We start from the raw sequence: 57,671 nt of genomic DNA, 5'->3' as shown, positions 1-57,671 counted from the left end.
CAGTACGACGACCCGCGCGCCCTCGCTCACCACGTCCGCCACGGCGTCGAAGACCTGCCGGTAGCAGGTGACGCTCACGGAGATGTCGTACGACGGATCCCGCAGCGTCAGGAACACCACCCCGGCGCCCGGCCGGCGGGAGAGCTGGGTGATCTGCCCCTCGACCCACACCGCCCCGAGCCGGTCGATCCAGCCCCCGATGAGCCGCGACACCTCGCCGACGGGCAGCGGGGAGTCCGCGGACGTGTTTGCAGCCATGTCCGTGAGCGTAGCCGCAGGCACCGACATCGAATCGTCCTCGCGCGTACGGCGGCTCGTCCTCGCGAGTGCGGCGGCGAAGTGCGGTGCGGCGTGGCGCCCTTGAGCGGAGGCGCCGGTTCCTTAGCGTCACTTTCATGTCAAAAGCCGTAAAGATGAACAAAGTCGGCAGACGGTCCGCCCCGGGCACGGCGGTCGCTCTGCTGGTCGCGGCCGCCGCCCCGCTCGCCCTCGGCGGTGCGGCGCTCGCCCGGGACACCGTCGACATCGGGAACCCGGTGGCCGGCAACAACGGCTTCGGTGTGGTGACCGAGGGCGACGCCGTGCTCGGCAGCACCGAGTCCGAGGGGCCCGTCGCGATCGGCGGCGACCTCACCTTCGGCGACGGTTACAACGTCGCGCTGCACACCGCCGGGTCCTTCGTCGCGCCCGGTGATTCCGTCCCGACCGCGCTGCTGGTGGGCGGCAAGGCCGACTACGGGGCCAGCAGTCCGGTGGGCGTGCTGAGGGTGCTCGGCGACGGGTACGTGAAGGTCGGCGACATGACCGGCGGTCAGGCGCTCACCACGGACGCCAACGGGGCGGCCGTCAGCACGCGGGTCACCGCGGCGGGGGCGGGGTACGACTCCACCCCGCGCATCGAACTGACCGCACGGCAGCCGGCGGACTCGGTGGGGCAGTCGGGGCTGATGGACTTCACGTCGCTGTTCTCGGCGTACCGCGACCGCGCCGACCGCATGGCCGCCTGCGCGGGCAATGTGACCCTGCTCGACGGCAACGGCGACCCGCTGCCGGACCAGACCTCCATCGCGGCGGGCAGCAACATCAAGATCGCCCTCACCGAGGGGCGGACCAACGTGCTGCACCTCACCGGTGAGCAGCTCAACGACATCGGCACGCTGACCCTGCTCGACCAGCCGTCCGCCTCGACGCCGCTGCTGATCGTCGTCGACACCAGCGCCTCCGGCGGGGACTTCACCTGGCACACCCCGACCATGGCGGGCGTCTCCGGCACCAACGCCCCGTACATGCTCTGGGACTTCCCCGACGCCACGTCCCTCACCATCGCGGACGGCGACACGCTGGAAGGCACCCTGTACGCCCCCCGCGCCGAGGTCACGGACCTCGACCCCGCGAACATCGAGGGCGACATCATCGTGAAGTCCCTGGTGGCAGGCCCCCTGACGGGCGGCGACTCGTCCTCGGGACCGGATGCGCCGGTGAACGCGGGAGAGATCCACTACTTCCCCTTCGCGGCGGACCTCCAGTGCGAGGACACCCCGACACCGACACCGGATCCGACGACGCCGACCGCAGACCCGACGCCGGACCCCACGGAGCCGACCGGGGACCCGACGGAGCCGACGCCGGATCCGACGGAGCCGACCTGGGATCCGACGACGCCGACCCCGGACCCGACTGACCCGACCTGGGATCCGACGACGCCCACCCCGGACCCGAGCGATCCCACGGCGGACCCCACCCCCGACCCGTCCGAGCCCACGGACACCCCGTCTACGACGCCGATGCCGACCCCCTCGCCCTCGAAGCCCACCCACTCGCACCACCCGCGCCCCGATCATCACTCGCCCCACCCGCATCACCAGCGCCCCGACCACCACCACCCGCACCACCCCAAGCCCGGCCACTCCCACCCGGGGCTCGCGGACACGGGCGATGACGTGCCGGTCGGGGCGCTCGCCGCCACCGCCGCGTCCCTCACCGCCGCAGGCGTCGCCCTCCTGCTCTGGACCACCCGCCGCCGCAGGCGCCGCCACCAGCCGTGACCCCCACCGGAGCCGACCGGCGGCGGCCACCGCCTGCCCCGGTCGGCGCCCACCCGTACCGGGCCTCGCGGTCGAACCCGGGGTGGGACCAGGTCGACGCCGCTCCCGCCGTCCCTCGGGTGGCACCCTGAGCCGTTTCCCGGCGCCTGGCCCTCAGCCGTTCGGTTCGCTTCACAGGTGCGCTGGTCAGCTCCCCGCCGCCAGGACTGTCGCCAGCCCTCCCGTACCGGGCCGCTCGCGGTCGCGCGGGGTGGGACCGGCTCTTCGCCTACGGCGGGCAGGGTCCGCGTCCTCGTCCGTCCCTGGTCGACTCGGCCTCGCCGGACCTCGGACCACGGCCACCCTGAGCGGTTACTCGGAGCCTCGCCCCGCCGCGGCCGGTCCCCACCTCGCTGGACCGCCCCTGGTCCCAGTGACAGTCACCTGCCCCGGTCCCCCACCGAAAGCCGCCCAGCCGTCCCCCGCCCACCTTCAGGTCACACCCCCCGGCGTCTCAGTCAGCCCCCGCACCCTCACCCCACCCCACTCCCCACCCGCCCCCGCTGCACCACCAGCACCACCACCCCCACCCCCAACCAAACCGCCCCCATCACCTGAGCCGCCCCCGACGCCTCCGCGATCACCGTGATCGTGATGGCCGCGCCTGTCACCGGCATCAGTACGTGGCGCCACCAGATCACCGGCCCCCCGCGACGACGCACCGCGAACCAGCCCACCACGCTGGCGTGCAGCAGGGTGAAGGCGGTGAGGGCGCCGATGTCGACGACGGAGACGAGGTGATCCAATCCGTCGCCGCGGCGGGCCGCCCAGAGCGCCGCGGCCAGCGTGACCGCGGCCGCGCAGAGCAGAGCCGGCCGCGGGACCCCCGCGTTCGTCCGCGCCAGCACCCGCGGCAGGCGTCCGGCCCGGCCCATCGCGAACAGCAGCCGGCCGGCCGCCGCCTGCCCGGCCAGCGCGGCGAACGCGGCACCGATCGCCTTGCTCACGGCGACCAGGTCGTGCAGCCACGTCCCGACGGACGCGTCGACGGCGTCGTAGAAGGCGGATCCCTGCCGGGCCGGTTCGGCGGCCAGCTGGGCGGAGGTCACGGGTTCCAGCAACGCCACCAGGTAGGTCTGCGCCACGAAGAGGACGCCGGTGAGCGCCAGGCAGAACAGGACCGCCCGCGCCACCTTCCGCGAACCCCCGGTGACCTCCTCCGCGAAGGAGGCGATGGCGTCGAAGCCGAGGTAGGACAGGACCGCGATCGACACCGCCCCGAGCACCGCCGACAGCGCGAACGCGCCCTGCGTGCCGTCCCCGGACAGCGGCGACAGCCACCCCCGCTCGGCGCCGTCCCGCGCGAGGACCACCACCGCCGAGACCACGAAGACCAGCAGGACCACGATCTCCATGGCCAGCACCAGGAAGCCCACGCGGGCCGCGGGCCGTACGCCCCACAGGTTCAGCAGCGTCGTCAGGACCACCGCGATCGCCGTCCACACCCAGCGCGAGACCTCCGGGACCAGCGCCTCCATGGCGATCCCGGAGAAGAGGTAGGCGACCGCGGGGATCAGCAGATAGTCCAGCATCGCCATCCAGCCCGCGATGAACCCCGCCCGCGGCCCGAGCCCCGCCCGCGCGTAGGCGAACACCGAACCCGCCTGGGGGACCACCCGCACCATCTGCGCGTAGCTGAAGGCGGTGAACGCCATCGCCACGGTGGCGACGAGATAGACGAGCGCGACCGCCCCGTGCGACCTGGCGTCCAGCGTGCCGAACACGCCGACCGGGGCCATGGGCGCGATGAACAGCAGCCCGTAGACCACCAGGTCCCGGAAACCGAGGGTGCGCCGCAGACCGGCGGGCTCCGCCTCGGCCGCGGAGGAGGCCGTACCGATGTCGGACATGCCGCCAGTGTCCGGAGCCGTCCTGCCCGGCGCGATCTTTGACCCGCCGAACGCGGCCTTACGATGGGACGCATGACTGCTTCGCCTGGCCGCCGTGTCCTGCTCGCCGCCCCCCGTGGCTACTGCGCGGGTGTGGACCGCGCCGTGATCGCCGTCGAGAAAGCCCTGGAGCAGTACGGGGCCCCGGTGTACGTCCGGCACGAGATCGTGCACAACAAGTACGTCGTGCAGACCCTGGAGCGCAAGGGCGCCGTCTTCGTCGAGCGGACCGAGGAGGTGCCGCCCGGGAACATCGTGATGTTCTCGGCGCACGGCGTCGCCCCCGTCGTCCACGAGGAGGCCGCCCGCGGCAAGCTCGCCACCATCGACGCCACCTGCCCGCTCGTCACCAAGGTCCACAAGGAAGCCGTCCGCTTCGCCAGTGAGGACTACGACATCCTCCTGATCGGCCACGAGGGCCACGAGGAGGTCATCGGCACCTCCGGCGAGGCCCCCGACCACATCCAGCTCGTCGACGGCCCCGAGGACGTCGCCAAGGTCGAGGTCCGCGACGAGTCGAAGGTCGTGTGGCTGTCGCAGACCACGCTGAGCGTGGACGAGACGATGGAGACCGTCGACGCCCTCAAGGAGAAGTTCCCCCAGCTCATCTCCCCGCCCAGCGACGACATCTGCTACGCCACCCAGAACCGCCAGCTCGCCGTGAAGCAGATGGGCGCCGAGGCCGAACTGGTCATCGTGGTCGGCTCGCGCAACTCCTCCAACTCCAAGCGGCTGGTCGAGGTCGCCAAGCTCGCCGGCTCGCGCGCGGCCTACCTGGTGGACTTCGCGAGCGAGATCGACGAGGCCTGGCTGGAGGGCGTCACCACGGTCGGCGTCACCTCCGGCGCCTCCGTCCCGGAGGTCCTCGTCGAGGAGGTCCTGGAGTGGCTCGCCCAGCGGGGCTACGGCGATGTCGAGCTGGTGAAGGCGGCCGAGGAGTCGATCACCTTCTCGCTGCCGAAGGAGCTGCGCCGGGATCTGCGCGACGAGGCCGCGGCCCTGATCGCGGAGCGGACCGGCACCTCGCCGGAGTGACTGTCAGTCCGCCGTCGTAACGTAGAGCCATGCAGATCTTCGGTGTGGACATCGGCGGGTCCGGAATCAAGGGTGCCCCTGTGGACCTCGACAGGGGCGACCTGGCCCAGGAGCGCTTCAAGGTGCTCACCCCGCATCCGGCGACGCCCGACGGGGTGGCGGACGGCGTCAAGCAGGTCGTCGACCACTTCGGCTGGACGGGACCGGTCGGGCTGACCTTCCCGGGCGTGGTGACCGACGGGGCGACGATCCGTACGGCGGCCAATGTCGACAAGGGCTGGATCGACACCGACGCGCGCGCGTTGTTCGGCGAGCGTCTGGGCGGCCTGCCGGTGACGGTGGTCAATGACGCGGACGCCGCGGGCGTCGCCGAGATGGCCTTCGGCGCGGGGCGGGACCGCAGAGGCACCGTCATCCTGCTCACCTTCGGCACCGGCATCGGCAGCGCCCTGTTCGTGGACGGCACCCTGGTGCCCAACACCGAGCTGGGCCATCTGGAGCTGCACGGCCATGACGCGGAGAAGCGGGCCTCCAGCAAGGCCAAGGAGGACGGCGAGCTGACGTGGGAGCACTGGGCGCACCGGGTCCAGAAGTACCTCGCCCATGTGGAGATGCTGTTCTCGCCGGAGCTGTTCATCATCGGCGGCGGGGTCAGCCGTAAGTCGCAGAAGTTCCTGCACTACATCGAGGGCATCAAGGCGGAGATCGTCCCGGCGCAGCTGCAGAACAACGCCGGCATCGTGGGCGCGGCGATGCGGGCGGCGCAGCGGTAGATCATACCGGCGGCCGGCTCCTGGCCACCCGCTGCCGCATCAGCCGCACCTTGCGCACGGTCACGATCACGCCGGTGATCAGGGTTCCGCCGTACAGCCACCCGGCCTGCGTCGCGAGCGCCGTGAACAGGCCCATCAGCCGGTCGCCGGTCCCGTCCCCGCCGTCGGCGACCGGCACCAGGCCCAGCGCGAAGGCGATCGGCACGACGATGACTGCGGTCACCAGGTCCGCGCGGCGCACCCAGGCCGCGGTCAGGACGCACACCGGCAGGAACAGCACGCCGTAGACCGTCAGCGACGACCCGAACAGCAGGGCGACCAGGCCGCCGAGCGTGATCGTCAGGGCGGTGCAGAACAGCCCGACGCCCAGTCCGGTGAGCCGGGGGTTCGGCATCCGGCGCACCGCCCGCACCCACGGGGGCGGCGGACGCCGGGCGGCGGCGGGGGCACGGCGGGGGGCGTCGGCGCGGGCCGGCGACCCCGGGGCGCTGCCCCTGGCCTGCGGGGGCAGCGGCGGGGTCCCGCGGCGCGTGCCGTGCTGCTGCCCGTGCTGCGCCGGGCGCGTCCTGTGTTGCTCCACTGGACCAACTTAGGTCTGTTTATGTGTCGAACGGCCCTTGAGACACGCCGAGGGGCGGACCTTGGCCAAGCGTTCGATACGCCGCCGATGGGAGGCGGGGCACGCCGTAGACTGGTGGATCGGCCCCATCGGCCGCCAGTCCTCCACTCACGTACGGGAAGTCGCAACGTGTCGCTCACGATCGGAATCGTCGGTCTGCCGAATGTCGGCAAGTCGACCCTGTTCAACGCCCTGACCAAGAACGACGTGCTGGCGGCCAACTACCCGTTCGCCACGATCGAGCCGAACGTCGGGGTCGTCGGCGTCCCGGACGCGCGCCTGGCCAAACTGGCCGAGATCTTCTCCTCTCAGCGGGTCCTCCCGGCGACGGTCGACTTCGTCGACATCGCGGGCATCGTGCGCGGCGCCTCCGAGGGCGAGGGACTGGGCAACAAGTTCCTCGCGAACATCCGCGAGTCCGACGCGATCTGCCAGGTCATCCGCGCCTTCAAGGACGAGAACGTCGTCCATGTCGACGGCAAGGTCTCGCCCAAGGACGACATCGAGACGATCAACACCGAGCTGATCCTCGCCGACCTCCAGACCATCGAGAAGGTCCTGCCCCGGCTCCAGAAGGAGTCGCGGATCAAGAAGGACATCGCGCCGAAGGTGAAGGCCGTCGAGGAGGCCAAGGAGATCCTGGAGAAGGGCGACACCCTGTTCTCCGCGGGCATCGTCCAGGGCTCCGGCAACGAGGAGCTCCTGCACGACCTGCATCTCCTCACCACCAAGCCCTTCCTCTACGTCTTCAACGTCGACGAGGACGAGCTGACCGACGAGGCCTTCAAGGAGGAGCAGCGCGCCCTGGTCGCCCCCGCCGACGCGATCTTCCTCAACGCCAAGCTGGAGGCGGAGCTCGCCGAGCTGGACGAGGCGGACGCGCTGGAGCTGCTGGAGTCGGTCGGCGCCGAGGAGCCCGGCCTCGCCACCCTCGCCCGGGTCGGCTTCAACACCCTCGGCCTCCAGACCTACCTCACGGCAGGCCCCAAGGAGTCCCGCGCCTGGACCATCAAGAAGGGCGCCACCGCCCCCGAGGCCGCCGGAGTCATCCACACCGACTTCCAGAAGGGCTTCATCAAGGCGGAGGTCATCTCCTTCGCCGACCTGGTGGAGACGGGCTCGGTCGCGGAGGCCCGCGCGAAGGGCAAGGCACGCATGGAGGGCAAGGACTACGTCATGCAGGACGGCGATGTGGTGGAGTTCCGCTTCAACGTGTAGCGGCTGACCCATCACCACGTCGCTGATCTGGCAAACATGCAGCTCAGAGGGGGCCTGACCGTTCGGGTTGGGCCCCTAGCTAGTTTCTGCGCTGGGATGGTGCTGGGATGCCTGACCCGTCGTCACCTGTCACCCCTGGTCAGCCTTACCGTGCCGGGAAGGCTTTCGCGAAAACAAGTCCGCACCTGCACTGTTTGGCTGCATACGCTGGGGCAGCGGGAGCGGTCGGACCAGGCATTGCCCAGGTCTCGGGACAGGGAAGGGCTCCCCTGCCGCATTGTGCGGTGAAGGGGAGCCTCGGAGAGCCGACCGCCTACCGGATCAGCTCCCGTCCTCGTCGTCCTCGCCCCGTGCGCGAGGTGCGGCGGGCCGGTGCGGGCTGTGCGAGGTGTCCCAGAAGTGCGGAGGTGCCATGTCGTCTTCGTTCGTCTCCTGCCGGCCTTGGTTTCGTTCACCCGCGCCGCTCTCCGCCGCCCCCGGCGTGAACGTGCCCGCGGCCGCGTCGGTGAACGGCGACCCCTCGGGGGCTGGGAGAAGGGTCCGCCTGATCTCCTCGGCGGCCTCGTCCAGCCCGGCCGCTTCCAGGCTTCGCGCCACACGGTGCACGAACACCGTGTACTCGTCCATGTCCGGCTTCAGGCCCACCGCCGCCAGCAACAGGAGCAGCCGATCCGAAACCCCTACCTCCTCCTCGCGGTCGAACGTTCCTCCCTGGCCGTGTCTGTCATACAGCGGGACCCCGACGGTCGCTTCGCTGCGCGCGCCCACGGGCGGGACGAGCAGGTGGCGGAAGAGCTCGGGCACCTCCTCGTCCTTGGCCGCCGCCGCGATTTGGGCGAGCGGGCCGATCATGTCGACCGCCTTCTCGATTTCGTTCTCGTGACGGGCCAGCCACCACACCACCGCGCTGCCCGCGCTCTTGAGCACGTCGTCACCGAGGTAGCGCCGCTTGTTGCGCTCGTGCTGACGCTCGTACTCCCAGATCTCCTCGTCCTTGCGAAGGTCGTTCAACTTCCGCAGGCGCTCACGGTCGGCGGGGGCGAGGGCCAGCGTCACATCGGCCGCCAGGGCCTTCACCCGTCCGCTCCGGTCCGGGAGCTGGACGCTCAGCTCCCCCTCCAGGAGGTACCGCGCGAAGCTCGCCCGCCCGGGCTCCTCGTGGCGGACGACTTCCAGGGCTCGGCTGACGACCGAGGACACGGCGAGGGCGGGGGACGCGCCGTCGGACCGGTCGGCGTGGCCGGGAACCGGCCTCCACCACACGGTGGCGGAAAAGAGGAAGTCGTAGCCGTCCGCCGCGCTCGGCAGCGCCGCGTCGACCACCCGCGTCTCCTGGTACGGCGGCTCCGTCGGCGCCGCGGGTGGCTCAGGTTCGTACGGATCGGTCGATGCGCGGCCACCGCTGAGGACCGTCATCACGAGCAGCAGGGAGCCCGAGGCCGTGACCATGGACATGAAGCCCCACAGCCACGCCGACCAGTGCAGGAGGTTCCCGAGCACAGCCGGTGCGAGGCCGCAGAGAGCGACGAACGGCAGGCTGGGAAGGCGGTATGTCATCGTGCCTCTTCCGTGGTCCGTGGTCCGGCGCCCGCGCGCTCTGTGCGGGCGTACTGCGCGTGGTCGATGTGCTGCCAGAAGAGGGCGGCGACGGGCGCCCGGGACGGGTGGCGCGCGGGCCCCGCCCAGCCGCAGGCGATGGCGTAGAGGCGGTGGAGAGCGGCCGTGCGGCCGTGCGTCGCCCCGACCATCACGCTCAGCGCCATCTCCCGCGTGCTGTCGCCGGCCACGGCGTTCAGCCAGCTACTCACGAGCGGGTTCCAGAGCTCGGTCGGCGGCTGGCGGAAAACCGTCTCCCAGCCCAGGAACAGGTCCGGCCACGGCGGCGGGTCCGGTGTCCGGTCGCTCCTCAACAGCTCTGTGAGGAGCCGGATATGGAGCTCCGACCCGCGCGGCTCCCGACGCATCCGATCCCGCAGGCGGTCGATCAGCAGCCGGTAGAGCCGACGGTCGCGGACGGCGAGATCGAGAAGTGCCCCCCTGGCCTCGCGCGCCGCCTCCCCCTTCCGTACGGCGAGGTAATGGAGCCGCACCATCGCCTGATCCGGGTGCGTCGCGCTGAGGTTCTGGAGGCACGCGGCGGTCAGGACGCGGACGAGACCGTCCGACAAGGGGCCGGGCCTCACACACTCGTACATCCGCCTGCGGAACCATCCCCCGAACCTCTCGTGGCTGAGACCGAGTTCGAGGGCTGCCACGGCTCGCGGGTCGCAGGACGCCCCGGTCGCGCTGTCCGCCCAGCGGATCACGAGGTCGAAGAGGTGGTCGGGCTGCCCGACGGCCAGGGACCGCTCGCCGAAGCGGGCGACGACGTTCACCCGGTCGTCGGTGGTCAGACCGCGGAGCCCGGCGGCATGGCCGATCCAGTCCCTGAGGTCGTCGCGCATCCCGGGGAAGTTCGCCCAGAAGTACGTCCGTACCGCGTCGGCGTAGGCCAGCCGCCCGAAGCGGAGCCGTCCGTCCGGGCCCCGCTCGATCCCGAGCGCCGCCAATCGCTCCCCGAAATCCGTCCGCGCGAGCTCGGTCGTCGCCTCTTCCTCGTGCCTCACCGTCCTCATCAGGCCGCGCCACGCCTCGTAGACGGTGTCGGCGCGGGCCTCCTCGAACACCGCCGTCGCGAGCAGCAGGGCCCGCTCGGGCGCGGTGCGGACCGTGGCCACCTGTCGCCCCACCTCACCGGCACGGTCGGTCACCGCGTGCATCGCCTGGTCGAGCCATCCCGCGAAGTCGGCGCCGAACCGGCCGCTGTCGCGAGCGGTCCTCACCAGCCCCGCGAGCCGCGCCAGTTCCCGCATGGGGGAGCGGTCGCACAGGCGCTGGAGGTCGGCGCTCCCCAGGTCCGTGGGGCGGAAGGCCATCCGGTCCATGCGGAGGTACCGGGTGACGACGGCGACGCCCCGGGGGCGCCCCAGCGTCACCGTGTGCGGTTCGAAGTCCGGCGCATGGGCGTGCTCCATGCCCGACGGCAGGACGACGACCATGTGGGCCCCTGCCTCCTGGACCTGTGACCGGCGCACGGCCAGGCGGCGCTGGGCCTTGGCGTACGCCTCCTCGTCGGCGATCCCGGAGAGGTCGAGGAGGAAGCGGTCCCCTCACCGGGGACGCGAGAGCCCTCGTCCTTGTCCGTGGCGGGAAGCTCCTCGAACCGGACGCCCCCCTCGTCGGCGCCCTCGTCCTCACCGAGCTCGTGCAGCAGCATGATCGCCGCGGCGCGGCGGCCGCTGCCGGGCGGAGCCTCCAGCAGCACCAACGATCCGGGCTTCTCCAGCCGGTCGGCGGCGACGCGGTAGCCCACGGGCCGAACGAACCGGTCGGCCAGGCGCACCCGGTCCTCGCGGACGATCCGGAGGGACTCGACCCCTTTGCGGATCATCCAATCCGCGCCGACGCCGTAAAAGACGTACTGGGACCCCACGCCGTTGTTCACCGGGCCACGCGGATCGTTGACGGTGACGCGGTCCTGCTCGGTCATCGTCCGTCATCCGAGCGCCGGCGCTCGCACTCGAAGCGCTGGTGGACCGCACCGCTGTTGTCGCCCGCGGTGAACTGGACCCCGGTGTTGTCGCCCTGGAAGCGGGGGGCGTTGTACTGGTGGCCCCGACCGGTGTTCACGGGCCCCTGCGGATCGTTGACGAAGGTGCCGGACAGGTCTCCGTTGAGATTTCCGATGCCGCCGCGCACGCGCTGCTCGACGTCGCGCGTCCGCATCCTGGTGTGCCCGACATCCTGGGCCGACTTCTTGCGGGACTTCGCCTCCGTCCGCTCCCGCGCCGCACGGGCGTCGCGGTCCACCACGCCCAGCTCGGGCAGCAGCCGGGCGAGGGCGTCGCCGAGCGCCGTCAGGTCCGACTCGGCGTTGCGGTGGTCGAACCGCCTGTACTGGCAGTCCGCCAGTTCCCGCAGGTCGTCCGGGAGGACGGCGCGGTCGATCCGCGTGGCCTTTCCGACGAGCACGGGGATCACCAGGATCCCGCGGTCGAGCGCGGTCTGGATCTCACGACGGGTCCAGTCCTGCTCGGCTTCGAGGGCGGGGCGGCCATCGGCACCTCGCACCTCCGCCCAGCGCGGGCCGATCACGGCGACGAGCGCCTCGCACTCCTCCACCGCCCTGACCAGTTCCACCGGGAAGCGGTGTCCGAGCTCGATCGAGTTGCTGGCGAAGAAGATCCGCTCACCGCCGAACCGCCGGGCGAGCTCCCGAGCGATCATGGTCGCTGCGGATTCCTCGTCCCCTGTGCGGTAGTTGACGAAGACGTCGGGCATGGAGGTTCCCTTCGTAAGAGGAAGGCGGAAGACGGGGGGTGAATGGGTACGCGCGGGGGCTGCGGACCGGGGCTCGGAAGCCCCGGTCCGCCCGGCCATGAGGTCCCGACCGTGTGACGGCGTGGCGCGTCCACGGGAGGCTGTACAGATGGAGGTGCGCCGCCCGGCGCGTCACTGGTCGCGGGCAGCCCAAAGAAGCCGGGGGCGCGGTGCGACGCGCCGGGTGGGGATCAGAGGGTCCCGCCGGGGATCGTGGGATCCGGAGGGCCGGAGGGACCGGGTAGTTCGGCGAGCCGGGCGGTTCGGGCCGGTGTCGGTCGTGGAGCCGGTGTCAGTCGTGCGCGGGGGCGAGTACCCGTGCCAGCGCCGGCTGCAGATCGCGTACGGCCCGGCTGCTCCGGAACCGGGAGAGTTCCCGCGCGAGACGCCGGACGTCGCTGTTCACCGTCGCCGAAGGCACGGCCGGCATCACCCCCAAGAGCTCCCCGGCGATCACGCACGCGTGCTCGACCTCTCCGGAGGCGGCGTGGGCCAAGGACCTGCGGAACCCGTACCGGGTTCGGGTCCGCAGTGCGTGCGCCGGGAGGCGGCGGCACTCCCGGTCGAGGACCTCGGCGGCGGCCTTGGGGCGACCGAGGTCGTACAGGCACCAGCCGGTCGTCATCGCCGCCGGATCGCTCACGTGGGTGGTTCCGATCACGGGTTCAGCGCCGCTGCGGGCGTCGTCGCTGTCGAGCAGTTCCCGCGCTCTGTCGAGGCTGTGGAGGCAGTCGTGTTCGTCGCCGACGAGCGCGTGTCCCTGCGCCTCCCGCTGGGCAGCGAGTCCCCGTATGCGCGGCGGGAGTTCGTCGCTCTGGGCCCGGTGGGCCAGGGCGACGGTGCCCGCGGCGTCCCCGCCGTAGAGCGTGACCAGGGCGCGTCGCACGAACGCGTAAGAACCGAGGTGCGGATCGCCCCCGGCGCGCGCCAGTTCGACGGCCTCACCGGTCCAGCCGAGCGCCGCGCCGCTGTCCCCGGCCTCCTGGGCCATCCAGCCGGTGAACTCCGCGAACCGCGACGCGAGCAGGAGCGCGGGGGCGCGCGTCGCGGACTGGGTGTTGGCGGCCAGCCCGGCGACCGTGCGCGTCTGCGTCTCCAGCAGGGGAAGCAGGACCTTCGGCGCGGCGGACTGGCCGAGCTTTCGTAGTTGCTCGAACTGCGCGCGGAAGGAAGGAAGGAGGGGGTCGGCGGCAGAGGACGTTTGACCGCCGAGTTTCAGGCCGAGGTCGATCAGTGCTCCCGTACCCGCCGCGAGGACCGCCCGACGCCCGACGAGCCAGAGGCTCGGGGTGGCGGGGGTTTCGGTGGTGTCCGAGTCGGTTTCGGGGCGGACGACCAGGCGCTGCAGCTCGCCGTGCGCGCCGAGGAAGGCGTCGCACCGCCGGGCCAGTTCGGGGGACGCGGAACGCTCCCCGCGCTCGACCTTGCTGAGGTGCCCCTTGTCGTAGTTGAGCGCCACGGAGAACTCGGTCAGAGTCAGCCCCGCTTCCTGTCGCAAACGGCGAAGTTCCGGGCCGAAACGTAAAGTTGTGCTCATCATTAACCTCCCCCTTGAACAGCGACCGTGAGAGCCGTGCGCCCTCACGGGGAACTTTCGTTCGGCATTCTCTGGCCACGCCGACGGCGAACACCCGTCGTAACGGAGCCGTTTCGCTTCGCGTCCGAGAGCGAGTTTGGCACGAGGGACGCCTCAAGAATCGGGGTTCGGCGGGGTTGCCCGTTGCCTCTTCCGTTCTCCGTTTTTCTCCCGTGTGTTCCTGCCCTGACTGGAGCGACCACGATGGGGACAAAGCGATCGAGAACGACAGGGGATGAGGCTCTGTCGATCGCGCTCCGTCTGCCTGGCGAGGGTGGGCTGCTTCAGCAGCTGACCAAGCGGCTGCTGGAGTCCGCGCTCCGGGGTGAGATCGCCGACCACTTCCTCGGCATCCACCTGGACAACGAAAGCGTGAACTTCGCCAACGATGTCGCATGACCCTCGGTGTCGTCGCGTTCGTCAGGGATGCAGGCCTTTGGCTCCTGCTTTGCGCGACCGGCCCGGCGCCGCATGGTCCTCGAAACGCAGGTCCGTGACTCGTGATCGCGGGTGACAACTGGCGAATGCTTTTACTAACGCCTATGTTAGTAACGTTGTCGTTAGTATCATGCGTGGAGGTCGGCGGACATGGTGGACTTTGTAGGTCGTCGGCAGGAGCTGGCGACATTGGAGCGAGAGCTGCAGAAGGTGGCGGCAGGGGTTGGCGGGGAGCGACCCGGTCGGTGCGTGATGTTGCGTGGGCGGCGCCGGGTGGGTAAGTCGCGGCTGGTCGAGCGGTTTGCGGAGCGCTCCGGGGCCCCATTCTTGTTCTACGCGGCGACCGGTGCGTCCCCTAGGGATGATCTTGCACGGCTCACCCGGGACGCCCAGGCATCGACGCTGCCGATGGCGCGGCTCGTGGCAGCCGCACGGCCGGGGAGTTGGGACGCCGCGTTCGACCTGCTGGCTGCGGCGCTGCCCGCCGACCGGGCGAGCGTGCTGATCATCGACGAGGTGCCGTACCTGATGGATGCCGACGGCGCCTTTGAGGGGATGCTGCAACGGGCCTGGGACCGGGTGCTGGAGACCAAGCCAGTGCTGCTGGTCCTCATCGGCTCCGATCTGTCGATGATGGAGGCCCTGAACAGCTACGGACGCCCTTTCCATCAACGAGGCCGGGAGATGGTGCTAGGACCACTGAACCCCGCCGAGGTGGGGCAGATGCTCGGGTTGGAACCGGCGGAAGCCTTCGACGCCGCGCTGATCACCGGTGGGCTGCCGCTGATCTGCGCGGAGTGGCCGCGAGGTGCAGGGCTGTGGGACTTCCTTGGCGAGGCGCTGAGCGACCCGGTCTCGGCCCTACTGGTATCGGCCGAGCGCTCGCTGGCTGCCGAATTCCCTCCGCAGGCTCAGGCGCGTACGGTGCTGGCGGCTATCGGCAGTGGCGAGCGGACCTTCACCAACATCGCCCGTGCTGCCGGCGGAATCGGGGCCACACCCCTGCAGCGAGCGCTGGAGTTGCTTACGGACAAGCGGATCGTCGCTGCGGAGTTGCCCGTCTCGCTGCGTCCGTCGAAGGATCGCCGCTACCGGGTGACAGATCCCTACCTGCGGTTTTGGCTGCACCTGCTCGGCCCGTCCATGGAGGAGATCGAGCGGGGGCGGGGCGATCTGACCTTGGCGCGCGTCCGGGAGAACTGGACCAGTTGGCGCGGCCGAGCCGTCGAGCCCCTTGTCCGCGAGGCCCTGGCGCGGATACTGCCCGATGACAGGCTGCCCGCGGCCCCCGCAGTGGGCGGCTACTGGACCCGTACCAACGACGTCGAGATCGATATCGTCGGGGCGGATCGCGCCCCCATTGCCCAGCAACTGCTCTTCGTCGGCTCCATCAAGTGGCTGGAGCAGTCGCCCTTCGATCGGCACGACCTGGCAGCTCTCCACCGACACCGGGCCGCCCTCACTGGCGAACCCGTTCCAGTCGTGGCGGTCTCGCGCAGCGGAGTCGACTGTCCGGGGCTCGATGCCGCCTACGGCCCTGGCGATTTGCTGACCGCCTGGCCGCTGTGAGTGGCGGGTGGCGGGCGAGGCACGGGAGTTGGGGAGCGCGATCGGGCCGGAGACGTAGCGGAGAAGTCCCACAGACCTCGGCCCCTTGCCGGCGCTGTTGTGTAGCGTTGGTGATCCTGAGTCTTTTCGTACTTCGTCGCGGTTCCCGTGCTGGGATGGCTCGTGGTGGAGTTCCGCTTCAACGTCTGACGTCTCGTTGCCAGAACCGTGCCCGACCCGCCTTCCGGTGGGTCGGGCATGTGCTTGTGTCCGCGAAGGTCACCGCCCGGGATGAGCGCATCGTTGACTGTCTCGAAGTCGGCGACGGCCTGGCGAGGGGCTCGGGCAGTCTCTGTGAGTCCGGCTGATTTGGGTCGGGCTGTGTCCCGCTCCAGGGCCGGATCGGTGGTGGGAGGATGCGGGGACTGCGAGAGAGGGGCGGGGCGCGTGGGGCGTGGGGAGCGGGACGCGGTCGCGAGGGGAGCGCGACTGTACGAGGCGGCCCAGGCCGTGGCCGGCGACCACGGCAGGGCGGTCGAGGCGGTGCGGGCGGCGCTGAAGCCGATTCATGACGCGGAGGTCGCGCGGGAACTCGACGCCATCCCCGTCGCCCGGCTGCAGGACGTCACCGAAGGACGGCTTCGGCTGGGGAACGTCGAGCAGAGCGGCCTCGGCACGGTGGGCCGTGTTCTCGAAGCCGGCCCCTATCGGTTGCGGCAGATTCCCGGTGTCGGGCAGCGCACTGTCGACCGGATCATCGCCGCCGCGCGCCGGCTGTCCGAAGCGGTGCACGAGACGGTGGCCGTCCACATCGACGTGGACCGGCCGGAGCCGGGCACCACCGCACTCATCACGGCCCTGCACGTACTGGTGGAAGCCGGCCCGGACGCCCGGCGCGCGGTGGACCGCGCCGCGGCCCTGTCGGAACGGCTCGGCCCGTTGCTGGTCGACGCGAGACCCGCCACGGGACATCTCAGGATGCTGCTGGCCGGCCGGGAGAAGAAGACACGTGCGCTGGCGGCGGTGGCCGACATCCGCTCACTGGTGGACGAGGCGGAGCAGGCCGGCGTGCCTGAGCTGCTCGCCCAGGCCTCGGTGGACCTGCTGCGTGGACCGTCGTCCGACATCGCGGCATGGGTGGACTTCGAACTCCGCTCCGCGGAGTACTACAGCCTGCTCGCCGAGATCTCCGGGCGGCTGCCCGACGCGGCCGCCGCCGAGGGGTTCCTGCCGGAGGAGATCGCCGAGCGGGTACGGACGCAGCAGCTCGACGACTCGCACCGGCGGGTCTCCCTTCGCGGTTACCAGGCGTTCGGCGCTCGATTCGTCCTCGCGCAGCGCAAGGTGATACTCGGCGACGAGATGGGCCTCGGGAAGACGATCCAGGCGATCGCCGTGCTGGCGCACCTGGCCGCGGAGGGGCAGAGCCATTTCATGGTCGTCTGCCCGGCGAGCGTTCTCGTGAACTGGACTCGCGAGAACGAGGCCCGCAGCGCCCTTCGCGTCATGGTGCTCCACGGCCCCGACCGGCACCACGCGTTCGCCGACTGGAAGGGGCGGGGCGGGGTGGGGGTGACCACCTTCGACGCACTGCGCGGTTTCCCGGTGCCGGGCGGCGGGGAGGTGGGGCTGCTCGTCGTCGACGAAGCGCATTCCGTGAAGAACCCCAAGACCAAGCGGTCCCGGTCGGTCGCCCTGTGGACGGAGCGCTGTGAGCGCAGCCTCTTCATGACCGGAACCCCGATGGAGAACCGGGTCGCAGAGTTCCGCAACTTGGTCCGGATGCTCGATGAAGAGGTGGCGGACTCCCTCGGCGAGCGGGACGCGCTGGCGGGTTCGGTCGCCTTTCGCAAGGCCGTCGCGCCGGTCTACCTGAGGCGCAACCAGGAAGACGTGCTGACGGAACTCCCGAGCCTGCAGCAGACCGACGAGTGGGAGGAGCTGAGCGCGTCGGACGAGGAGGCCTACCGCGAAGCCGTGCGCGAGGGCAACTTCATGGCGATGCGCAGGGCCGCGTACACGCGCCCCGAGAAGTCGGCCAAGCTGGACCGGCTCCGCGAGATCGTTCAGGAGGCCGGCGAGAACGGGCAGAAGACGGTGGTCTTCTCCTACTTCAAGGACGTGCTGGGCGTGGTGCGGGCGGCGCTCGCCGAGGGGCCCGCTGCCGGTACTGCGATGCTGGGTCCGCTCACCGGCAGCGTCCCGGCCGGGCGACGGCAGCAGATCGTCGACGACTTCACCGGAGTCTCGGGGCCGGCGGTGCTCCTGGCGCAGATCCAGGCGGCCGGCGTCGGCCTCAACATGCAGGCCGCGTCCGTCGTCATCATCTGCGAACCGCAGATCAAGCCGACCATCGAACACCAGGCAGTGGCCCGTGCCCACCGCATGGGCCAGGTCAGGCCGGTGCACGTGCATCGCCTGCTCGCCACCGGGGGAGTGGACGAACGCATGGTGAGGATGCTGGAGTCGAAGGCCCGCCTGTTCGATGCCTACGCCCGCCGCAGCGCCGTCGCCGAAGCCACCCCGGACGCGGTCGACGTGTCGGACACCGAGCTGGCCCGCCGGATCGTCGAGGAGGAGCAGGCGCGCCTGGGTATGACGGGCGGGAGGCGCACGGCAGCCGAGTGAGGAGGGCCTCCACCTGCCGCCCCGCCCGCTGGTGGCTCAGGGGTCCGGCCTGAGGGGGCGCCTACCACCCCAGAGCCCGCAGCGCGCTGTCCGCGGTGGCCACCACCGTGCGTGCCTGGTGCTCCACCTGGTGGCGTACCGGCACCCAGCGCAGGCGCAGGGCCTTCTCGAAGTCCGCGCACCAGAGGGTGAACAGTTCGGTCAGCTCGCGGTGGAGCTCCGGGGCCGAGGCGTGGTCCGCCGTCCGCAGCAGGCGGAGCAGAAGGCCCGCCGCCCGCAGCGGTTGCCGGCGGGCGACCACGTCCAGGGAGCAGATCTGCGCCGTCGTGAGCGGCACCGGGCCACCGGGGCCCGCCTGCCGGGCGAGCGGTTCCCAGGAGTCGGCGACCAGGTCGTAGAGGTCGTCGGCCATCCACTCCAGCACGCGTCTGAGCGCGTTCTCCGGGGCCGGCGGCAGGAACGGGCGCGCCCTGTCGAGTACGGCGGTCACCTGCCGTCCGCCGTCACGCACCAGGCCGGACAGGTCGCGCAGCGCCTCGGCCGCCGCCGGATGCGGAGACAGGTCGTCGGCCAGATCGGTCGCCCACATGGGCACTTCGACGATCGCGGTGACACCGCCGTACCGGATCGGTGCGCACCAGGTGGACGAGGCGATGTTCTCGGACCCGGCGGCCAGCCGGGCGGTGCTGTGCGGCGGGGGCAGTACGTGGATCCCGGGGCTGGGGTTTTCCCAGTACAGGGCGTCGTACGTGCCGTGCTGGACCGGGATGCCCAGCGTGCCGGCGGATGTCTGGAAGGGCGCGGCGAGTTCGGGCAGGGCGTTCGTCAACTGCACCCAGGTGCCGCCCGCTTCGACGCTGTGCAGGGAGCACTGGAGGAACGGCCGCAGTTCGTCGATCACCCGGAACAGCGCCTGACTTTCGGGCAGTTGGCGCGAGACGATCGGTGCCCACTCCGGCTGTTCCGCCGCGATGGGGCGGAAGGCGGCGCCGTAGTAGCTCTCCAGGGTGGGTGCGGGCCCGGCCGTCGCCTCCTCGATGCCGTCGCTCAGCGCGGCGCCGTCCGGGTCGAGGCACAGCACGATGTCCCAGGTGACGAGGGTGGGGTCGGTCGCCGGGGAGCGCCCGCGGCCGTGCGCCACCCGCTCCGCCAGCGCGAGCGCGGTCGCGCCGCCGACGGGTTCGTCGGGGTGCGGCCGGGCCACCACCAGGACATGGCGTGGCCCGTGTCCCACGGACAGCATCAGCAGCGGGTGGCCCGCGCGGGACGTACCGATCCGGCGCAGCCGGCCGGTGCCCGGGAACCGGGAGACCAGCCGCCGCGCCGACTCGGCGACGTCCGCGACCGTGGGGTAGCGGTCCATCACCGGCGTCCGGTCAGGAACCGCCGTTGCCACCGCTGTCGCCGGTGGTCTCCTTCTTGTCCAGCGGGCGAATCTCGATCTTGTTCGGCATGCCGTGTCCTCCCGGTGGTGGCTGTGGCGTGCGGTGATCCGTTGTGCCCTTGCAAGACTTCGTTGCCCCGGTCACTGTTGTCAATGTCCGTTGATCACAGGTCAGTTGGGGCTGAGGAGATTGGCGCGAAAGTGACGGTGCACAGGATGCGGCGGCCCCGGATCAAGCCGGAGCACCGGGCGTACCGGACGGTCGACGGCCATCTGCGGATCGGCAGCGTCGTCCACGGCATCGGTGCCGAGGTCAAGGATCCGGACGGCTGGGTGTGGACGCTGGTCGAGGCCATGGACGGCACGCGCAGCGCCGCGGACGTCGTCGCCGAGGTGTCCCGCCGCCACCCCGAACTGCGGCTGCCCGCGCCCGACATCGCCCAGGCGATCACCGACCTCACCACGGCCGGTTACGTCGAGGACGCCGGCGCCCCGCCCCCCGCCGAGCTGTCCGAGGACGAACGCGAGCGCTACAGCAGGGGCATGACCCTGCTGCGCTGGATGGACCTCCGGCCGAGACAGAACCCCTGGGAACCGCAGGTGCGGCTGCGCCGTGCCCGGGTCCTGCTGATCGGGGTCGGCGGGACGGGCGGGGCCGCTGCCCGGGACCTGGTGGCCTCCGGCGTGGGGCGGCTGCACTGCGTCGAGCCGGACGTCGTGGAGCTGTCCAACCTCAACCGGCAGACCCTCTACCGCGAGTCGGACCTCGGCACACCCAAGATCGACGCGGCGCTGACGGCGTTGCGCGCCCTGAACCCGCACCCGACGGTCACCGGCGAACGCCGTGAGGTACGCGGCCCGGCCGACCTCCAGGAGCTGCTGGCCGACGGCTCCGGCACGGGTGCGGCGTACGACGTGCTCCTGCTGGCCGCCGACCGGCCCGCCGCCATCCGCCGCTGGGCCAACCAGGTCTGCCTGGCCGCGAACACACCCTGGGCGGAAGCCGGTTACCGCGGCCCCCTGGTGAGCGTCGGCGTCTTCACGCCCGGCCGGGGCGCGTGCTGGGAGTGTCTGCGCAGCGCCGAGACCGAGCGGCGCGATCTGCGGCTCGCCCCCGGCCAGGACGAGGACGTCGCCTCGCCGCGCATGCCGTGGAACCCGGTCAACGCCGTGACCGCCGGCCTCTCCGGCAGCCTCCTCGCCCACGCCGCCCTCGCACTGCTGTGCGGTGTCCCGCGGATCGACCCCGGATGCCGCTTCGGCCTCAACCTCATGCTGCCCGGCGACCCGGTCCTGCAGCGCGCCGACCGCCGTACCGACTGTCCCGCCTGCCGCCCGGAACCGGCGGTGAGCACCGGCCCGCAGGACCCCGCGTGACGGACACCGCGGCGGAGAGCCGCCCCCGTATCGAGCCGTCGACCCGGGTCCGGCTGCACGACCTGGCGGTCCGGCGCGACCGGGACGAGTGGATCGTGGGCCGGATGGCCACCCGCACCTTCGTCGCCCTGCCCGCGGCCGGGGCCCGCGCGGTGGAACTGCTGGGCGAGGGGCTGAGCGTGGCCCGCACCGCTCAGCGGCTGCGGGAGGAGACCGGTGAGGAGTTCGAGATCCCGGACTTCGTCAGGGATCTGACCGCGCTCGGGTTCGTGGCACGGATCGGGGACCGCCCGGTACCGGACCCCGAACCGCCGCGGGCGACCCTGCCGTGGCTGCGCCCGGCCCATGTCCGCCTCGCCCTGCACCCGGTGCTTCCGGTGCTCGTCGGCGTGCTGATCACGGCCGCCGTCGTCGTGCTGCTGCGCCGCCCCGATCTCCTTCCGGGCTATCGCGACCTGCTGTGGAGCCCGCACGGCAGCCTGGTCCTGCTCAGCGGGGCGGCGGCCGGATGGACGCTGCTGCTGGCCCACGAGCTGGCGCACCTGGTCACCGCCCGCGCCGCGGGCGTGCCGGGGCGGATGCGGCTGGGCACCCGGCTCCAGTTCCTCGTCATGCAGACCGACATCAGCGGCATCGAACTCGCCCCGCGCAGACACCGGATGACGGCGTATCTGTCCGGCATCGCCCTCAACCTGTCCGTGGCATCGGCCCTGATCCTGGCCCTGGCCGGGACGGACCCCGGGACGACCGCCCACCGGCTGCTCGCCGCGGCCCTGCTGCTGGCCCTGATGCCGCTGCCCTTCCAGTGCATGGTGTTCACCAGGACCGACCTGTACTTCGTCCTCCAGGACCTCACCGGCTGCCGGGACCTGTACGGCGACGGTCTCGCCTACGCGCGGTACGCCGTCCGGCGCGCGGGGCGCACCGCGCGCCGGACGGCGTACCGCGCCGGGACGGCCGACCCGAGCACCCGGCTGCCGCCGCACGAGCGCCGGGCCGTCCGCCTCTACAGCGTCGTCCTCGTGATCGGTACGGCGGCCTGCCTCGCCTTCATGGCCGCCGTCACCCTGCCCGTCGACATCGCCCTGCTGGCCGCCGCCGCCCGGGGTATCGGGCCGGACCACGGGCTCGCGGGCAACGCGGACTCGGCAGCGGTGCTGATCGTCCTCGGCGGGGTCAACGTCCTGTGGCTGGTCACCTGGTGGCGCAACCGCCGCTCACGCCGGAGCCCGGTGTAGTTCCAGCGCGGTCACCAGATGGATCTGGGCCTCCACCCAGGCCGGGACGGCCGCGGTCGCGCCGTCGAGGGCCAGCCGCGCGGTCAGGGCGTCGAGCAGACCGGCGGCGGTGCGCAGTCCCGCGCGACGCAGGGCCGTCGCACTGTCGGCGAGACGGGTGCGGGCCGGTCCCGGCAGCGCGCGCAGGCCGTGGTGGGACGCCTCCGCGAGAGCGCGCAGGGCTGTCTCCAGGGCCCCGGTGATCGGGTCGGTCTCCCGGCGGGGAGCCGTGGGGAGGGCCGTGTCGCCGTCACCGGGTGCGAGATCGGGGACGACCGGGCCGGTGGCGGTCAGTACGGCCAGCGGGTCCAGGACGCTACGGCCGTGCTCCTGGGTGAGCATGCCGCTCACCGCCCGGACGCCGCCGCCGTCGAGCGCCGCGGCCAGGGCGTCCAGGCCCGCCGGGCAGAGCGGGTTGTGCTCCGCGCGGATCACGAACTCGTTGCCCGCCGGATCCTGGGCCAGGGCTTCCAGGCGCTGTGCCGCGGGGTCGTAGCCGGCCGGTCGCACGGACGCCACCTCCACCACATGGACCGACTCCGCCCGCACCCGCGGGCGGATCAGCCGCGGCGGCTGCTCGGCCCGGCCGCGCAGATGGGCGGCGGTGTCCTTGAGCAGCAGGGGCGCGGGGAGGTCGTGCCAGGCCGTGCCCAGCGGGGTGACGCTCGTGGCGGCTATGCGGCCCCGGGAGATGCTCACCGTACGGTCGGCCGCGCGGGCGGTGTGCTCGCTGACGACGTTCGCCGTGGCCAGCGCGTGCAGCGGGGTGTTGAGCAGGCGGCGGGTGGACAGGTCGTGGCCGGTGGGGGACTGGCCCTCCGGCAGCTCCCAGCGCTTGCGCAGCACCAGCGCCAGACCCGCGCCCGGGTGCGCCAGGCAGATCTCCGCCGTACGGTCCCGGTCGGTGCCGCCGATCCGGCAGCCGAGCGCCACCAGCCGCACCCGGCGCAGGGGAGTCTCCGGCGCCTCCTCGGTGCCCAGCACCCCCACCGGGTCGAGGGCGGCGGCGCGTCGGCGGGCGTGCAGTTCGGCCAGCAGGTGGGCGACGCGCTCGGGGTCGTAGCGGGTGGCGCGCGCCCGGTACGCGGCGAGCTGTTCCGCGAGGTCGGCCACCGCACCGGCCGGCCAGTGCCGGGACGCGGCGGTCAGCGCCTCGCGGGTCCTGGCGAGGGACCCGGCGAACACCGGGCCCGCCTGCGGCACGCCGTCCAGCAGGAGTTCGTCCGCGAGGTCCAGCGCGGCGCCCAGAGCCTCCTCGCCGCCCCCGGCCCGCGCGGTACGGCCGCCCACGCTCACCTCCGTCCCACCCGCGGCGTCCGCCGCCCGGAACGCCCACACCGCCAGCGTCACGACCTCGCCGCGCAGCGCGCCGGACGCGTCGGTGAGGGCGTACCCCAGCTCGTGCGGGACCGGGAAACGGACGGTGCACGTGGGCAGTTCCACCCGGGGGACCGGGTCGGCCGGGGTGGGGCGGTGCAGGCGGGCGGTGTAGCCGCGGTCCCGGGTGCGGCGGGCGGCGGTCAGGGCCGGGCCGCCCAGCGCCGCCGCCAGCGCCTCGTCGTCGAACTCGCCCGGTGACCACTCCACGAACGCGGACCGCTCCTCCCGCGCGCCGCGCTGATACGCCAGCACCACACCGATCCGGTGACGGCACACGCCCGCCGCCCCGCAGCCGCACTCCGCCGCGTCCAGACCGAGGCCCGGCGGCAGGGCGGTGGCAGTGCCGTCCGGGAAGCGGCCGCGTACGGTGCCGTCCTCGGCGACGGTCACCTCCGCGCCGGAGCCCGCCGCCAGGTCCTTCTCCGCCCGCTTGACCAGGCCCCGGTTGGCGAGGGAGACCAGCGTCTCGGAGGTCAAGGCCAGCAGGTCGGCGCGGGTCACCGGCCCACCCGCTCCGCGACGAACTCCGCGAGCCGCCCCGGCGTCATCGCGCCCACCGGAGCGCCGGCCTCCGCGAGACGGGCGGCCAGCGAGCGGTCGTAGACGGGATCGGCGGCCTCGTCGAGTGCGGCCAGGCACAGCACCGTGGTGCCCTGCTCGACCAGTCCGCGCACGGTACGGACCAGGCGGTAGGGGTCGCCTCCCTCGTAGAAGTCCGAGACGAGGGCGACGATCGCGCGCCGCGGGTTCTCGACGAGTCCGGCGCCGTAGTCCACGGCCCGCGCGATGTCGGTGCCGCCGCCGAGCTGGACGCCCATCAAGAGCTCGACCGGGTCGGACACGTCGGAGGTCAGGTCCACGACCTCGGTGTCGAAGGCGACCAGATGGGTCTTCAGGCCCGGCAGGCTCCACAGGCAGGCCGCGGTCACCGCGGAGTGGATCACGGAACCGGCCATGGAGCCCGACTGGTCGACCAGCAGCACCAGTTGCCACTGGTCCAGGTGGCGGCGGGTGCGCGAGTGGAAGTGGGGGCGCTGGATGAGGATGCGGCGTTCGGCGGGCCGGTAGTGGGCGAGGTTGGCGCGGATGGTGCTCCGGAAGTCGAAGTCGCGGGCCAGCGGGAGCCTGCTGGGGCGGCGGGAGCGGGCGCCGGTGAAGGCCCGGCGGACCTCCGGGCGCAGCCGCTCCGTCAGGTCCCGCACGACGGCCTCGACGATCCGGCGGGCGGCGGCCAGGACCCGCGGGTTCATCAGGTGCTTGGTGCGCAGGACCGCACGGAGCATCGTCTGGCTGGGCTCGACGCGGGCGAGGACGTCCGGGTCGGTGACGATCTCCTCGATGCCGTACCGCTCGACGGCGTCGCGCTCCAGCCGCTCCACCGTCTCCTTCGGGAACAGCCGGTGGATGTCGTCGAGCCAGTCCACGGCGGTGAGCCGGGAGGGGCCGCTGCCGCCCTCCCGGGGGCCGGACGGGGTGCGGACACCGCGCCGGCGCAGGTCGTCGTCGCGGCCGTAGAGCCAGTCGAGGGCGCGGTCGCGGGCCGCGGTGGAGCCCTGGAGGGGGCCGGTGCAGCGTTCGGCGGGGGCGCCGAGGATGAGGCGCCAGCGTTCCAGGGCGGGGTCGGGAGCGGTCATGGGGTGCTCCTCAGGCCGTGGCGGGTGAGCAGTCGGGCCACGTTCTCCTCCAGGGCACGGGCGCGGGCCAGTTGCAGCGGGTCGGCGGTCGTCCGCAGCAGCGCGCGGGCCGAGCCGCGCTTGCCGCGCCGCTCCAGCAGGCGTGTCGCGATGCGTTCGCGTTCGCGGGGCGGGAAGAAGGCGAAGGCCTGGCGCAGGGCGGGCAGACCGGTGAGGAAGTCGTCCTCGGGCAGCGCCGCGACGATGTCGTCCAGGACGTCGACCAGGGACTCCTCCCCGCCGGTGACCTCCTCCCGGGCCACCGCGAACAGTCCGGCCAGCCAGTCGCCGAGGGTGTCGGGGGCCAGCGTCCGCACCACCGCCGCCGGGTCGTCGGCGCCGCCCAGCGTTCTGCGCAGCCCGAAGGCGGCGCCCCGCAGGTCGGGCGGGGCGAGGGGGTCCCGGGCGATCCGGGCGGCGGCGTCGGCGGCGGCTTCCCGGGTGAGCGGCAGCAGGTCCGGCGCGTGCAGCAGCGCGTCCCGGGTGGCCGCCAGCGCGCGCAGCCGTCCGACGTCCACTCCGTCGCCGCCGTGCAGCCCCTCCGCCAGCCAGAACACCCGCTCGACGGCGCCCGCGACGACACCGCCCAGCAGCTCTCCGCGGGCCGCGCCGAACACGCGGTCGTGCCGCCACAGTCCGAGCGCCGTCGCCAGCACCTCGCCGAGCGGGCCCAGTTCACCGATCCGGCCCACTTGCGCCGCGAGCCGGTCCAGCAACTCGGCGCAGAGCGGCCCCACTCCGCACAGCACCGCGTCGAACAGCAGCCCGGCCGGCGGACCGGCGTCCCTGCCCGCGGCCTCGGCGCGCTCGGCGAGCAGCACGGAGGCCGCCTCGTCCAGCCGCGCCCCGTACGCGCCCGCCTCGATCAGCGCCGCCTCACGACCGCCCCTGGTGGCGTCCGGTTCCCAGCGCTCGGTGAACACCGGGTCGGTGCCGTCGGCCGGGCCCGACACCCGCGTGAAGCCGGGGATGCCGAGCACGCGCAGGCGGTGCAGGACGCGGCTGCGGGCCAGGCCGGACAGGTCGGTGAGGTCGAGGGTGACGGGGCTTTCGGCGTCGGTCAGCTTCAGGCGGGCGAGTTGCTCGGTCACGTCGTGGACCAGCGGGGGCAGCGGGGTGTCGGGGTGCAGCCGGCCCTCGGTGCCGCCGGTGCAGGCGGCGACCATCTCCGCCACCACCGGATGGGCGCCCGCGTGCAGGCTGCCCCGGGTGGTCCAGGGCAGCGGGCGGTCCAGGTCGTCGGCGATCAGCGCGCCGGCGAGGCCGTCGAGGACGTCCACCCTGGTCTCGTACGGGTGCCCGCGCAGCAGGGCCAGGCCCTGCGCCAGCCCGCGCGCGGCGATGAGGTCGGCCGTGGACACCGGGACCCCGCGCCCGCGCAGCCGCTCGGTGACCGCCCGCACCAGCGCCTGGGCGGCGTCCCGCGGCCCGTCCTCCCACAGCCGCTGGTAGTACCCGGGCGAGGGCATGCCCGACTGGTACCCCGCGAAGGCGTCCAACTGCCGGAAGGAGTACGGCACGAGGAAGCTGCCACCGAGCGCGCCCGCGGGGGGTTCGGGAACCTGCGGCCAGGAGCACCGCTCGCCGTCGGCCGCCGTCGGGCCCTCCGGCTGCAGGCACTTCTGCGGCGCCGCAGGGCCTTCGGGCTGTACGTCCTCCTGTGGCGCTGCAGAACCTTCGGCCTGTACGTCCTTCTGCGGTGTCGGCGGGCTTTCCGGCTGTGCGCTCTCCTGCGGGAGCGCAGGGTCTTCGGCCTGTACGTCCTTCTGCGGTGTCGGCGGGCTTTCTGGCTGTGCGCTCTCCTGCGGGAGCGCAGGGTCCTCGGGCTGTACGTCCTTCTGCGGTGTCGGCGGGCCTTCCGGCTGTGCGCTCTCCTGCGGGAGCGCAGGGCCCTCGGCCTGTACGTCCTCCCGCGGTGCCCCCGGGCCCTCCGGCCGCACGCCCTCCTGCGGCGCCCCCAAGCCCTCCGGCCGCATGCCCTCGCGCGGCGCCTGCGCCTTCGCCTCGACGGGATCCCCCCGGTGCGACAGTCTGCGCAGGGCCGGGGTGTGGAAGCCGCCGGTCACCACCAGCACGGGGCGTCCGGGCGCGTGGGCCACGGCCGCGCGGACCCAGGACGCCATGTACTCCTCGCGCGCCCGGTCTCCCGCGTCCGCCTCGGCGTCCCCTCGTACCAGGTCGAAGTAGGCGTCCAGGCGGTCCTGGAGCGCGTCGGCGTCGTCCGGTCCGGTGACCTCGAACAGGCGGTCCCACAGCGCGTCCACCGAGTCCACGGAGAAGTGCGCGCACAACCGCCCGGTCGCCTCCGCGTAACGCGCCTCGGCGTCGGCATAACGGTTGGCGGCACCCTCGGCGCGCCCGGTGAACGCCGGATGCCAGGCCGGCAGATCGATGAACCGCACCTCCGCACCCGCGGCCCGCCCCTCCCGCAGCGCGATCCACTCCGGGGAGTAGTCGCACAGCGGGGCCCAGGAGGTCGCGACCCGTGCCGCGTCCCGGTAGTGACTGAACACGGCGACCGGCAGCCGGTGCTCCAGCAGCAGCTCGTCCAGCCGCCCGTTCATGTCCGCCGGCCCCTCCACCAGCACGTACGCCGGACGCAGCGTCGCGATCGCGCGGGACACGAGCCGGGCGCAGGCGGGGGAGTGATGGCGTACGCCGAGGAAGACCGCGGAGGTCATCGGTCCGCCAGCAGATGCCGTGCGTCGTGCAGGGCACGCCACTGTCCGCCCTTGCGGCGCGGCACCTCCTGCTCCAGGAAGCGGCGCAGCCGGGCCAGGTCCTCGGGGCTGTCCTTGGCCGCCGTGCCCGCGAGGCTCGCCACCACATCGGCCGCGGTGCCGGCCTCGCCGCGCAGGAACCAGCCGCGCACCCCGACCGCGTGCGCGACGGACACCGCCTCGGCGGTGCTCATCACCGTCGACATCCGCTCGCCGCGCTCGGCCGTCCCGCGCAGTTCGCGGAAGGTGCCCACCAGGACCTCCAGCACGTCCCGGCGCGGTGGCGCCGTCACCCCCGACTGCTTCAGCAGCGCCGTGGCCTCGGCCTCCACCAGGGCGAGTTCGGTGTCGAAGTCGGGGATGGGGAAGACCGTCTCGAAGTTGAAGCGGCGCTTGAGCGCGGCGCTCATCTCGTTGACGCCCCGGTCCCGGGTGTTGGCGGTGGCGATGACGTTGAAGCCCTGCCGGGCGAAGACCATGCCCTGCGGCCCGTCCAGCTCCGGAATGGCGATGACCCGGTCGGACAGCAGCGACAGCAGACAGTCCTGCACCTCCAGCGGACAGCGGGTGATCTCCTCGAACCGCACGATCCGCCCCTCGGCCATCCCGCGCAGCATGGGCGCCGGGACGAGCGACCGGGCCGAGGGACCTTCGGAGACCAGCAGCGCGTAGTTCCAGGAGTACTTGATCTGGTCCTCGGTGGTGGCCGCGCCGCCCTGCACGGTGAGCGCCGAGTCACCGCTGACGGCCGCCGCGATCAGCTCGGAGAGCAGCGACTTGGCCGTGCCCGGTTCCCCCACGAGCATCAGGCCGCGGTTGGTGGCGAGCGTGACCAGGGCCCGCTCCACCAGGGAGACGTTGCCGACGAACTTCCGGCTGATACCGGCCGCTTCGTCCCCGACCACGAAACGGCGGGCGGCGCGCAGGCTGAGCCGCCAGCCGGGCGGACGGGGATCGCCGTCGGCGGCGCGCAGGGCGGCGAGCTCGCCGGCGTACCGGACCTCGGCGGGCGGGCGCTGGAGCTGCTCCTCGGTGACGGTCACTTCGCGGTCACCTCGGTGAGGTCGGCGAGCAGCTCGGAGGCGATGACCGGATCGAGCCCCGCGAACCTGAGCCCGCTCTCCCGGTTCCGCCAGTAGTCGTCGGGCGTCGTGTTCAGCCATACGGCGTTGAAGGTCTGGTCGCCGAGCATGTCGACGGCGCCGACGGCGATGCCGGGGTCGAGGTCGATGACCAGGTACCGGTCCTCGTCGATCCGCCGGTGGAAACAGCGCTCCACGCCCGCGTCCTGCGGGGTGCCCCGCTCCCAGCCGCGCTTGGTGAGCCCGAGGAGCTTGCCGACCGGCACGGTGGCGCCCTCGAAGCGGGCCAGCCGCTGGTCGGCGGCCTCCTCCTCGGTCAGGGCGTGCACGGCACGGCCCAGCTGCGGGAAGGGCTGCAGGATCTCGTAGTCGGCGAACAGCTCCGACCAGGCGGCCAGCTCGGCGCCCAGGTGCAGCGGATGGGCCAGCCGGACGCTCGCCTCCCCGGGCAGCGTCAGCTCGTCGTCCTGGACGTCGGCGAACGTACGGTCCTCCGCGACCCGGAACGCCGTCACCGCGCCGTCGGCCTCCCCGAGCCAGACCAGCCGCCGCACCAGATGCCACACCAGCGGATGGGCGACGAACAGGTCCCGGAACTCCCCGGCCGTCCAGGTGCGCTGCGACACCATCGCCGCCTCCAGCCGCCGTACCTGGTCGGCGGCGACCGTACGGACGTCCTTCTTCAGCGCGGCGAACCGCTTGCGCTCGGCCGGGGCCAGCTCCGGGTCGTCCTTGGCGGCCGGGGCGGGCAGGGCCTTGCGGTGCTTGCCGTCGGCGTCGCGGACGTAGGGCCGCAACTGCTCGTCGAAGCCGACCGTGAACCGCCGGGTGCCGTAGTCGATGACCGTGCTGCCGTCCGCGTCCAGCCCGAAGTCCGGCACGAGCCGGTCGCCCAGCTGCTCGGCGGTCAGCCCGAGTCCCTCGGCAACCTCGGCGATCTTCTCCTGGGCGCGGGTCTTCAGCGCCTTGAACGGCACCCGCTGGGCGATGCCGTGCAGATGCAGCAGCGCCACATCGCTGCCGATCGCGGCGAGGACGTTCAGCCCCTCCACCGCGCGGTGGTGGGCGGACTCGCCGGGCCAGGCGCGCACCACGGGGGTGAGCCGCCGTACGGTCTCGTCGTCGCCGAGCCAGCCCAGGGCGTGCAGCGCCCAGCTCTCCTTCGGGGGCATGCCGGCCAGCCGCCACTGCTCGAACAGGCCCCAGGCGAACGCGGCGAGCGAGTCGGCGGTGCAGTGCTCGGTCAGCACGTCGAGGCCGGGGTAGACATCGCCGGGCTTGGACAGCGCGAGGACGGTGAGCGCGTTGCGCACCGCGTCGGCGGGCAGGGCGCCGCCCTCCTTGAGCAGGATCTGCGGCATCAGCGCGGGCTCGGCCCAGGCGCCGACGGCCGGCATCCGCGCGGGCAGGGCGCTCGCCAGCGGATCGGCGGCCAGCGCCTCGGCGACGATGTCCGCCGTCTCCGGCCCGTACTCGGTGGTGGCCGCCAGCACGGCCTCGCGGCCATGGGCGTCCGCCAGCAGCCGCAGCGCCCGCTCGGCGCCCCGCCGGGCGATCCCGGCCCTGCCGACCGCGTGCGGGAGCAGGTAGGGGACCGTGGCGAGGCCGTGCCGCTTCAGCCAGGCGCGGGCAAAGGCGTCGGCGGACTTCAGCCGGGCCAGCCAGTCGCTGACCAGAGCGGCGACCTCGACGCTGAGATACGGCATGACCAGCACGCTCAGGGTGGCCGGGTGCCGGGTCGCGGCGCGCAGCATCAGCGGCAGGGCGTCCGTCCCGAACCGCGCGGCCACCGGCTTCAGCGCGGCCTCGCCGTCCCAGTAGTCCTCGGGGGCGCAGTGCGCCAGCAGCGGGCGGACCACGTCCGCGGGCGCGGTGACGAACAGCCGGGCCTGGCGGACGTCCGACAACTGCCCGCCGTTCTGCAGGAGCTTGATCTCCTCCTTCCACTCGTACTTGCCCCGCCACTTGGAGTACCAGGAGGTGACCCCGGCCCAGCGCTGCTGCTCGTCGGGCTGCCAGACGACCCGCGGCTCCGGAGCGACCGGCGCCTCCGCCGCCACGCGCGCCTTCGCGGCCTTGCGCCGCTTCGCCCACGGCGGGCTGACCAGCAGCGCGGGCAGGGCCTCGGCCGGCGCCTCGGCCACCCGGTCCCGGCGGGCGAGCCGCGCCTCGATGTACTCGGCCACGTGCGCGGGAAGCCGGGGCAGCGCCGCCGCCGTCAGCTCCGGGTGCGCCTGGATGTGCGCGGCCAGCAACTGCCCCACCATCGAGGCGTTCTTGGCCGTCCCGGTCGCCGCCGCCCCCATCAGCCGCAACGCCCGCACGGGCCAACGCCGCGTCGCCTCCATCAGATACGGCCGTACGTTCTTGTCCTCGACGCGGGCCAGCAGCACCCGGAACGCCTCGTCCGTCGGCAGTTCCACCAGGGCGGCCGAGAAGGTGCGCACCCGGTCGGAGCCGTACGCCTGCTCGACGCCCTGCTCCAGCACGGGCGCGATGTGCCCGCCCACGCCCTCGGCGAGCGAGGCCACCATCGGCATCCCCCAGTCCTTCCAGCCGAGGCGGAAGGAGGTGCCCACCACCCGGTCGAGCTGCCCGGGGGAGTTCAGCGAGCACAGCAGCATGGCGCGCAGGGTCTCGTCGATCGTGTCCGCGTCCGCGCAGGCGTCCTCGACCCAGTCGTGCTCGGTGGGCACGACGTACGACACGACGACCCGGCGGCGCACGCTGTCCCGGCACTTCTCCAGCACGGTCACGGCCTGCCGGTAGGTGTCCTCGTTGGCCACGGCCAGCAGGTCGCGCAGCCGGTCGGCGAAGGGGCGGGCCCTGTGGCCGTCCGCGGTGGTCCCGCCGACGCGGAAGCCGATCCAGGGGTCCTGCCGCTGCGAGCCGTACTGGATCCAGTGCGGCTCGACGTCGAAGTACTCCACCACGGCCCGCGCGGCGAAGGGCAGGCCGTACTCAGTGGCCCAGGCGTCCACGAACACGCCCTCGGGCAACTGGTAGTGCATGGTCAGCGACGCCAGAGCGGCGGCCCCGAGCGGGTTGTGACTGCCGTTCAGATGCGCACTCAGGGCCTCGGCGATCCGCGGCTCGCTCTGCGGGGCGGCGAGCATCTCCTCGATCCAGCCGGCCTCCTCCCTGCGGCGGCGGGCGACCGACTCCAGGGCGTCCGGACGCAGTGGGGGCACGGTACGCGGGATGCCGCCGCGCCTCGGGTGGACGAGCCGGCGCCAGGAGGCCGGCATGACGAAGGTGTCCTCGTCCGGAGCCCGCGCCGGATCGGGAACCGCCTCGGCGCCCGCCGCCCCCTCGGCCTTCGCCTCGGCAACCATCACCTCCTGGTACCCCTTGCGCTCCTTCTCCGCGATCACCTTCGCCAGATACGCCTCGGCCGCCTCCGCCGAGGCCAGCTCCTTCGGCTGTGTGCGCCCCTGCGTCCCCACCCGTCCGTAGCGCACGGTGACCGTCGCCCCCTCGGCCTCCGCCTCCCAGAACTTCGCCGAGCCGTCACCCGCAAACTCCCAGCGCCGCACAGCCCCTCCCCTCCGTCCGGCCCCCCGGCCGACCGCTCGATCCATCTGGCTGTCACCGTAGCCGCCCCCACTGACAGTGACCGTCCGCAGCCCGCGGCGCCCGCGCTGTCAGTGCCCGCTGCCATGATCCGGACGGGCACAACGAGAGGCACATCACGGCTCCTTCAGTGGCCGGGTGCCTGTCACGGCCCCTTGAGCGGCCGGGGGACCGGTACGGCCCCGTGAAACCGGCAGGGCCCCGTCACGGCCCCCCGGCCACCCGCGCGCACACCTCCGCATACGCCCGTACCGCCGCCCGCCCCCCGTCCTCCCGTCGCCACGCCAGCACGTACCGGCTCGGTGAGAGCCCCCGCACCGGACGGGTCGTCACCCCGCCCAGCGTGATCAGCGGAGCGTTCCCGGTGGCGACCAGGCAGACCCCGAGCCCCGCCACCAGCGCCTCGTACGTCTCCTCCGTCCCCGCGATCTCCGCGCCGATCAGGGGCGGACGCCCCGCGCGTTCGTCCAGCGCGAGCCAGTGGTCCCGCAGTGGCCCCGCGCTCGGGGGCAGCGCGAGAAACGGCTCCTCGAAGAGGTCGGCGAGGCCGATCTCCGCGTGCCCGGCGAGCCGGTGGCGCTCCGGGAGGGCGACCAGCCGGGGCTCCTCGGCGACCACGACCCAGTCGTAGCGGTCCGCGTCGGGCAGCGGCAGCCACACGAAGGCCACGTCCGCCTCACCGTCCGCGAGCCCCGCCGTCGGATCGTCCCAGGTCACCTGGCGCAGCCGCAGCACGGTGCCGGGGTGCGCGGCCGTGAACCGGGACCGGATCGCGGGCAGCAGTCCGCCGCGTCCGGGACTGGTGCTCATCCCCACCACCAGCGTCCCGCGCGCCGCGGCCCGCGCCGACTCCAGCGCCGCCGATCCGTCCGTCCAGGCGTCCAGCACCCGCCGGGCGTGCGGCAGCAGGGCCGTACCGGCCGAGGTGAGCGTGACGCCCCCCGGGCCCCGGTGGAACAGCGCCACGCCCAGCTGCCGTTCCAGCGCGCGCACCTGCTTGCTGAGGGCGGGCTGGGAGACGTACAGGCGCTCGGCGGCGCGGGTGAAGTGCAGTTCGTCCGCCACCGTCACGAAGTAGCGGAGGTCGCGCACATGAACGTCCGTCGTCATGCCCATCGGTTATCACCGAAGGTCTTGGACAGGCAACTCGCCCTTTCCGCACGCTTGTTCACGCAAGCCGATCGCGACTGACGGGACCACGGGACCACGGGGAGCTGTGATGAACAAGGTGTGGCTGATCACGGGTGCGAGCAGCGGGTTCGGCCGGGCGATCGCCGAGGCGGCGCTGGCGGAGGGCGACGTGGTGGTCGGCGCGGTACGGCGTCCGGAGGCGCTGGACGAGCTGGTGGCCGCCCATCCGGACCAGGTGGAGGCGCTGCGCCTGGACGTCGGCGACACCGCGGCCGCCGAGGCCGCGGTCCGGGACGTCCTCGCCCGGCACGGGCGGATCGACGTCCTGGTCAACAACGCGGGCCGCACCCACGTGGGCGCCTTCGAGGAGAGCACCGAGCAGGAGCTGCGGGACCTGTTCGACGTGCACGTCTTCGGACCGGCCGCCCTCACCCGCGCCGTGCTGCCGCACATGCGGGAGCGGCGGTCCGGGGCGATCGTGCAGATGAGCAGCATGGGCGGGCAGATGTCCCTGGCGGGCTTCTCCCTGTACAGCGGGACGAAGTTCGCGCTGGAGGGCATGTCCGAGGGGCTCGCCGACGAGGTGGCCGAGTTCGGGATCAAGGTGCTGATCGTGGAGCCGGGTGCCTTCCGCACCTCGCTCTTCGCGGCGGACCGGGCCGGGGCCAGCGCGGACAGCGGGCTGTACCCGAAGGTGAGCCGGACCCGAGGCTTCGTCTCCGGCGGCGACGGCTCCCAGCCCGGTGACCCGGCGAAGGCCGCGGCCGCCATCCTGGCCGCGCTCCAGGCCGAGCGGACCCCGCTGCGGCTGCCGCTGGGAGCCGACGCGGTGGACGCCGTGCTCGGTCATCTGGACCAGGTGCGTGAGGACGTCGTCGCCTGGGAGAAGCACACCCGCGCGACCGCGTTCGACGAGTAGGAACAGCCGGGAGAGCGAGTAGGAACAGCCGGGACGGACGAGCAGGAACAGCCGGGACGAGGGCCCCGCGCGGGATGACCGCGTGTCATGTCTGGCACATGGCACGTGTGTTACGTCCGTGCAGGGCCCTTGTGCAATTCCTGTGGAAGCCTCAATCTTTCGGCGGGTGCACCGAGTCCGCCCGGGATGCAAGTTGACATGATCACGCCCATTCGGGCGGACTTCGGCGTGCCTGCACCGCCCCCCACCAGCGCACCACCGATTGAGGAGGACCCCTCAGATGGCAGTGATGCGTTCTACCCGGCGAAGACTGGCCGCGATCGGCGTGGCCGCCTCCGCGGTCCTGACCGCGGGCCTCGTCTCCGCCCTCCCCGCCGGCGCCGCCCCGACCGCCGACGAAGGCCGTGTCCAGTACGCGGACGCGGCCAACGCCGTGGCCGAGAGCTACATCGTGACCCTCAAGCCGGAGGCCCGCGCGGGCTCCGCCGAGGGCCGGGCGCTCGCCAAGAAGTACGGCGCCGACATCGAGCGCACCTACACGAAGGCGCTCAACGGCTACGCGGTGGACGCCTCCGCGGCCGAGGCGAAGAAGTTCGCCGCCGACCCGGCCGTCGCCTCCGTCGTGCAGAACCGCACCTTCAGCATCACCGCGACCCAGCCGAACCCGCCCTCCTGGGGCCTGGACCGGGTCGACCAGCGCAACCTCCCGCTGAACAGCTCGTACACCTACCCGGACACGGCCGGGCAGGGCGTGACCGCGTACGTCATCGACACCGGCGTCCGCATCACCCACAGCGACTTCGGCGGCCGTGCCTCCTACGGCTACGACGCCGTCGACAACGACAACACCGCCCAGGACGGCCACGGCCACGGCACGCACGTGGCGGGCACGGTCGCCGGTACCGCCTACGGCGTCGCCAAGAAGGCGCGGGTCGTCGGCGTGCGGGTGCTGAACAACTCCGGTTCCGGTACGACCGCGCAGGTCGTCGCCGGTATCGACTGGGTCGCCCGGAACGCGGTCAAGCCGGCCGTCGCCAACATGTCCCTCGGCGGCGGGGCGGACACCGCGATCGACACCGCGGTCCGCAACGCCATCGCCTCCGGCGTCACCTTCGCCGTGGCGGCGGGCAACGAGTCCACGAACGCCTCGACCAGGTCCCCCGCCCGGGTGACGGAGGCCATCACGGTCGGCGCCACGACCTCGTCGGACGCGCGGGCCAGCTACTCCAACTACGGCACGGTCCTCGACCTGTTCGCGCCCGGCTCGTCCATCACCTCGGCGTGGAGCACCAGCGACACCGCCACCAACACCATCTCCGGTACGTCGATGGCGACCCCGCACGTGGCCGGCGCGGCTGCGCTCCACCTGGCCGCCAACCCCGCGGCCACCCCCGCGCAGGTCGCCTCGGCCCTGACGACAGCGGCCACCCCGAACGTCGTCACCAGCCCCGGCACCGGCTCGCCCAACCGGCTGCTCTACGTCGGCGGCGGCACCACGAACCCGCCCGGACCGCGCTTCGAGAACACCGGTGACTACACGATCAGCGACAACGCCACGGTCGAGTCCCCGGTGACGGTCTCCGGCGTCTCCGGCAACGCGCCCTCCGCGCTGGCGGTCCAGGTCAACATCGTCCACACCTACATCGGTGACCTCCAGGTCCAGCTGATCGCCCCCGACGGCACGGCCTACACGCTCAAGGCCTACGGCACCGGCGGCAGTGCGGACAACATCAACACCACGTACACGGTGAACGCCTCCTCCGAGGTCGCCAACGGCACGTGGAAGCTCCGGGTCAGCGACAACGCCACCTACGACACCGGGCGGATCGACGCCTGGGCGCTCCAGTTCTGACGCTCACCGTTCGCTGTACTCGTCTTGCCGTACTCGTCCTCGTCGACGGGCCTGGGATCCGTCCCCCAGCCCGCGGCGGGGACGAGTCGCGTTTCCGGGCACGCCGAACAGCCCGGTCGGCTGCCCGGATCGCCCCCTTTGCGGCCCGCGTTCCGCGTCCGCCCCGGCCGCGCTTACCATGCGCGTGCATTCCGTCGTACGTCAGTTCTGCGCCGCCCGGCCCCGCCGCCCGAAACAGGAGCACGGTACTCGTGTCGATACCCCCGCCCTACGGGCCCTACCAGCCACCCGGGCCCCAGGACCCCGCGGGACTCCAGGGGCCGTACCCGCCGGACCCGTACGCGCCGTACCCCTACCACCCGTACGGGCCCTACGGCCGTCCCGCGCCCGTGAACGGCGTCGCCATCGCCGCCCTGGTCCTCGGCATCCTCTGCTTCCTGCCGGCCGTGGGTCTGGTCTTCGGTCTGGTCGCGCTCGGGCAGATCAAGAAGAAGGGCGAGCGCGGCAAGGGGATGGCGATCGCCGGTTCCGTGCTGTCGTCCGTCGGGCTCGCGCTGTGGACGGTGACGCTGTCCACCGGTATCGCCTCCGACGCCTGGGAGGGCTTCAAGGACGCGGCGAGCGAGGACGGCACCGCCTACGCCCTGGCCAAGGGCGACTGTTTCGACTCCCCGTCCGGCTCCCTGGAGGGCGCCACCTATGACGTGGAGGAGGTGCCGTGCGCCGGCCGGCACGACGGCGAGGTGTTCGCCGTCGTCACCCTGCCCGCCGGACCGTTCCCGGGCGACGACTCGGTGACCCGGACCGCCGAGGACAAGTGCTACGCGCTGGAAGCCGAGTACGCCATGGACCCCTGGGCCGTACCGGACGACGCGGGCGTCTCCTATCTCGTCCCGACCAGCCGGAGCTGGCGCTTCGGCGACCGCGAGATCACCTGCCTGTTCGGCAGCACCGACGACAAGGGCACCCTCACCGGCTCGCTGCGCAACGACGAGACCACCCTGGACGCGGACCAGATCGCCTTCCTGAAGGCCATGAAGGCCGTCGACGACGTGCTCTACGAGGAGCCGGAGGACTTCCCCGAGGACGACCTGCCGGTCAACCAGGACTGGGCGAAGGACGTCGAGACCGTGCTCGGCGAGCAGATCGAGGCACTGGAGGCGCACGGCTGGCCGTCCGCGGCCGAGGAGCCGGTCGCCGGCCTGGTCGCGGAGATGGAGGACGCCCGCACGTCCTGGGAGAAGGCCGCCGCCGCCGAGGACGCGGACACCTTCTACGAGCACTACGACACCGGCTGGGAGTACGTCGACGGCCCGACGACCGTCACCGCGCGCGAGGCTCTGGGCCTCGCCACCACCGTGCCGTCCTACGACGAGGAGTACGACGACGGGAGCGAGAGCCCGGGCAGCGGGGAACTCGATGTGTGATCACGGCTATAGCGGGGAGAAAGTGCCTGCGTAAAGGGTGCTGCGGGCAGAAGTCATCACATCGAGTGATTCTCTGGCCTTTGCTTGCATGGCGCAACCCACGGTTGCCACGCTGTTGCTGTCTGTACAACCTGATGGGAGCGGCCAGTGACATTCGGTGAGCAGCCGGCGTACCTGCGTGTCGCGGGTGATCTCCGCAAGAAGATCGCCGACGGTTCGCTGCCACCGCACACCCGCCTCCCCTCCCAGGCGAGGATCCGCGAGGAGTACGGCGTATCGGACACGGTCGCCCTGGAGGCACGCAAGGTGCTGATGGCCGAGGGCCTGGTCGAAGGCCGCTCCGGCTCCGGGACGTATGTGCGCGAGCGCCCGGTGCCCCGCCGGATCGCCCGCTCCGGGTTCCGCCCCACCGGCGGGGCCACGCCGTTCCGGCAGGAGCAGGCCGACGGCGCGGCGCGCGGCACCTGGGAGTCCAGCAGCGAGCAGGCCGAGGCGAGCGTGGCGGTCGCCGAGCGGCTCGCCATCAAGCCCGGCGACCGGGTCATGTGCACCCGCTATCTCTTCCGGGAGGCCGGTGAGGCGATGATGCTCTCCACCTCCTGGGAGCCCCTCGCGGTCACCGGCCGCACCCCCGTGATGCTGCCCGAGGAGGGCCCGCTCGGCGGCATGGGCGTCGTCGAGCGGATGCGCGCCATCGACGTCATCGTCGACAACGTCACCGAGGAGGTCGGCGCCCGCCCCGGCCTCGCCGAGGAACTGCACGCCCTCGGCGGCGTCCCCGGCCATGTCGTCGTCGTCATCCAGCGCACCTACTACGCCTCCGGCCGCCCCGTGGAGACCGCCGATGTGGTGGTCCCCGCCGACCGCTACCGGATCGCCTACCACCTGCCGGTGAAGTAGCGCACAACCCCGGGGCAGTTGCCCCCGGCACCGACCCAACCCGCGCCCGCTCCGCGGGGGTTGGAATCTGGTCGTTTTCGCAGGTCGTCCCCGATGTGTCCGGCATGCCGCTGACTTGATGCGTCGGCGCGCACGGAGGGCGCGTCCGTCTCCGTGCGCCCCCCGCGTCCTGGCCGGTTGCGTACCTCTTTGTGAAAAGCCGTATTCGCTGCGTAAAGGTTAGGCGTAGGCTCGGGCATATGCGGATTGCGGTTTCCTTAGCGGGCGGGGCACGGCACAGGCCGCGAGCGGGACTCGGGCCCGGTGCGGGAAGGAGCGGTGGGGCGTGATGAACGACAGCACGATCACTCTTCCCTGGCTCGTCATACGACAGGACGACAACGGCAATCGGTACCGCGTGGGCCGCTACGCGACCCGGGCCGAGGCCCAGAAGATCGCGGACAGCCTCGACTCCCGCGGCCACAAGCAGCTCTACTGGGTCGAGCGGATCGCCCAAGGGAACACCGACACCGCCGACTGAAGCGCGCCCCCGGCTCCCGTAGGCTCCGGCGCATGACGGAACCGATCGTGGTGGTGGGAGCCGCCCTCCTGGACGACGGCCGCCTCCTCGCCGCGCGCCGCAGCGCCCCGCCCGAGCTGGCCGGCCGCTGGGAACTGCCCGGCGGCAAGGTGGAACCGGGCGAGACCCCGCAGGCGGCCCTGGTCCGCGAACTGCGCGAGGAACTCGGCGTGGAGACGGAACCGCTGGAGCGGATCCCGGGCGAGTGGCCGCTGCGCGCCCCGTACGTCCTGCAGGTCTGGACGACCCGCCTGCTCCCGGGCTCCCCGGCCCCGAAGCCCCTCCAGGACCACGACGACCTGCGCTGGCTGACCCGTACGGAATTGTGGGACGTGGAGTGGCTGGCTCAGGATGTCCCGGCGGTAAAGAAAATCGAAGGGCGCCCAGGACTTCCTTAGGGGCGCGGGGAACTGCGCGACAAACCACGACGGCGCCGCTCCCGGAACACGGCGTACGCCATTCGTGCCACCGTGCACCCACCGCAGCGATACGGCCTCCCGGAAATCGGGTATGTGCCCATTAACCCCGTGAAATAGGACACGCTGCCTGGGATGTGATCGGTGTGATCGACACCGAAGGCGATTGCGTCGAGTGGACCTTCTCCGCCGAACCGGGCGCGGTCCGTGCCGCCCGTTCCGCCGTCCGCGGCCGACTGCACGACTGGGACCTGGACAGCCTCGCCGACATCGCGGCCCTCCTGGTCAGTGAACTCGTCACCAACGCCCTGCGGCACGCCACCGGCCCCATCGGCGTCCGCCTGGTCCGCCCCGTCCGCCTGGGCGGTGTCCTGCTGGTCGAGGTCTCCGACCCGATCCCCGACTTCCCGCGCGAACGGATCGCGGCCCCCGAGGACGAGAGCGGCCGCGGTCTGCAGTTGGTGGCCCTCTCCTCGCGCCGCTGGGGTACCCGCCCCGGGGGCGCCGGGAAGACGGTCTGGTTCGAGCTCGCGGTGCCCTGAAACCCGTACGGACGCTGTACGGCCCGCCAGGCCCTGTAGAGCGACTGGTTCAGGCCAGTGGCGGCTGTCCGAGTCGGTGATTCGACAGCGTGTTGGCTGGTTAGAAGAGTGGAAGTGTTTCCGCGGTCCGGTCCAAAAACGATCGGGAACGTGCTGTGATCGTGAACACCGTGTCGTGCGGCGCCGTAGTGCTGGATACTGCGGGCAGCCGCCTCCGGTGACCGGTGCCGGACGCGGTGAGCTGGAGGGGACGGTTCGCGTGAGCGAGATACCAGCGAAGGCCACGGAGTCCGAGGACCCGTCGGGCGGCGCGAGGGCGGCGGCCACGGCTGCCGACAGGGGCGCCGCGGCCGACGTGACGCGCGCCTCCGGCGACGAACCGGCCTCCGACGGCATCTGGCAGAGCAGCCCGCCCGGCTCCATGTACGACTACATCCGGGTCGCGTCCTTCTCCATCGGCCCCGACGGTCTCGTCGAGCAGTGGAGCCTGCGCGCCGAGCAGCTGTTCGGCATCCCCGCGGAGCGCGCCGTCGGGATGGACCCCATCGCGGCGTTCATCGATCCCGACCGGCGCGAGCAGGGCCACCGCAAGATGGCCGAGATCCTGGACGGCCGGGAGTGGACCGGAGTCGTCCCCTTCCGCAAGCCGGACCCGGAGACCGGCGGGCGCGGCGAGGAGGCGCTCGCCGAGGTCTACGTCATGCCGACGCGGACCGAGGAGGGCGAGAAGGCGGCCGTCTGCATCGTCGTCGATGTGCGCACCCTGCGCAGGATCGAGACCGACCTCGCCGCCTCGCAGGCGATATTCGGCCAATCTCCCTTCGGCTTCCTGCTGATCGACACCGACCTGCGGGTGCGCCGCGCCAACCAGCGGTTCGCCTCGCTCTTCGGCGGCACCCCCGACGACCACCGGGGCAAGGGCGTCCACGACTATCTGCCGAGGCCGGAGGCCGATCGGGTCACCGCCACCCTGCGCCGGGTGCTGGAGACCGGCGACTCCATCACGGACATGCACGTCACCGGCTTCCTGCCCGAGTCGGACGAGCGCCGTCACTGGTCCATCAACCTCTACCGGGTGCACAGCGGCTCCGGCCGGCCCATCGGCATCGCCTGGCTCGGAACCGACATCACGGCCCGTCGGGCCGCCGCCCGCGAGGCCGCCGCGGCACGGCGCAATCTCGCCCTGCTGAACGAGGCCGGCGCCCGGATCGGGAACTCCCTCGACCTGGAGACCACGGCCCGCGAACTGCTCGACGTCGTCGTCCCCGGCTTCTGCGACCTGGCCACGGTCGACCTCTACCAGGGCCTGCTGGCCGGCGACGAGACCCCGCCCGGGCTCGCCGACGGCAGCGCGGAACTGCGCCGGGTGGCCTTCGCCAGCGCGGTCTCCGACGCGCCCTTCGTCGGCGGCGGCGCGGCGGTCGCGGTCGGCGCGGTCCACCACTACGCCTTCAACTCCCCGTGCGCGGACGCCCTGCGCACCGCCCGCCCGCGGTCCGTGCCCGCGGAGGAGGGCGGGCTCGTGCAGTCCACGCTGGCGGTGCCGATGGTCGCCCACGACACCGTCGTAGGGCTGGCGCAGTTCTCCCGGACCAAGGGCAGCGAGCCGTTCGGGGACCGGGACCGGGATCTGGCGGTGGAGCTGGCGGCGCGGGCGGCGGTGTGCATCGACAACGCCCGGCTGTACCGCAGGGAGCACGAGCGGGCGCTGATACTGCAGCGGTCCCTGCTGCCGCCGGGCGACCCGGTCGCCGCGGGGCTGGACATCGCCTGCCGTTATCTGCCGGGCGCCTCCTCCGCGGACCGGCCGAGCGAGGTGGGCGGCGACTGGTTCGACGTGATCGAACTACCGGGACACCGTACGGCGTTGGTGGTCGGTGACGTGATGGGCCGCGGCCTGCGCGCCGCGGTGGCCATGGGCGAACTCCGCTCGGCCGTACGGACATTGGCGCTGCTGGACCTGGAACCGGCGGAAGTGCTCAGCGCGTTGGACGAGATCGCGCGGGGCCTCGGTGCGCCGGGAGGCGTCCAGCAGGCGACCCGCGCCGCGCGCCGCCCCCGCGAGGCCGACCTGTCCGAGGTGTACCTGGCGACCTGCGTGTACGCGGTCTACGACTCGGTGACCCGTCGCTGCACCTTCGCCAACGCGGGCCATCTGCCGCCCGTCCTGGTCGAGCCGGGCGAGGACGCGCTGATGCTGGACGTACCGCCGGGCATGCCGCTCGGTGTGGGCGGGGAGCCCTTCGAGGAGGTGGAGGTCGAACTGCCCGAGGGCGCGCTGCTGGCGCTCTACACGGATGGGCTGGTCGAAAGCCGCGACCACCCCCTGGACGAGGGCCTGCAAGCCTTCGTCGGCGCCCTGACGGACCCTTCCCGCCCTCTGGAGGACGTCTGCGACCACGTCCTCAACACCCTCGACACCCACCACGGCGAGGACGACATCGCCCTGCTCATGGCCCGGGTCCAGGGCCTGCCCGCCGACTCCGTCGGAGACTGGACGCTGCCGCGCGAGCCGCGCAGCGTGGGCCGGGCCCGTGAGCACGCCCGCGGCCGGCTCCAGAGCTGGGACCTGGAGCCCCTGGTCGACACGGCGGAACTCCTGGTCAGCGAGCTGGTGACGAACGCCCTGCGCTACGGCGAGGGCGACATCCGCCTCCGCCTTCTCCTCGACCGCACCCTGGTCTGCGAGGTCTGGGACGCCGGCCTGGTCCAGCCCCGCCGCCGCCGGGCCCGCGACACGGACGAGGGCGGCCGGGGCCTGCAGCTGGTCGGCCTGCTGAGCGCGGCCTGGGGCTCCCGCCGCACCCCCCGCGGCAAGACGGTCTGGTTCGAACTCCCCCTCCCCGACGGCGAGACAGGCCTCACAGACCCAGCGGAGGCCCTCCTGAGCCTCTTCTGACCCGCACCGGCGGAGCGCGAAAGCCATCGGCGGCGAGCCCGGGGCCCGGCCACTGGCCACGCCGGTCACTCGCGGCGGGTGTGGGTGTGGGGGCCGCCGGAGCTTACGCCCGTCAGCGGTGCAGGTCGGTGAGGTCGGGCATGGAGCGGGTCACTCGCGGTGGACGCGGCTCTGCGGGCCGCCGGAGCTTGTGGCGGTTGCGGTGGGTGGGCGGCCGGGTGCGCCTGTGTCCCGCTCCGTCAGTGCCCCGCGCCTGGCGTGCGCGGGTGCGCGGTTTCCGCGCGCTCGCCACGCGCGGCGGGTGCGGCGGGGCGCCGGGCGTGGCGGGGACCGCCGGGTGCGCCGCGTCCTGTTCCGTCAGTGCGCGGCGGGCGCGGTCTTCGCGCGCCGGTCACTCGCGGCGGGTGTGGGTGTGGGGGCCGCCGTAGCTCGGGGCTGTTGGGGTGGGTGGGTGGGGGGTCTGGTCCGCCAGGTCGCGGGCTCGGCGGGCCAGGGCGTCGGCGGTGAGGTGGTCGGTGAGGCCGGGGTTGGTGGTGAGGAGGCGCCGGGCCTCCGCCAGCCGGGTGCGGGGCGTGCAGCCCGCCGTCGCCCGGTGCGTGGCGATGTGGTCCTCCGCCGCCTCGGTGGAGCTGCGGGCCAGGAGCGCCGCGGCGGCTGCCAGCACCCCGGCCCGTCCGTCCGCGACCGGAACGACACCCCGTACGATCCGTCGCAGGGCGTCCATCGGGTCGTACCGCCCCCCGGTCGCCTCTTCCCGTACCTCCGCCAGGACCCCGTCGGCATGGCTGATCCGGGCGTCGGAGCGGCCCCGCTCCCGCGCCCCGGCGATCTCGGCCTCCCCGCCGGTCAGCGCGGGCGCGACGAGCCCCGCCGCGGTCGCCAGCTCCGCCGCACGGCGCTCGACGCCGTCGATGAGCACGGCGGCCTGGGCGACGGCTCCCTCCGCGGCCCGCAGATTCCGCACCGCCCGCGCCGTCTCGCCCAGGTCCGCGCCCTGGCGGGCCTCGTTGAGCCGGGACGTCGCGAACACCAGCCGGTCCTTGGCCTGCTCGACGTGACCGGACACCTCGGCCCCGGCCGCGGGACCGTACCGCTCGCCGAGGTCGACGATTGTGGCGTCCGCGCTTCCCGTACGGGCGGTCAGTTCCCGGAACCGGGCCTCGGCGACCTCCAGCGCGCCGCTCACATCCCCCTCCAGCCCCCGCAGCTGATCGAAACCGGCCGCCTCCGCGTCCAGCCGCCGCCCCGCCTCCTCGCACCGCCCGACGATCCCCGCGAGCACCTGCCGCCGCCGGGGCTCGTCCTCCGGGACGCCGTCGTCGTAGCGCTGCCGCATGCGGAAGGCGGAGGCCAGCTCGGTCTCGGCGTCGTACAGGGCCCGCGCCCAGGGCGCCACGGCCTCGGTCCCCGCCCGGGCCTCGGCGAAGGAGAGCTCCTCCCGGCTGGTGCGCACCCACTCGTCGGCGTCGACGAGGAGCCGCCGCGCCCGTTCGTCGAGCTCGGCGAGGGGCGGACCGGCCGTCCGGGCGGGCTCACCGCCGGGAGTGGTCCGGGTGCGCGCCCGCCGGGTGCGCCGCACATAGCCGTACCCGGCGACCGCGACGGCGGCCACGGCCGCGACGAGCGGCAGCACGAGATCACCGGCGGCGGAGTCCGCCGGTTCCTGCTGGGCGGAGGCGCTCGCCAGGGGCCGCTGCGAGCCGACCGCGACCGGAGCCTTCGGCTCCGACGTCATCCCCGGCCACACCAGCCACGCCACGGCGATCAGCACACCCACCACGGCATGCGTCACCAGCACGGATATGCGCCCGGTGGCCCGCCGAGGCCGGCCCCGGATCAAGGATGAGGTCACCTTTGGGAGCGTATGAGCAGGAATGCGAGTACGCGACCGGGGGCGTCCGGGACACGGGCGGCGAAACCTGAGTGAGGTGAACATGTCGTGACCGGAACGTCATATGTGATTTAACTCGACGCACCCTTTTGTTTGTTGTGGAGGGGCTATGAGCGACCTACCGTCCACCAATGCGAACGCTAATCACCAGCAAGGCCGCTCGACGGGCCCTGCGTCCGATCGTTCAGCTGATCGACCAGCGCATCGAGCGAGAGGTCCGCCGCCATGTCGAGATCGCCTCGAAGGACGCGCTCCAGAAGGAACTGAGAACGCTGCGCAACCGGCAGCGCCCCCTGGAGCTGTTCTTCGACGGCACCGGGCGGGGCGCGTCCCGGCTGCCCTCGGCCTCCCATCTCAACACCACCATCTCCGAGCTGGAGCAGGTCACCGGCGCCGAACGGCAGGCCTGCGAGCGCACGGCCGCCCAGGCGTTCCGGCTGCTCATCGCGCTGGAGGCGCTCGGCGTCGGACGGATCGCCGGCGGCACCATGAACATCGTCGGCAAGCTCTCCGCGGTCCCGCTGCTCGACGCCCCGAACGACGAGATCCTCGAGATCGGCACCCTGTACGGGATGTTCGGCGCCGCGCTCATCCGGATGTCGGAGCGTGCCGGGCGGGCGCCGAGCCTGACCATCGTCGACCCGCTCGCCGGGACCCAGCTCCAGCCCGGCGCGACCATGGGCCACGACGCCTCCGGCACCCCGGTCGATCTGGCCGCCGTGCGCACCAATCTGAGCCTCGCCGGAGCGGCCGGCGCCGCCGCCCGCATCCAGCCCGGCTTCTCCGAGGACCCGGAGGTCAGGTCCCTGGTCTCGGACCGCTCCTACGGCGTGGTCATCGTCGACGGCGACCACTCCGCCGCCGGTGTCGCCGCCGACCTGGAGTGGGCGGAGCAGATCGTCGCACCGGGCGGGATCGTCGTACTCGACGACTTCGGGCACCCCAAGTGGCCCGGGATCAAGGAGGCGTTCGAGAAGCACATGATCACGGACACCCGGTTCAGGTTCCTGGGCCAGGTGGCGCACTCGGGGTACCTGCGGGCCGCCTCAGCCTGAGGACGCGGGCCGCCGCCGGATCTTGTCGCCCAGCCACACCAGCGGGTCGTACTTGCGGTCCACGGCCCGCTCCTTCAGCGGGATCAGCGCGTTGTCCGTGATCTTGATGCCCTCGGGGCAGACCTCCGTACAGCATTTCGTGATGTTGCAGTAACCGAGGCCGTGTTCGTCCTGGGCGGAGCTCTTGCGGTCCAGGCCGGACTCGGCGGCGGCGTCCAGCGGGTGCATGTCCAGCTCCGCCACCCGCATCAGGAAGCGCGGCCCGGCGAACGCCTGCTTGTTCTCCTCGTGGTCGCGGACCACATGGCAGGTGTCCTGGCACAGGAAGCACTCGATGCACTTGCGGAACTCCTGCGAGCGGTCCACGTCCTCCTGCATCATCCGGTACTCGCCGGGGCCGAGCCCCTCGGGCGGCACGAAGGCCGGGACCTCGCGCGCCTTGGTGTAGTTGAAGCCGACGTCCGTGACGAGATCCCGGACGACCGGGAAGGCGCGCAGCGGAGTGACGGTGATCGTCTCTTCCCGGTCGAACACCGACATCCGCGTCATGCACATCAGCCGCGGCCGGCCGTTGATCTCCGCCGAGCACGAACCGCACTTGCCCGCCTTGCAGTTCCAGCGGACGGCGAGATCCGGGGCCTGGGTGGCCTGGAGGCGGTGGATGATGTCCAGCACCACCTCGCCGTCGTTCACCTCGATCCTGAAGTCCTGGAGGCCGCCGCCGCCGACGTCACCCCGCCACACCTTGAAGCGGGCCTCGTAGCTGCTCACTCGTACAGCTCCTCTTCGGCGAGGTACTTGACCAGCTCCTCCTTGTCGAAGAGGGCGAGCAGGTCCGGGCGGATGGGGTCGGTGTGCTCGCGGCCGAGGTCGATCTGGCCGCGCTCCGGGTCGGTCGCCGCGAGACCGCCGGTGGGGTCGGCCAGCCGGCACAGCAGGTTGACGTTGCGCCAGGTGCGCTCCATGCCCGGATGGTCCTCGCGGGTGTGGCCGCCGCGCGACTCGGTGCGCTCCAGCGCGGCCCGCGCCACGCACTCGCTGACCAGCAGCATGTTCCTGAGGTCCAGGGCGAGGTGCCAGCCCGGGTTGAACTGCCGGTGCCCCTCGACGCCGGCCCGCCGGGCCCGGACCCGCAGCTCGGCCAGCTTCTCCAGCGCGTGCGCCATCTCGCCCTCGCGGCGGATGATGCCGACCAGGTCGTTCATGGTCTGCTGGAGCTCCTGGTGGAGGGTGTACGGGTTCTCCGGCGCGGCCTCGTCGGGGCTCTCCGCGGAGAAGGGGCGCAACGCCTCGGCCGCCGCGGTGTCCACCTGGGTGTCGTCCACCCGGGGGCGTTCGAGGGCGAGGGCCGCCGCATACTCGGCCGCGTGCCAGCCCGCCCGGCGCCCGAACACCAGCAGGTCGGAGAGCGAGTTGCCGCCGAGCCGGTTGGAGCCGTGCATCCCGCCCGCGACCTCACCGGCCGCGAACAGCCCCGGCACCCCGCGGGCCGCCGCCGTGTCGGACTCGACCGCGATCCCGCCCATCACGTAGTGACAGGTCGGCCCGACCTCCATCGCCTCGGCCGTGATGTCCACGTCCGCCAGCTCCTTGAACTGGTGGTACATGGACGGCAGCCGGCGCTTGATCACCTCGGCGGGCATCCGCGTCGAGACGTCCAGGAACACCCCGCCGTGCGGGGAGCCGCGGCCCGCCTTCACCTCGGAGTTGATCGCACGGGCCACCTCGTCGCGGGGGAGCAGCTCGGGAGGGCGCCGGTTGTTGTCCGGGTCCTCGTACCAGCGGTCGCCCTCTTCCTCGGACTCGGCGTACTTCTCCTTGAAGACGTCCGGGACGTAGTCGAACATGAACCGCTTGCCCTCGGAGTTCCGCAGCACCCCGCCGTCGCCGCGGACGGACTCCGTGACGAGGATGCCCTTGACCGAGGGCGGCCAGACCATGCCCGTCGGGTGGAACTGCACGAACTCCATGTTCAGCAGCGGCGCTCCCGCGAGCAGCGCCAGCGCGTGGCCGTCGCCGGTGTACTCCCACGAGTTCGACGTCACCTTGAAGGACTTGCCGATGCCACCGGTGGCGATCACCACGGCGGGCGCTTCCAGCACGAAGAAGCGGCCGGTCTCACGGTCGTAGGCGAAGACGCCCGAGACACGGCCCGCGGCGGAGCCGCTATGGGATGCTGTGTCCTTGAGCACCCTGGTGACCGTGCACTCCTGGAAGACCTTCAGCCGGGACTCGTAGTCGCCGGTCTCCTTGAAGTCCTGCTGCTGCAGGGACACGATCTTCTGCTGCAGCGTGCGGATGAGCTCCAGGCCGGTGCGGTCGCCGACGTGCGCGAGCCGCGGGTACTCGTGGCCGCCGAAGTTGCGCTGGGAGATCCGGCCGTCCTTCGTACGGTCGAACAGGGCGCCCCAGGTCTCCAGCTCCCACACCCGGTCCGGGGCCTCCTGCGCGTGCAGTTCGGCCATCCGCCACTGGTTGAGGAACTTGCCGCCGCGCATGGTGTCGCGGAAGTGGACCTGCCAGTTGTCGTGCTCGTTGGCGTTGGCCATGGCGGCGGCGATGCCGCCCTCGGCCATCACCGTGTGCGCCTTGCCGAACAGCGACTTGCAGATCACCGCCGTACGGGCGCCCCGCTCGCGTGCCTCGATGGCCGCCCGGAGGCCCGCACCCCCGGCACCGACCACGACGACGTCCCACTCCTGCCGGTCCACCACGGACATCAGAACAACCTCGGATCGTCGAAGACACCGGACGCGACGAGATACACGTAGAAGTCGGCGAGCGCCACGCTCACCAACGACGACCAGGCGAGCAGCATGTGCCGGGCGTTGAGCTTGCCGACCCACTGCCACATCCGGTAGCGCACGGGATGCTTGGAGAAGTGCTTGAGCTTGCCGCCGACGATGTGCCGGCAGGAGTGGCAGGAGAGGGTGTACGCCCAGATCAGCACGATGTTGACGAGGAACACCAGGGTGCCCAGGCCCATGTGGCCCCACGCGTAGTGCTCGTCGCGGAAGGTCAGCACGGTGTCGTACGTCAGGATGCCGGCGACCGGGATCGCGGCGTAGAAGAAGTACCGGTGGATGTTCTGCAGGATCAGCGGGAAGCGGGTCTCACCGGAGTACTTCTTGTGCGGCTCGGCCACCGCGCAGGCCGGTGGGGAGGCCCAGAAGCCCCGGTAGTAGGCCTTGCGGTAGTAGTAGCAGGTCAGCCGGAAGCCGAGCGGGAAGATCAGGATCAGGACGGCGGGCGAGATGCCCCACCAGCTGCCGAAGATCTCCCAGTTGGGGCCGTTGCGCATCGGCTCGCAGTTCTCCGCGAGGCAGGGGGAGTAGAACGGCGAGACGTAGGGCGCCGCGTAGTAGTCGGCGTTGGCGAACGCGCGCCAGGTCGAGTAGACGATGAACGCCAGCAGACCGGCCGCGGTGGCGGCGGGCGCCAGCCACCAGCGGTCGGTCCGCAGATGCGGGGCGGTGATCGCGGCGCGCGTACCGCCGCGTACACCGCCGCTGTTCAGATGAGGTTCCGTACCAGTGGCCAACGTTTGACTCCGGTCGGGTTCAGGGGGCTCGTCGGTCCCGGGCGCCTAGACCCTCGTCGTCCGTGTCGATCCACAGAGAGTCGTCGTACGGGGTGTCGGGGATGGTGACGAGATCGGGGCGCTTCTGTGCCGCGGGGGCGCTGGCCGCCGCGCGCAGCAGGGCCACGCTCTCGCGCAGGTGATCGCAGTCGGTGCGGACGCGGCGGATGTCCAGACCGTCGCTTCCGAGCTGCTGTTCCAGACGGCTCACCGACCTGTTCAGGTCGTCGAGGCACCGCTGCAGTGCTGTCAGGTCGTCGTGCACGGACATGACGTGACCTCGCTTCCGTCGGCCGTACGGCCGTGGGTGGCAACGTTCATGCGCCTGCGAGTGTTGCGCGTCACACCTGTCGCTGTGAAGGGACGTGCACCGATTGGCCGAGGCGCATAGGTGCATCGCGTGGTGCGTTGCGCCGCACGGGTGGGGTTCCCGGCGTGGCTCGCCGTGTCGCCGTCCGTTGCCGAACCCTTTCCTCTTCAGTGGCCGCATAGATGTGATCAGCACCATATACCGCCAAAAGTGATCATAACCCCCGCGGCTCACGGAGGTAAGCAGAGATGTCCGACCAGCCACGACGCGCCCGCAGACAACCGATGGCCCCGCACGGCCTTTCCCGCGGAGCGCTGCGCTCGGTCATCTTCCTCACCGCGGGCGCCCTCGCGGTGACCGCTCTGTCGGGCTGCGCCTCCGAGGACCCCGCGGGCAAGCCGCTCGCCGGGCAGGACATCGCCCCCGCCGCCCGCTCCCTGGTCGCCGACGGCGGCACCCTGCGCTGGGCCGCGGACTCCGTGCCGGAGACGCTGAACACCTTCCAGGCCGACGCCGACGCCACCACCACCCGGGTCGCCCAGGCCGTCCTGCCGTCGATGTTCCGCCTCGACGAGCGCGGGCGCCCGGAGCTGAACCCCGACTACCTGGAGTCCGCCAAGGTCGTCGGGACCGAGCCCAGGCAGGTCGTGCTGTACAAGCTGCACCAGCAGGCCGTCTGGAGCGACGGCCGCGAGATCGGCGCCGCCGACTTCGCCGCCCAGTGGCGCGCCCTGTCCGGCAAGGACTCCGCCTACTGGACCGCGCGCAACGCCGGCTACGAGCGCATCGAGCGGATCGAGCGCGGGGCCAACGACCTGGAGGTCAAGGTCACCTTCGCCCGGCCCTACGCCGACTGGCGCTCGCTGTTCTCGCCGCTGTACCCGAAGGACGTCATGGGCACCCCGGACGCCTTCAACGACGGCGCCCGCCGCAAGCTCAAGGTCACCGCCGGACCCTTCGCCGTGAAGAAGGTCGACCGCAAGGACGACGAGATCACCCTCACCCGCAATCCGCGCTGGTGGGGCAGCCAGGCCAAGCTGAACGAGATCGTGCTGCGCGCGGTGCCCCGGGACAAGCGGGCCGCGGCGCTGGCCGCCGGCACGCTCGACCTGGCCGAGATCGACCCCGAGACGGTCCGCCGGATCGGGCTCGCCGCCCGCGCCGGCGGCAAGGGCGCCGGCATCCCGCGGCAGAGCGCCACCCCCCTGGCCGGCCCCGGCAGCGAGGAGACCGCCGCCGAGGCCCTGCGCTCCTGGGCGGTGGCCAACGGCTCCGACGAGGAGGCGGCCGAGGAGGAGATCAGCGCGCGCGAGAAGGAGCGCCGGGCGCTCACCAAGGAGGAACGCCGGCAGCAGGCCCTGCGCGGCTTCGAGGTGCGCCGCTCGCTGGAGCCCGCCTTCACCCAGCTCGCCCTCAACGGCGCCGACGGCCCGCTCGCCGACGAGCGGGTGCGCCGGGCGGTGGCCCGCGCGCTGGACCGCAAGGAGCTCGCCGGGGCCGTCCTGAAGCCGCTGGGACTGCCCGCGGAGCCCGTCGGCAGCCATCTGGCGCTCGCCGGACAGGCCGCCTACGCCGACAACAGCGGCGCGCTGGGCGGCCAGGACACCGCGGAGGCCCAGGCGCTGCTCGCGGACGCCGGGTGGGTGCTCGGCGGACCGGTGAAGCAGAAGAAGAACGAGAAGGCCGCCGGCGCGGAGGGCGAACAGGACTCCGGGAAGAAGAAGGAGAAGGAAAAGGACAAGGAGGAGAACAAGGAGGAGAACAAGGAGGAGAACAAGGAGGAGAACAAGGAGGAGAACAAGGAGGAGGACAAGGAGGAGGAGAAGGAGTCCCGGGGTGGCGACGACGGCACGTACATCGTCGGTGACGACAAGGCGCCCGCCGAGGCGGACCGGGAGAAGAAGCGGCACGAGCTGAAGCAGGGCGGCGCGCCGGGCGCGTACGCCCCGAAGGGCACGGCGGCTCCCGCGGGCGCCGCGGCCGGAGCGCTGGCCAAGGACGGCAAGGCCCTGACGCTCCGCTTCGTGCTCCCCTCGGGCCCCGGCTCGCAGACCCTGCAGACGGTCGCGGAACGCATCCGGCGCATGCTGGACCGGGTCGGCATCCGCACGGAGCTGGCCAAGGTCTCGGACGAGAGCTACTTCAAGGACCACATCGCCTCCGGCGAGTACGACCTGGCCCTGTACTCCTGGCCGGCCTCCGCCTTCCCGGCCACCGACGCCCGCCCGATCTACGCCAAGCCCGTCCCGGCCGCCGACGGCTCCCTGAACGTCGAGCAGAACTACACCCGGGTGGGCACCGACCAGGTGGACCAGCTGTTCGACCAAGCTGTCTCCACGCTGAACGAGGGCGAAACGAAGAGCCTCATCCGCAAGGCGGACTCGAGAATCTGGGCCGCGGCCGGCTCGATCCCGCTCTACCAGCGCCCTCAGCTGACGGCGGCGAGGAAGAACCTGGCCAACGCGGGCGCCTTCGGCTTCCAGACCCCGGTCTACGAGGACATGGGCTTCGTGAAGAAGGGCGCGCGACCGGCGGCGGGCCCGTCGAAGAAGTAGGGGTGACTTTTACGGGGCCGACGGCCGCCATCGGCCCCGTAAACCCGCGTTCACCTGCACGGATGCATCCCGGCGCGCTTGCACACCCTGGGCCCCGTACCATGGGGTGAGGCCGTGGCATGTCAAGCCCGGCAGGGCCCGCGTAACACCTAGGTACGCGCAGGCCGTCCTCACACTCCGGGAGAACGCCGCAATATGGCCACGCGCCACGACATTCGTAACGTCGCCATCGTCGCCCACGTCGACCACGGCAAGACGACCATCGTCGATGCCATGCTCAAGCAGGCCGGCTCCTTCGCCGCGCACGCCGCCGAGTCCCTCGACGACCGCATGATGGACTCGAACGATCTGGAGCGTGAGAAGGGCATCACGATCCTGGCCAAGAACACGGCCGTCAAGTACCACCCGAAGGATGGCGGCGACGTCATCACCATCAACATCATCGACACCCCCGGCCACGCCGACTTCGGCGGTGAGGTCGAGCGCGGCCTGTCGATGGTGGACGCCGTCGTGCTGCTGGTGGACGCCTCCGAGGGCCCGCTGCCGCAGACCCGCTTCGTGCTCCGCAAGGCGCTCCAGCAGCGGCTGCCGGTCATCCTGTGCATCAACAAGACGGACCGGCCGGACTCCCGGATCGACGAGGTCGTCAACGAGACGTACGACCTCTTCCTCGACCTGGACGCCGACGAGGACCAGATCGAGTTCCCGATCGTCTACGCGTGCGGCCGTGACGGCATCGCCTCGCTGACCAAGCCGGAGGACGGCACCGTCCCGGCCGACTCCACCAGCCTGGAGCCGTTCTTCTCCACCATCCTGGAGCACGTCCCGGCCCCGACCTACGACGAGACCGCCCCGCTGCAGGCGCACGTCACCAACCTGGACGCCGACAACTTCCTCGGCCGTATCGCGCTGCTGCGGGTCGAGCAGGGCGAGCTGAGGAAGGGCCAGACGGTCGCGTGGATCAAGCGTGACGGAACGATCAGCAACGTCCGCATCACCGAGCTGATGATGACCGAGGCGCTCACCCGCAAGCCCGCCGAGGTGGCCGGCCCCGGTGACATCTGCGCCGTCGCCGGTATCGCGGACATCATGATCGGCGAGACCCTCGCCGACCCCGAGAACCCGGTCGCGCTCCCGCTGATCACGGTCGACGAGCCGGCGATCTCCATGACCATCGGCACCAACACCTCCCCGCTGGTCGGCCGGGGCGGCACCGGCAAGGGCGCCGACGCCAAGGCGGCCGTCAAGGACCGCAAGGTCACCGCCCGCCAGGTCAAGGACCGCCTCGACCGCGAGCTGATCGGCAACGTCTCGCTCCGCGTCCTCGACACCGAGCGCCCCGACGCCTGGGAGGTCCAGGGCCGTGGTGAGCTCGCGCTCGCCATCCTGGTCGAGCAGATGCGCCGCGAGGGCTTCGAGCTGACCATCGGCAAGCCCCAGGTCGTCACCAAGGAGATCGACGGCAAGGTCTACGAGCCGGTCGAGCGCATGACGATCGACGTGCCCGAGGAGCACATGGGCGCGGTCACGCAGCTCATGGGCGTCCGCAAGGGCCGGATGGACAACATGTCCAACCACGGCTCCGGCTGGGTCCGCATGGAGTTCGTGGTGCCGTCCCGCGGTCTCATCGGGTTCCGCACCGAGTTCCTGACCCAGACCCGCGGTACGGGTATCGGACACTCCATCCACGAGGGCTTCGAGCCCTGGTTCGGCACGCTCCAGACCCGTAACAACGGTTCCCTGGTGGCCGACCGCGCCGGTGCCGTCACCGCGTTCGCGATGACGAACCTCCAGGAGCGCGGCGTGCTCTTCGTGGACCCGGGCACCGAGGTGTACGAGGGCATGATCGTCGGCGAGAACTCGCGCTCCGACGACATGGACGTCAACATCACCAAGGAGAAGAAGCTCACCAACATGCGGTCGTCCTCGGCCGATTCGTTCGAGGCGATCGTCCCGCCGCGCAAGCTCTCCCTGGAGCAGTCGCTGGAGTTCTGCCGCGACGACGAGTGCGTCGAGGTCACCCCGGAGGCCGTTCGCATCCGCAAGGTGAACCTGGACGCCCGCGAGCGCGCCCGCGCCGCGAGCCGCGCCAAGCACGGCTGACGCTCCCTCACACACAGAAGCCCCTCGGCAGCCGCCGAGGGGCTTCTGGTCGTGCGCCGAAGCCTCGGCTTCAGCGGCCCGTAACCCTTGTTCGAATATCGGTGTTCCGGAGCTCAAGTTTCGGACGTGTAAACGACGAAATTGAACTTATATGTCTGATTCGCCGGTTTCCCGTCTCACTTGTCAAGCGCGCGCAGGTGTCAATCTTTGCAATTTTTGCTCAAAATATTGACGGTAGGGAGATCCCTATGTCTTACGCCCTTGACGCGCGTTGATGCATTTGGCGACAGTTCCCCCAAACCGCAGAACCTGCCGGTAACTGTGCTGCGCTCAACTCTCCAACCCCCCGGGGGAAGAACACACATGACCAGTCCGACGAAGGCCGAGGGCTCCGGGTCCGCGGTCGCCTTGGACCCTGAGCTCGAAGCAACCTCAGAGGTTGCCGACAAACCGAAGAAGCTTGAGGGCCGATCTCCCGGGCAGTTGATGTGGCAGCGCTTCAGGCGTGACCGTACAGGGGTCTTCTGTGCCGGCGTAGTGATTTTTTTCTTCGTCGTGGCCTTGTGCGCGCCGCTGCTCACCGCGATCAGCGGCACCAACCCGTACACCCTGTACGGTCAGGATCCGACGTACGCGGACAAGCCGGTCCTGGACGAGTTCGGTCTTCCGCTCGGCTACTTCGGCGGAATGTCGGCCGATCACTGGTTCGGCGTGGAGCCGCAGTACGGCCGCGACCTGTTCGCCATGCTGGTGTACGGCATGCGGACGTCGCTGTTCATGGCGCTCGGAGTGTCGGTCCTGCTGACGGTGACCGGCGTGATCATCGGTCTGGTCGGCGGCTACTTCGCCGGTCGCACCGACTACTGGCTCGGCCGGGTCACGGACTTCTTCCTGTCCTTTCCGTCGCAGCTGTTCTTCATCGCCTTCATGCCCGTGGTGACCTCGTTCTTCGTGGACCCGCGGGACGAGACGCCCACGTACTTCCGGGCGCTGGCTATCCTGATCGTGCTGTGGGTGCTCGGCTGGATGGGTATGTCCCGTCTTGTCCGCTCCGTGGTACTGGCCCTGCGTGAGCGGGAGTTCATCGAGGCCGCCAAGGTGTCCGGGGCATCGCCGGGCCGGATCATCCGCAAGGAGGTCCTGCCGAACATCGTCACCCCGGTGCTGGTGCAGTTCACGTACCAGCTGCCCAGCACCATCCTCACCATCGCCTTCCTCTCCTTCGCGGGCGTCGGCTTCGTCGAGCCCACCCCGGACTGGGGGCGTCTGTTCGCCGCCGGTGCCGACTACACCCAGCAGGACCCCGCGTTCATCTTCTTCCCGGGTGTGGCGCTAGTGATCTTCATCCTGTGCTTCAACCTCCTCGGAGACTCGGTACGGGATGCCTTCGACCCCAAGTCCGGGCGCTGAGCCGTCCTTGGTGGGGGGTGGCTGCCGCCCCCACGTCGGCCTACCAGCCGCGTCAGGCAGTACATACGGACAACAACCGACAGGTAGGTGCATTCACCGCTATGAAGTCGTTCACCTCGCGCAGAGCGCGCGCCATCATGGTCGCCATCGCGGCCGGCTCCCTCGCGCTCACGGGCTGCTCGGAGAACACCGGAAACACCGGTGGGGAGAAGGGCGAGAGCCAGGACAAGGCCAAGGAGCAGTCCCAGGGTGTTGCCTACCTGGACGCCAAGGCTTCGACCGGTCCGGCCGAGGAGGTCCCCGGGGCCAAGCCGGGCGGCACCGTCACGGTCTACCAGGAGTCCGGTCTCTCGCACATGGACCCGGGCCAGATCTACGTCTCGGACGCCGGTCAGTTCGCCAACCTGGTCTTCCGTGGCCTGACCAACTTCGAGGAGGACGGCAAGGGCGGCGTCGCCGTCGTGGGTGACCTCGCGACCGACTCCGGTCAGTCGTCCAACGACAACAAGACCTGGACGTTCAAGCTGAAGGACGGCATCAAGGACGAGAACGGCAAGGAGATAACCTCCGCCGACGTCCGCCACACCGTCGAGCGCCTGTACGCCGAGTTCATCTTCGACGGCCCGACCTACCTCCAGACCTGGCTGAGCGGCCCGGACTACCGCAAGGAGCTGCCGGACGGCGGCTTCGGCAAGAAGCACCTGCCGGACTCGGTCCTGGAGACCCCGGACGACAAGACGATCGTCTTCCACTTCGACACCCCGCGTCCCGACCTGCCGATGACGCTGGCCATGCCGGGCTACTCCATCGTGCCGGAGGAGTCCGACACGAAGGAGAAGTACGACACGGCTCCGGTCGCCCTCGGCCCGTACAAGATCGCGGAGTTCAAGGCCGGCAAGACCCTGAAGCTCGTCAAGAACGAGAACTGGGACCCGAAGACGGACTCGGTGCGTCACCAGTACGTGGACGGCTTCAACTTCGAGTTCGGCATCACCGAGTCGTCCCAGACCAAGCGTCTGATCTCCGACCAGGGTGACGCCAAGAACGCCATCCAGTTCACCGGCGGTGTCGACGCCACCCAGATCCAGGACGTCATCGGCGCCCCGGCCGTCAACAAGCGCACCATCAAGGGCTACCAGCCCTACGTGATGACGCTGACGTTCAACATGGACCGCGTCAAGAACAAGGCCGTCCGTGACGCCGCCACCTACGCGGTGAACTCCAAGTCGCTGATCGCCGGTGAGGGTGGCGCGTTCGGTGGCGACGTCGCCCCGAACCTGTTCGCCCCGACCCTGCCGGGCTACGACGCGAAGTACGACCCCTACGGCCGTCTGAAGACGCCGGCGGGCAACATCGAGAAGGCCAAGGAACTGCTCGCCGACGTTCCGGCGTCCGAGAAGAAGCTGGTCTTCGCCTACGCCAACTCCGAGGCGGGCCAGAAGCGCAAGGTCGCCATCGAGGACGCCCTCGGCAAGGTCGGCTTCGACGT

At 71.8% G+C, this 57,671-nt stretch carries 41 protein-coding genes and 1 pseudogene (2 of these 42 cut by a window edge); 22 read left to right on the top strand and 20 right to left on the bottom strand.

What is annotated here, in order from left to right:
- Nucleotides 1-258 carry the 5' portion of an exodeoxyribonuclease VII large subunit gene (xseA, locus tag ACWD1Z_RS01625; protein ID WP_451114624.1) on the bottom strand. Its footprint begins 951 nt before the window's first position, so 258 of the gene's 1,209 nt are visible here — the first part of the coding sequence; its start codon is at nt 256-258; its stop codon lies off the left edge, out of view.
- A gap of 137 nt (nt 259-395) precedes the next feature.
- Between xseA and ACWD1Z_RS01620 the strand changes: the two genes are divergently transcribed.
- Nucleotides 396-2,045 carry a collagen-binding domain-containing protein gene (locus ACWD1Z_RS01620; protein ID WP_451114622.1) on the top strand — a complete coding sequence of 550 codons (1,650 nt, stop codon included), beginning with the start codon at nt 396-398 and terminating at the stop codon, nt 2,043-2,045.
- A gap of 512 nt (nt 2,046-2,557) precedes the next feature.
- Here the strand turns inward: ACWD1Z_RS01620 and ACWD1Z_RS01615 are convergent.
- Nucleotides 2,558-3,934: an APC family permease gene (locus ACWD1Z_RS01615; RefSeq protein ID WP_451114620.1), complete on the bottom strand. Its 1,377-nt coding sequence runs from the start codon at nt 3,932-3,934 to the stop codon at nt 2,558-2,560.
- 63 nt (nt 3,935-3,997) lie between these two features.
- On the opposite strand from ACWD1Z_RS01615, the gene ACWD1Z_RS01610 reads away from it, so the two are divergent.
- Both ACWD1Z_RS01610 and ppgK read left to right on the top strand, forming a co-directional pair.
- Nucleotides 3,998-5,008, top strand: coding sequence for a 4-hydroxy-3-methylbut-2-enyl diphosphate reductase (locus ACWD1Z_RS01610; protein WP_451114618.1), 1,011 nt, complete (start codon nt 3,998-4,000; stop codon nt 5,006-5,008).
- Between the two features lie 29 nt (nt 5,009-5,037).
- Entirely contained in the window at nt 5,038-5,781 is a 744-nt protein-coding gene (ppgK, locus tag ACWD1Z_RS01605; protein WP_451114616.1) for a polyphosphate--glucose phosphotransferase, read from the top strand.
- A 1-nt stretch (nt 5,782) separates the two neighbouring features.
- Here ppgK and ACWD1Z_RS01600 read toward each other — a convergent pair whose 3' ends face one another.
- Complete coding sequence (locus ACWD1Z_RS01600) at nt 5,783-6,361, bottom strand: DUF6542 domain-containing protein (protein ID WP_451114614.1); 579 nt, start codon at nt 6,359-6,361, stop codon at nt 5,783-5,785.
- 168 nt (nt 6,362-6,529) lie between these two features.
- On the opposite strand from ACWD1Z_RS01600, the gene ychF reads away from it, so the two are divergent.
- The gene (ychF, locus tag ACWD1Z_RS01595) at nt 6,530-7,618 is read left to right on the top strand and encodes a redox-regulated ATPase YchF (RefSeq protein WP_451114612.1); all 1,089 of its coding nucleotides are present in this window, start codon (nt 6,530-6,532) and stop codon (nt 7,616-7,618) included.
- Nucleotides 7,619-7,939: 321 nt separating this feature from the next.
- On the opposite strand, the gene ACWD1Z_RS01590 is transcribed toward ychF, so the two are convergent.
- From ACWD1Z_RS01590 to ACWD1Z_RS01570, 5 genes are all read right to left on the bottom strand, one after another.
- A complete protein-coding gene (locus ACWD1Z_RS01590) occupies nt 7,940-9,175 on the bottom strand; it encodes a hypothetical protein (protein ID WP_451114610.1) in 1,236 nt (411 codons plus the stop codon).
- On the bottom strand, nt 9,172-10,656 hold the full coding sequence (locus ACWD1Z_RS01585) for a hypothetical protein (RefSeq protein WP_451114608.1): 1,485 nt from the start codon (nt 10,654-10,656) through the stop codon (nt 9,172-9,174). Before ACWD1Z_RS01585 ends, ACWD1Z_RS01590 begins: the two co-directional genes overlap by 4 nt.
- Nucleotides 10,590-11,147 (bottom strand): hypothetical protein, encoded by a 558-nt coding sequence (locus tag ACWD1Z_RS01580; RefSeq protein ID WP_451114607.1) that lies wholly within the window; start codon nt 11,145-11,147, stop codon nt 10,590-10,592. The genes ACWD1Z_RS01585 and ACWD1Z_RS01580 overlap by 67 nt, the downstream gene beginning before the upstream one ends.
- On the bottom strand, nt 11,144-11,938 hold the full coding sequence (locus tag ACWD1Z_RS01575; RefSeq protein ID WP_451114605.1) for a TIR domain-containing protein: 795 nt from the start codon (nt 11,936-11,938) through the stop codon (nt 11,144-11,146). The genes ACWD1Z_RS01580 and ACWD1Z_RS01575 overlap by 4 nt, the downstream gene beginning before the upstream one ends.
- A gap of 331 nt (nt 11,939-12,269) precedes the next feature.
- Entirely contained in the window at nt 12,270-13,517 is a 1,248-nt protein-coding gene (locus ACWD1Z_RS01570) for a helix-turn-helix domain-containing protein (protein ID WP_451114603.1), read from the bottom strand.
- Nucleotides 13,518-13,808: 291 nt separating this feature from the next.
- On the opposite strand from ACWD1Z_RS01570, the pseudogene ACWD1Z_RS01565 reads away from it, so the two are divergent.
- The 3 genes and pseudogenes from ACWD1Z_RS01565 to ACWD1Z_RS01555 form a co-directional block, all read left to right on the top strand.
- Nucleotides 13,809-13,895 (top strand): annotated as a pseudogene (locus ACWD1Z_RS01565) (transposase); the annotation flags it as partial.
- Nucleotides 13,896-14,141: 246 nt separating this feature from the next.
- Nucleotides 14,142-15,560, top strand: coding sequence for an ATP-binding protein (locus ACWD1Z_RS01560; protein ID WP_451114601.1), 1,419 nt, complete (start codon nt 14,142-14,144; stop codon nt 15,558-15,560).
- Between the two features lie 426 nt (nt 15,561-15,986).
- Nucleotides 15,987-18,167, top strand: coding sequence for a DEAD/DEAH box helicase (locus tag ACWD1Z_RS01555; protein WP_451114599.1), 2,181 nt, complete (start codon nt 15,987-15,989; stop codon nt 18,165-18,167).
- A gap of 61 nt (nt 18,168-18,228) precedes the next feature.
- Here ACWD1Z_RS01555 and ACWD1Z_RS01550 read toward each other — a convergent pair whose 3' ends face one another.
- On the bottom strand, nt 18,229-19,530 hold the full coding sequence (locus ACWD1Z_RS01550; RefSeq protein WP_451114597.1) for a M14 family zinc carboxypeptidase: 1,302 nt from the start codon (nt 19,528-19,530) through the stop codon (nt 18,229-18,231).
- 222 nt (nt 19,531-19,752) lie between these two features.
- Here ACWD1Z_RS01550 and ACWD1Z_RS01545 point away from each other — a divergent pair, with 222 nt between their 5' ends.
- Both ACWD1Z_RS01545 and ACWD1Z_RS01540 read left to right on the top strand, forming a co-directional pair.
- A complete protein-coding gene (locus tag ACWD1Z_RS01545) occupies nt 19,753-20,928 on the top strand; it encodes a HesA/MoeB/ThiF family protein (RefSeq protein WP_451114595.1) in 1,176 nt (391 codons plus the stop codon).
- Entirely contained in the window at nt 20,925-22,166 is a 1,242-nt protein-coding gene (locus ACWD1Z_RS01540; protein ID WP_451114594.1) for a hypothetical protein, read from the top strand. The genes ACWD1Z_RS01545 and ACWD1Z_RS01540 overlap by 4 nt, the downstream gene beginning before the upstream one ends.
- Here the strand turns inward: ACWD1Z_RS01540 and ACWD1Z_RS01535 are convergent.
- The 6 genes from ACWD1Z_RS01535 to ACWD1Z_RS01510 form a co-directional block, all read right to left on the bottom strand.
- The gene (locus tag ACWD1Z_RS01535; protein WP_451114592.1) at nt 22,146-24,086 is read right to left on the bottom strand and encodes a hypothetical protein; all 1,941 of its coding nucleotides are present in this window, start codon (nt 24,084-24,086) and stop codon (nt 22,146-22,148) included. The genes ACWD1Z_RS01540 and ACWD1Z_RS01535 overlap by 21 nt on opposite strands.
- Nucleotides 24,083-25,219 (bottom strand): VWA domain-containing protein, encoded by a 1,137-nt coding sequence (locus ACWD1Z_RS01530; RefSeq protein WP_451114590.1) that lies wholly within the window; start codon nt 25,217-25,219, stop codon nt 24,083-24,085. Before ACWD1Z_RS01530 ends, ACWD1Z_RS01535 begins: the two co-directional genes overlap by 4 nt.
- Nucleotides 25,216-27,939 (bottom strand): DUF5682 family protein, encoded by a 2,724-nt coding sequence (locus tag ACWD1Z_RS01525; RefSeq protein ID WP_451114588.1) that lies wholly within the window; start codon nt 27,937-27,939, stop codon nt 25,216-25,218. Before ACWD1Z_RS01525 ends, ACWD1Z_RS01530 begins: the two co-directional genes overlap by 4 nt.
- The gene (locus ACWD1Z_RS01520) at nt 27,936-29,021 is read right to left on the bottom strand and encodes an ATP-binding protein (protein WP_451114587.1); all 1,086 of its coding nucleotides are present in this window, start codon (nt 29,019-29,021) and stop codon (nt 27,936-27,938) included. The genes ACWD1Z_RS01525 and ACWD1Z_RS01520 overlap by 4 nt, the downstream gene beginning before the upstream one ends.
- Nucleotides 29,018-32,596 carry a WGR and DUF4132 domain-containing protein gene (locus tag ACWD1Z_RS01515; protein ID WP_451114585.1) on the bottom strand — a complete coding sequence of 1,193 codons (3,579 nt, stop codon included), beginning with the start codon at nt 32,594-32,596 and terminating at the stop codon, nt 29,018-29,020. Before ACWD1Z_RS01515 ends, ACWD1Z_RS01520 begins: the two co-directional genes overlap by 4 nt.
- 241 nt (nt 32,597-32,837) lie before the next feature.
- Nucleotides 32,838-33,749 (bottom strand): LysR family transcriptional regulator, encoded by a 912-nt coding sequence (locus tag ACWD1Z_RS01510; protein ID WP_451114583.1) that lies wholly within the window; start codon nt 33,747-33,749, stop codon nt 32,838-32,840.
- Nucleotides 33,750-33,852: 103 nt separating this feature from the next.
- On the opposite strand from ACWD1Z_RS01510, the gene ACWD1Z_RS01505 reads away from it, so the two are divergent.
- From ACWD1Z_RS01505 to ACWD1Z_RS01470, 8 genes are all read left to right on the top strand, one after another.
- The gene (locus ACWD1Z_RS01505; RefSeq protein ID WP_451114581.1) at nt 33,853-34,683 is read left to right on the top strand and encodes an oxidoreductase; all 831 of its coding nucleotides are present in this window, start codon (nt 33,853-33,855) and stop codon (nt 34,681-34,683) included.
- A 280-nt stretch (nt 34,684-34,963) separates the two neighbouring features.
- Nucleotides 34,964-36,535, top strand: a complete 1,572-nt coding sequence (locus tag ACWD1Z_RS01500) for a S8 family peptidase (RefSeq protein WP_451114579.1) — start codon at nt 34,964-34,966, stop codon at nt 36,533-36,535.
- 251 nt (nt 36,536-36,786) lie between these two features.
- Complete coding sequence (locus ACWD1Z_RS01495; RefSeq protein WP_451114577.1) at nt 36,787-37,962, top strand: DUF4190 domain-containing protein; 1,176 nt, start codon at nt 36,787-36,789, stop codon at nt 37,960-37,962.
- Between the two features lie 147 nt (nt 37,963-38,109).
- Nucleotides 38,110-38,862: a GntR family transcriptional regulator gene (locus tag ACWD1Z_RS01490; protein ID WP_451114575.1), complete on the top strand. Its 753-nt coding sequence runs from the start codon at nt 38,110-38,112 to the stop codon at nt 38,860-38,862.
- A gap of 328 nt (nt 38,863-39,190) precedes the next feature.
- Entirely contained in the window at nt 39,191-39,382 is a 192-nt protein-coding gene (locus ACWD1Z_RS01485; RefSeq protein WP_451114573.1) for an SPOR domain-containing protein, read from the top strand.
- 32 nt (nt 39,383-39,414) lie between these two features.
- Entirely contained in the window at nt 39,415-39,819 is a 405-nt protein-coding gene (locus tag ACWD1Z_RS01480; protein WP_451114572.1) for a (deoxy)nucleoside triphosphate pyrophosphohydrolase, read from the top strand.
- 134 nt (nt 39,820-39,953) lie between these two features.
- Complete coding sequence (locus ACWD1Z_RS01475) at nt 39,954-40,379, top strand: ATP-binding protein (RefSeq protein ID WP_451115426.1); 426 nt, start codon at nt 39,954-39,956, stop codon at nt 40,377-40,379.
- 259 nt (nt 40,380-40,638) lie between these two features.
- A complete protein-coding gene (locus tag ACWD1Z_RS01470) occupies nt 40,639-43,278 on the top strand; it encodes a SpoIIE family protein phosphatase (protein WP_451114570.1) in 2,640 nt (879 codons plus the stop codon).
- Nucleotides 43,279-43,669: 391 nt separating this feature from the next.
- On the opposite strand, the gene ACWD1Z_RS01465 is transcribed toward ACWD1Z_RS01470, so the two are convergent.
- A complete protein-coding gene (locus ACWD1Z_RS01465; protein WP_451114569.1) occupies nt 43,670-45,130 on the bottom strand; it encodes a hypothetical protein in 1,461 nt (486 codons plus the stop codon).
- A gap of 170 nt (nt 45,131-45,300) precedes the next feature.
- Here ACWD1Z_RS01465 and ACWD1Z_RS01460 point away from each other — a divergent pair, with 170 nt between their 5' ends.
- A complete protein-coding gene (locus tag ACWD1Z_RS01460) occupies nt 45,301-46,224 on the top strand; it encodes a class I SAM-dependent methyltransferase (RefSeq protein ID WP_451114568.1) in 924 nt (307 codons plus the stop codon).
- Here the strand turns inward: ACWD1Z_RS01460 and ACWD1Z_RS01455 are convergent.
- The 4 genes from ACWD1Z_RS01455 to ACWD1Z_RS01440 are packed head-to-tail and all read right to left on the bottom strand — an operon-like array spanning nt 46,216 to nt 50,075.
- Nucleotides 46,216-46,995 carry a succinate dehydrogenase/fumarate reductase iron-sulfur subunit gene (locus ACWD1Z_RS01455; RefSeq protein ID WP_451114566.1) on the bottom strand — a complete coding sequence of 260 codons (780 nt, stop codon included), beginning with the start codon at nt 46,993-46,995 and terminating at the stop codon, nt 46,216-46,218. The genes ACWD1Z_RS01460 and ACWD1Z_RS01455 overlap by 9 nt on opposite strands.
- Nucleotides 46,992-48,944, bottom strand: coding sequence for a fumarate reductase/succinate dehydrogenase flavoprotein subunit (locus ACWD1Z_RS01450; RefSeq protein ID WP_451114564.1), 1,953 nt, complete (start codon nt 48,942-48,944; stop codon nt 46,992-46,994). The genes ACWD1Z_RS01455 and ACWD1Z_RS01450 overlap by 4 nt, the downstream gene beginning before the upstream one ends.
- Nucleotides 48,944-49,765: a hypothetical protein gene (locus ACWD1Z_RS01445; protein ID WP_451114563.1), complete on the bottom strand. Its 822-nt coding sequence runs from the start codon at nt 49,763-49,765 to the stop codon at nt 48,944-48,946. Before ACWD1Z_RS01445 ends, ACWD1Z_RS01450 begins: the two co-directional genes overlap by 1 nt.
- 19 nt (nt 49,766-49,784) lie before the next feature.
- A complete protein-coding gene (locus ACWD1Z_RS01440) occupies nt 49,785-50,075 on the bottom strand; it encodes a hypothetical protein (protein WP_389415110.1) in 291 nt (96 codons plus the stop codon).
- A 323-nt stretch (nt 50,076-50,398) separates the two neighbouring features.
- On the opposite strand from ACWD1Z_RS01440, the gene ACWD1Z_RS01435 reads away from it, so the two are divergent.
- From ACWD1Z_RS01435 to ACWD1Z_RS01420, 4 genes are all read left to right on the top strand, one after another.
- Nucleotides 50,399-52,669, top strand: coding sequence for an ABC transporter family substrate-binding protein (locus tag ACWD1Z_RS01435; protein WP_451115424.1), 2,271 nt, complete (start codon nt 50,399-50,401; stop codon nt 52,667-52,669).
- 195 nt (nt 52,670-52,864) lie between these two features.
- Nucleotides 52,865-54,772 (top strand): translational GTPase TypA, encoded by a 1,908-nt coding sequence (gene typA / locus ACWD1Z_RS01430; RefSeq protein ID WP_451114561.1) that lies wholly within the window; start codon nt 52,865-52,867, stop codon nt 54,770-54,772.
- Nucleotides 54,773-55,135: 363 nt separating this feature from the next.
- Complete coding sequence (locus ACWD1Z_RS01425; RefSeq protein ID WP_389415108.1) at nt 55,136-56,182, top strand: ABC transporter permease; 1,047 nt, start codon at nt 55,136-55,138, stop codon at nt 56,180-56,182.
- Between the two features lie 101 nt (nt 56,183-56,283).
- Nucleotides 56,284-57,671: the 5' portion of an ABC transporter substrate-binding protein gene (locus ACWD1Z_RS01420; RefSeq protein WP_451114559.1), read on the top strand. It continues 403 nt past the right edge of the window; only the first 1,388 of its 1,791 coding nucleotides appear in the window; the start codon lies at nt 56,284-56,286; its stop codon lies off the right edge, out of view.

Source organism: Streptomyces sp. NPDC002784, assembly GCF_053592135.1.
The sequence above is the reverse complement of the archived record's forward strand: the minus strand, read 5'-3'. Positions and strand labels throughout refer to the sequence as shown.

What these genes read in the sequence shown, in the direction of transcription:
- ACWD1Z_RS01620 (WP_451114622.1), top strand. Translation starts at nt 396, where the DNA reads ATGTCAAAAGCCGTAAAGATGAACAAAGTCGGCAGACGGTCCGCCCCG.
- ACWD1Z_RS01615 (WP_451114620.1), bottom strand. Translation starts at nt 3,934, where the DNA reads ATGTCCGACATCGGTACGGCCTCCTCCGCGGCCGAGGCGGAGCCCGCC.
- ACWD1Z_RS01610 (WP_451114618.1), top strand. Translation starts at nt 3,998, where the DNA reads ATGGGACGCATGACTGCTTCGCCTGGCCGCCGTGTCCTGCTCGCCGCC.
- ppgK (WP_451114616.1), top strand. Translation starts at nt 5,038, where the DNA reads ATGCAGATCTTCGGTGTGGACATCGGCGGGTCCGGAATCAAGGGTGCC.
- ACWD1Z_RS01590 (WP_451114610.1), bottom strand. Translation starts at nt 9,175, where the DNA reads ATGACATACCGCCTTCCCAGCCTGCCGTTCGTCGCTCTCTGCGGCCTC.
- ACWD1Z_RS01585 (WP_451114608.1), bottom strand. Translation starts at nt 10,656, where the DNA reads ATGGTCGTCGTCCTGCCGTCGGGCATGGAGCACGCCCATGCGCCGGAC.
- ACWD1Z_RS01580 (WP_451114607.1), bottom strand. Translation starts at nt 11,147, where the DNA reads ATGACCGAGCAGGACCGCGTCACCGTCAACGATCCGCGTGGCCCGGTG.
- ACWD1Z_RS01575 (WP_451114605.1), bottom strand. Translation starts at nt 11,938, where the DNA reads ATGCCCGACGTCTTCGTCAACTACCGCACAGGGGACGAGGAATCCGCA.
- ACWD1Z_RS01570 (WP_451114603.1), bottom strand. Translation starts at nt 13,517, where the DNA reads ATGATGAGCACAACTTTACGTTTCGGCCCGGAACTTCGCCGTTTGCGA.
- ACWD1Z_RS01560 (WP_451114601.1), top strand. Translation starts at nt 14,142, where the DNA reads ATGGTGGACTTTGTAGGTCGTCGGCAGGAGCTGGCGACATTGGAGCGA.
- ACWD1Z_RS01550 (WP_451114597.1), bottom strand. Translation starts at nt 19,530, where the DNA reads ATGGACCGCTACCCCACGGTCGCGGACGTCGCCGAGTCGGCGCGGCGG.
- ACWD1Z_RS01530 (WP_451114590.1), bottom strand. Translation starts at nt 25,219, where the DNA reads ATGACCGCTCCCGACCCCGCCCTGGAACGCTGGCGCCTCATCCTCGGC.
- ACWD1Z_RS01525 (WP_451114588.1), bottom strand. Translation starts at nt 27,939, where the DNA reads ATGACCTCCGCGGTCTTCCTCGGCGTACGCCATCACTCCCCCGCCTGC.
- ACWD1Z_RS01510 (WP_451114583.1), bottom strand. Translation starts at nt 33,749, where the DNA reads ATGGGCATGACGACGGACGTTCATGTGCGCGACCTCCGCTACTTCGTG.
- ACWD1Z_RS01505 (WP_451114581.1), top strand. Translation starts at nt 33,853, where the DNA reads ATGAACAAGGTGTGGCTGATCACGGGTGCGAGCAGCGGGTTCGGCCGG.
- ACWD1Z_RS01500 (WP_451114579.1), top strand. Translation starts at nt 34,964, where the DNA reads ATGGCAGTGATGCGTTCTACCCGGCGAAGACTGGCCGCGATCGGCGTG.
- ACWD1Z_RS01485 (WP_451114573.1), top strand. Translation starts at nt 39,191, where the DNA reads ATGAACGACAGCACGATCACTCTTCCCTGGCTCGTCATACGACAGGAC.
- ACWD1Z_RS01480 (WP_451114572.1), top strand. Translation starts at nt 39,415, where the DNA reads ATGACGGAACCGATCGTGGTGGTGGGAGCCGCCCTCCTGGACGACGGC.
- ACWD1Z_RS01460 (WP_451114568.1), top strand. Translation starts at nt 45,301, where the DNA reads ATGCGAACGCTAATCACCAGCAAGGCCGCTCGACGGGCCCTGCGTCCG.
- ACWD1Z_RS01450 (WP_451114564.1), bottom strand. Translation starts at nt 48,944, where the DNA reads ATGTCCGTGGTGGACCGGCAGGAGTGGGACGTCGTCGTGGTCGGTGCC.
- ACWD1Z_RS01440 (WP_389415110.1), bottom strand. Translation starts at nt 50,075, where the DNA reads ATGTCCGTGCACGACGACCTGACAGCACTGCAGCGGTGCCTCGACGAC.
- ACWD1Z_RS01435 (WP_451115424.1), top strand. Translation starts at nt 50,399, where the DNA reads ATGGCCCCGCACGGCCTTTCCCGCGGAGCGCTGCGCTCGGTCATCTTC.
- typA (WP_451114561.1), top strand. Translation starts at nt 52,865, where the DNA reads ATGGCCACGCGCCACGACATTCGTAACGTCGCCATCGTCGCCCACGTC.
- ACWD1Z_RS01425 (WP_389415108.1), top strand. Translation starts at nt 55,136, where the DNA reads ATGACCAGTCCGACGAAGGCCGAGGGCTCCGGGTCCGCGGTCGCCTTG.